Genomic DNA, 57,671 nt, shown 5'->3' on the forward strand with positions numbered 1-57,671 from the left:
CGGCGAGGATGGTGTAAAACGCCCGACTGGTCGAGCGAGTCATTTTTACTTGATTTGTTGCTGGTTGGCTATGATGCACAGGCAATCCTCAAAAATAACACAGTCAATGTTTGCAATGTGTTTCAAACTCATTGGTTAAACATGTGCTGCAAGAGTGTTTTTACATGTTTTTAAGTAGGCGAATTTATATCATGAATCCGTGTCCAGCGGTGATTTAATCGCGACCAAAATAGGAGAGATGCACGAAGTTAGCAGATTAATAAAGAAATATATTGTGAAAATGAGTGTTTTTTTGAGTGAAATTAAGCACCAACAGTGACTACAATTGCACAGATTCAAAGACCAAATAGCAAGAGACTTATCAGCCCGTAGGAGTTCTTTATGCCGCGCCCCATTATCGCCAAAATTTATCCGCAAGCGGTTGCGCACAATATTACTGTTGCACAAACAATTTCAGGTGCGAAAGCATGGGCCACCATCAAGGCCAATGCCTATGGCCATGGCATTGAACGTATTTTTTCTGGACTGCAAGGTGCGCAAGGCTTGGCCATGCTCGATTTCGACGAAGCGCGACGTGTGCGTGAGCTCGGCTGGGAAAAGCCTATTTTAATGCTCGAAGGGTGCTTTTCTCCTGATGATTATCGCTCTGCGCAGTCACTGGATTTAACGGTGGTGATTCACCATGCGGCGCAGATCGACTGGCTGATTGCAGCCAATCTGCATAAAAATTTGAATGTGTATTTGAAAATGAACACGGGTATGAACCGCGTGGGGTTTATGCCGAGCGAATACGGTGCGGCATTTGAGCGACTCAATGCTTTGGCTAATGTGGGGAACATCACGCTCATGACGCATTTTGCCAATGCTGATTTAAGTGATGGCCTTACAGAAGCGATGGAGCGGTTTAATTCAGTGACTGCACCCATACTCATTCAACATCCACAGCTTGAGCGTAGCTGCAGCAATTCGGCTGCTGTTCTGGCGCATTCATCTGCGCATTTTGACTGGGTGCGTCCAGGAATTATGATTTATGGTAGCTCTCCGTTTGCGAACAAAAGTGCCCATGAATGCGGTCTGTTACCAGCTATGGCATTGCAATCAGAAATCATCGGTGTACAGCACATCGTTGCGGGCGAGGCGGTCGGCTATGGTTCGAGGTTTGTTGCTGATAAGCCAATGACGATTGGTGTTGTGGCTTGTGGCTATGCCGATGGTTATCCGCGTCATGCACCAGATGGCACGCCAGTGATTGTCGGTGGTGTTCGGACTCGATTGATTGGGCGAGTATCGATGGATATGTTGATGGTTGACTTGACCGATATAAGTGGCGTTGGCATTGGCTCAACGGTTGAGCTCTGGGGAAAGAATGTGCCGATTGACGATGTGGCGCAGGCATCTGGTACGATTGGTTATGAGCTGATGTGTGCATTGGCACAGCGAGTGCCTGTGGTGGTCGAGACATAAGTAACGTGTGACGAGTGTACTTATATTTGATGGATTATCGGGAAAGACAAAGACGCGAATTTCGCGTCTTTTGTATTTTTAGGGGTAAATACACGTGATCTGACTTGATAAATGACTTGGTATTGTCGTTGGGCTGATAAAAAACCACTTTAAATGCGCACAAAATAAGTGTATTAAAAATTCTCCACCCTGAAGATCCAAAGGTGTTTCGTGCTAAAAAAGTACATTTCATGATTATGCTGCACCAATCCACCCCAGCAAAAGCTTGTGATGGCGAGTTTTTTGGCATTAACGGCCTTGTTGTTGGCTGCGTAAGCGACACAGACATCTAAGTCACTCATACCTTGGGCATCGGGGACTTTGCTGGTGACGTTTTTTTTTGAATGTCTTGAATGTTGGTGATGACAGACACATCGCCTTGACGTATGAAGAGGCTGGTGCAATGGCGTAGTAACCAGCTTTGGCCAATCGGCGGCAGATGTCTTTGATGTGTTCGTGGACACCGAAAATTTCGTGTATGACCAGCATCATGTCTAAGTTTTTGCCTGTAGCAGGCATGGCGAAATAGGAGGGGATATTACCATCCTTGGTGGGCACTTTGACTTCGCCGACGGTTAGGTCAATACTGTCGGTATAAATGGTTTGTGAAGTGACGGGTAAAACGGCAGCGGCGAAGCCTGCTGCTAAACTACCCTTAATGAAGTTGCGGCGATCGACAGGCTTTGTGGGGGCAGGTGGACTGGTGTGCTCAAAAACAGGTTTGGAGGTGTTTATGTGTGCGCTCCTTGGTGGATGGGTGGGGTAAAGTTGTTTTGTGAGCATACACCAAAACGTTTGTTAGGATATTGTGCGTAGGATAAGACGGGAAAGCAAGGAGTGGAGTGATGAGTGATGGAAAAAATACATTAGCAACATTGGCGATGTCGCGTGGGGTTGAGGAGCAGGCGGCACAAAAAGGTGATGACTTGATGGGGCGGGCGGCACGTGCAACGGTAGACTGGCTGATGCCGCAGGTCAGTGCTGGAGCGACTATTTGGGTTGCTGCGGGTGTGGGCAACAATGGAGGTGATGCTTTGTTAGCGGCATCGTTGTTGCATGAGCGTGGTTTTCGTGTGTCGCTGATTGTACCAACACTACCAGTGAGTGCAGCAACACAATCTGCTCTGCGACAATGCGAAGAGCAAGGTTTGCCCATATGGCGTGAACGTTCGGAATGGCAAGCTCAAACAGTCACATCTGCACCTGATTGGGTGATTGATGGTTTGCTGGGCATTGGATTAAGTCGTGCACCAGAAGGTGTTTTTGCCGAATTGATTGATGATTTGAATGCTCTGTCTGTGCCGATTGTGGCCTTGGATGTGCCCTCTGGTGTGGATGCGCAGACGGGTGTTGTTGCGGGTTCTGCGATTCGGGCTTGTTTTACTTTGACTTTTTTGTATCAAAAGTCAGGTTTGTGGATGGGCGATGGGGCAGATTGTTCAGGCGAGGTGGTTTTGGCTGATTTGGATTTTGCCTCGTCGTCATTGATTGAGAGCGATGGGCGTTTGAATCTTCACCATGAGGGCACTTTAAGCCAACTCAAACGCCCGCGCAACAGCCACAAAGGTCGATTTGGCTCAGTGGTAGTGGTTGGTGGGCACGTTGGTATGGTGGGCGCTGCAATCTTGGCGGGGCGTGCCGCATTTTCGGCTGGGGTGGGCAAGGTTTTGTTGCATCTGCTGGATGACCGATTAGTGGTTGACCCGATGTCGCCCGAATTAATGATGCGCGGAGCGATGGAGGATGTGTCTGGTGTAAATGCGGTGGTGATTGGGCCTGGGCTTGGTCAGAGCGAGCAGTCGTTGGCTGCTTTGATGAATGTGCTCTCTGTGATGACGCCACAGCAATCTTTGGTAGTGGATGCGGATGCCTTGAATTTGATGGCGCAGCATGAGTCACTGCGTCGAGATTTGATTGGTCGAGAGTCGTTTGCGGTTTTGACGCCACATCCGACGGAAGCGGCGCGTTTGCTGAACATAAGCACAGTACAAATTCAGGCCAATCGAATCGATGCGGCGCAAACTTTGGCGAAGTTGTATCACAGTGTCGTGGTGCTCAAAGGCGTCGGTACGGTGATTGCCTCACCGGATGGTGCGTATTGTGTCAACACAACGGGCGGTGCGGCACTGGCTGTGGCGGGGCAGGGTGATGTGTTGTCTGGATTGCTGGCTGCGTTACTGGCGATGGGGGGTGCGCCATTTGAAGCGGCTTGTTTGGCTGTGTATGTGCATGGTATGGCAGGAGATGATTACACGCAGGCTGTGCAAGGCACGATTGGCCTATCGCCCAGCCACATGCCGCAGCTGATTAGCGCGGTTTTGAATCGTTTGCAGGCTTAAATGCAGATGTCCAAGCCTTCTGTTATTTGTATTTGGGATCGAGGGTATTCATCGCACGATTCCGCACGATTCCAAAATGTAAATTACAAACCGTAGTTGTGACGACCACGTGCGTGGTGCATTGAGTGTGCGGTTGAGGTGTTCACCCAACGACTCAACCAGTGTGCGTTCATACTGCGAGGAAAAAACTCTCGCCCGCTGTGTCCATAAACATTGTAGGCGGTTGAGATGGACTGAAAAATAAAAAATGCCAAAGGATGTACTGGAACCATGAAAATAATCACAGAAACAATCAGTGCTTCAACCAATGCCTCTGTGGGGTGAAAGCTGTAAGCAGCAAAAGCTGTTGGATACACAGAGGGATGATGGAGTTGGTGCATGGTACGAAACCGCTTAGGCGAGTGCATCAGACGATGCGACCAGTAGAAAAAAGTATCGTGCAAAACCAGCATCACCAAAATACTTAAGCCGAACCACCAAATCGGGTACGTGCCCATATCAAAATAAATCAAGCTGTATTGAAGTAAACCAGAACCTAAAATCAACGAATTAATCACCGCAAAAATCAGCACGGTGACCATTGAGTACATTAACTCTCTTTTGATATTCATGCGTCAGTCAAACTGCTTGGGGGCGTGCTCATGCACACGGCCTAAGCCACCTTCTCCCGTTGGTCGAGCAATCAAAAACATTATCGCAGCCATACCAATGTAGCGAAAGCCGTACAGAATAAAAGCAAAAACACCTGCCCATAAAATTTGGATTTAATTATTAATGAATGGAATTTCACCGTTTGGTAAAAGCAACCACATCTGACCCACTTGTTTGGTATGTCCAGCCAACTCGCCTGCGGTTTGACCAGAACCCCAGTAAATATCTGCGCGTACCGCACCACGAATCGCGCCGCCTGTGTCTTGAGCAATCATCAGTCGGTTTAGTGGTTGTTTGCTGTGTGGGTGTGTGGTGGATAGATAGGTTGGTGTGCCATAAGCCGTGTAGCGAGGATCAACGGCGATGCTGTGCTCCGCTGTGAGTGGCACGCCTTGTGCACCGATTGGCCCATCGTTGGAGCTTGGCAGTATTTGAAAAAACACGTAACTTGGGTTTTGGTTGAGCACTTCTCGTCGTTGTTTGGGGTGTTTGGCGAGCCAGTCTTTGATTATTTGTGCGGACACTTCATGAAGTTTTACGTAGTTGTAATCTGCAAGCCATTTGCCAATCGCTTTGTAGCGATGACCGTTTTGCTCTGCATAACTGAGCCGAACGGTGCTGCCGTCAGTAAGCTTTAATCGGCCTGATCCTTGAATTTCTAAGAAAAATAAATCAACTTCATCATCGGCCCAACCAAGAATAGGGGCTGCTTTTAGTGGTTCAGCGTCGATTTGCTCACGGGTGAGGTAGGGCACGAGTTGTTGGCCATTCAGTCGTGTTTTGAGCACTTTTGTTCGACTGTCGATGGTGAAGTCGCTGGTTGTTAAAGTGGCATCTGTCTGTGTTTTGTCGTCTGGATGAGGGATGACTTGCCACGTGCCATTGACGCGGCGAACGGTGAGCGTAGCTTGTTGCTTGGCTGTTTCATCTATGGGCAATACAATCAAATCAGTTGGGATGCCATAAATGGGGAAGCGTGCGGTTGCTGTGCGTGTGAGTGAGCCCTTGATGACGGGCTCGTAGTAGCCAGTGATCAGACCTGTGGTTTTGCCGTTTTCATTCAATTGCCACGCGGTGAAATGTTGCTCAAAAAACTGCCGTGCAGACGTAGCATCTGTGGCGTTGACTTGCTTGGCTTGCTGGCAAACCGTCTCCCATTTTTTAGGCATGGATGAGTTGCAGCTTTTTAAAAATGCAGACAAGCTAAGAGTTGCATTTTGCTCAGGCCAAGCGGGTAGATGGGTGACTGGCAATGGTGCATAGTTCGCTGGGCGAGCTGTGTTTGCGGTGGTTTTTGACGGTGCGGCGTTTGGCTGAGGAGAAGATTTTGAGGTTTTATCATCCGTGGTGCAACTGATGAGTAAGCAGCTAACGATGACGACAGCAGTGCTTTTGATTAATTTAGGCGGAAAAAGGGCTTTGGAGTGCATGATTAGTGAAAATTTTTAAAAAACCGACCATAAAGCAAAAGCAAACTGTGGTCAATCGTTTTACAATGGCGAACACTTTGATAACACCATTTGAGGGGAACACATGAGTACAACAGATATCGGTTTGGTCGGTTTGGCTGTCATGGGGCAAAATTTGGCATTGAACATTGCTGATCACGGCTACACGATTGCGGTCTATAACCGCAGTCCAGAAAAAACCAACGAATTTATGGCGCATTGCAAAGCAAATGAGCCTTCGCACGAGCGTTTGATTGGCTTTGCGGATTTGAGCGAGTTTGTTCAAAGCATCAAACGCCCACGCAAAATCATTCTCCTTGTCAAAGCTGGCGCAGCAACGGACGCGACCATCGACGCCTTGCTCCCACATTTAGAAAAAGACGACATCATCATCGATGGTGGTAATGCGTTGTGGACGGACACCATTCGCCGCGAAAAAGATTTATCAGCTAAGGGTTTTGAGTTTATTGGCTCAGGTGTCTCAGGTGGCGAAACGGGCGCGCGCTTTGGCCCATCACTCATGCCAGGTGGCACGGCCCAAGCGTGGGCATCGCTCGAGCCGATTTGGCGAGACATCGCAGCCAAAGTTGACCCTGTCACAGGTGCGCAGCTCAGCGGCGCAGAACCGGGCAAACCAATTGAAGGCGGTGTGTCGTGCACGGCGCACGTTGGTTCTGATGGCGCAGGTCACTATGTCAAAATGGTGCACAACGGCGTCGAATACATCGACATGCAGCTCATCTGCGAAGGCTACAGCCTGATGAAAAACATGCTTGGCATGAATGCAGGTGAAATCGGCCAAGTCTTTGAAAAATGGAATCAAGGTAAGTTATCCAGTTTCCTGATTGAAATCACTGCCGATATTTTGCAACAAAAAGACCCAGCTGACGCCACAGGCGACACGTGGTTTGTTGACAAGGTCCTCGACACCGCAGGTCAAAAGGGCACAGGCATGTGGACCGCCGCGAATGCGCTTGAGCTCGGTGTACCTGCCAATGCGATTGCGGAAGCGGTATTTGCTCGCTCATTATCAGCGCTGAAAGAGGAACGTGTGGCTGCGAGTTCGATTCTCAAAGGCCCAACCTTGCCGTTTGAATCGGACCGTGAAGCAATCATCGAGGCCATCGGTGATGCGCTCTACAGCTCAAAAATCTGCGCTTACGCGCAAGGCTTCCAACTCATGAAAGAAGCGGAAAAAGAATACAACTGGACACTCGACTTTGGGACCATCGCTCAAATTTGGCGTGGCGGTTGCATCATCCGTGCGGCATTTTTGCAAAAAATCACGGACGCATACAGCAACAATCCAGAATTGAAAAATCTGATGTTGGACTCGTATTTCACCAATGCTTTGCACGACGCGCAAAATAACTGGCGCGAAGTCATCGCCTTGGCTGTTCGTCATGGCATTCCCGTACCAGCGTTTAGCTCTGCGTTGGCGTACTTTGATGGCTACCGCAGTGCGGTGGTGCCTGCCAACTTATTGCAAGCACAGCGTGATTATTTTGGTGCTCATACTTATGAGCGTACTGACGAGCCACGTGGTCAGTTCTACCATCTCGATTGGCCACAAACGCCACGTGTGCAAAGCAAGATTTAAATAAAACCCACAACGCTCGGCTTGATGTCAGGCGTTGTTTTATTCCCAAGGAGACAAAAATGAATCAAATAAACAAAGGCTTAGCGATTTTGGCGTGTGCTTTGACACTCGGGTTGATTGGTTGTGCCACCACCTCAGGTACACCCAACATCGAGTCGTCTATGGAAAAGATGGGGGAACATATTGGTGCAGCCATGAAAAGCACGAATATGAACGACTTTGCGATGCATGCCAAAGCGTTCCGCGAAAACGTTGATCATGCAGGTCAAAACACTTACCCAGGCACCACCTCTGAACAAACCATGTACCGTGAAGGTATTGCGAAGTTGGCACAAGGATTAAATGCAGTGGATGCGCAGATTGTTGCAGGTGATTTAGACGCGGCGAAAAATGCGTTGAAAGCACTGTTGCCTGTGCGCAATCAGTACCACGCAGTTTTGAAGAAATGAGGATTTAAATGCATTTAAAAAGCAACTAAAGTTATCTAACAGTGTTTAATTTTAAAAAAGCCCCAGGATGAATTCGGGGCTTTTTTTTATGGTGATTTGGTTTTAAAAAATTAAAAGGCTAAATCTATGAGTTACAGAATCATGTTAATTCACTTCTTGATTTTTTCAACTAATTTGATGGCTAGTGTTTGGGAGTTTTTTGCACATCTAAGTTATTCATACGCTTGTTGTCCAAACTATATTTGTATGGTTTTCTGAAAGGGTATTTATTAGTCTGATTTCCAAGTAAAATGATACTTCCTTATTTTGGCGGGCAGGTGTGCACTATTTGAGTGCATGACTGACCCACATCCGATTTTTTACTTTTGAAAGCGCAATGATGACTCTATATTCATTTTCTCCCCCTGATTATATTAAGCACCAGCCTCTATTGGCGTGGGTGGCTCAGATGGCCGAGTTGCTCGAACCAGCACGGATTCACTGGTGTGATGGTTCTGAGGCTGAATACAACCAATTATGCGAGCAAATGGTGCAATCAGGCACACTAAAGCGATTAAATCCTGAAAAACGTCCCAATTCTTATTTGGCATGGTCTGATCCTTCTGACGTGGCACGAGTAGAGGATCGCACATTCATTTGTTCGGTGAGCAAAGAAGAAGCAGGCCCGACGAATAACTGGATGGCGCCTGATGAAATGCGCGCGACATTGAATCCTTTATTTAAGGGCGCGATGCGTGGCCGCACCATGTATGTTGTACCGTTTTCGATGGGGCCGCTGGGATCGAACATTGCGCACATCGGTGTGGAGTTGTCCGACAGTCCTTATGTGGCGGTGAATATGCGCTTGATGACGCGTATGGGACGTGCTGTGTATGACGTATTGGGCACAGATGGTGAGTTTATCCCTTGCGTGCATACGGTGGGCGCACCATTGGCCGATGGCGAACAAGACGTGGCGTGGCCGTGTAATCCTGACACGAAATACATTGTTCATTACCCCGAAACCCGCGAAATTTGGTCGTATGGTTCGGGCTATGGTGGTAATGCATTGCTGGGCAAAAAGTGCTTGGCGTTGCGCATTGCATCTACCATGGGACGAGATCAAGGTTGGTTGGCTGAACACATGCTGATTCTCGGTGTGACATCACCAGAAGGCAAAAAGCACCACGTCGCAGCGGCATTCCCTTCAGCCTGCGGCAAAACCAATTTCGCCATGCTGATTCCACCTGCTGGTTTTGATGGCTGGAAAGTGACCACCATCGGTGACGACATTGCATGGATTAAACCAGCCGCAGATGGCAAGCTATACGCCATCAATCCTGAAGCAGGTTACTTCGGCGTGGCACCAGGCACAAATGAGCAGAGTAATCCGAACTGCATGGCCTCGCTCAAGTCAGACGTGATATTCACCAATGTCGCACTGACGGACGATGGCGATGTTTGGTGGGAAGGCTTGACCAAAGAAGCACCCGCACACCTCATCGACTGGCAAGGCAAAGATTGGACACCCGCATCAGGTACAAAAGCCGCACATCCGAACGCACGCTTTACGGTCGCAGCGACGAACAATCCAGCATTGGATGAGCAATGGGACAATCCCGCAGGTGTTGCGATTGATGCCTTTATCTTTGGTGGTCGTCGCTCAAACACTGTGCCGCTGGTGAGTGAAGCGCGCAATTGGGTTGAGGGCGTTTATATGGCCGCGACAATGGGCTCTGAGACTACCGCCGCTGCATTTGGTGCGCAAGGCGTAGTACGCCGTGACCCATTTGCCATGTTGCCATTCATGGGCTACAACATGTCTGATTATTTCCAACATTGGTTGAATATGGGCAAAACACTCGGCGATAAAGCCCCCAAAATCTACTGTGTCAACTGGTTCCGCAAAAATGCCGAAGGCCAATTCGTCTGGCCAGGGTTCGGTGACAACATGCGCGTACTCGCATGGATGCTCGCGCGACTCGAAGGCAAAGCCGCTGCTGGTGTGGAGCAAGTGTTCGGTATCAGCCCACGCTACGAGGATTTGAACTGGAATGCCAGCAGTTTTGGGGCTGAGCAGTTTGAGACGGTGATGTCGATTGATAAAGCTGATTGGCAAGCTGAATTGGGATTACACGGTGAGTTGTTTGATATGCTCAAGCACCATTTGCCGCAAGAGTTGGTAACAACCCGCGAAGAGCTAAGTGAGCGTGTCGCGGCATTGTAAGTTGACGTATTCAAGTTAATATCGAATAAAAAATGAGGCTTAATGCCTCATTTTTTATGCCATCAACGCCTGATTAAAGAGTTTTTACCTTTTAGCCAATAGACCGAGCAACATATCCACCGCCACAGCAAGTAATCCGACCAGCAAAGCCCCTTGAATCACATAAGCGGTGTTGTATCCAGTCAAGCCGACAATAATCGGTGTGCCCAATGTTTTCGAACCAACCGTCGAGGCGATAGCGGCCGTGCCAATGTTGATGGTGACCGATGTACGAATCCCAGCGAGGATGATTGGCCAAGCCAGAGGCCACTCGACATGACGCAGCATTTGAGCGCGGCTCATGCCCAAGCCTGTTGCGGCTTCTCGTGCTACGGTGGATACAGAGGTAAAGCCCGCAATTGCCCCTTCCACAATCGGCAACAAACCATACAACGACAAAGCAATCAAGGCAGGCGTCGCACCGAAACCAATCAGAGGTGCGGCGATGGCAAGCACGGCCACAGGCGGGAATGTTTGCCCCATGGCGACGGTGGTGTCAACCAGCGGTTTGAATTCTTTGCCTCGCTCACGGGTCACAAACCAACCCGCTGTGATACCGACGATGATCGAAATGATGCTTGAGGCCGCCACAATCCCAATGTGACTGATGAATAAACGCCAAAATGGGTCTTGCGTATAAATCGGTCTGTCCAATGAGGGAAAAAGTGCTGAGAATAATGGATAGGTGAACGGTAAGCCAAAAGTCAGTGCGATCAAACCCAACCACACCCAAAGTGTGGGGGAGCGAAGGAGCTTTAGCCAGCTGCGGATCATGCTGCTCTCAATAAATCGGAGAAGTGCAATTCGCCGATGATTTGTTTGTGCTCATTCATGACGGGCAACACATTCACCTCGTGTGCGACAAAGTCAGATAAAGCCTCTTTGAGACTGGCATTGTCGGCAATCGCTAAATGAATGGGCGCATCGCTGCCACCGAATCGAGTTCGCTCACTCACGGTTTGCAGGGACAGCATCTTAACGCCCAAATCGCTACGCCCGATGAATTCGCGCACAAAGTCATTGGCAGGATGTGCCAATATGTGGGCGGGGTGGCCTTGTTGCACAATCTGGCCTTTATCCATGAGTACCAAGTGGTCAGCCATTGTCAAAGCCTCGTCAATGTCGTGTGTGACCAGCAAAATGGTTTTGCCTGATAACTCATGAATGCGACGAACTTCATCTTGCAGCACCGAGCGCGTCACAGGATCAAGCGCACCGAACGGCTCATCCATCAGTAAAATTTCGGGGTCTGCTGCCATGGCGCGCGCGACGCCGATGCGCTGTTGTTGACCGCCTGATAATTGATGAGGGTAACGCTCGCGGTACTCGGTAGGTTCGAGATTGAGCATGGTTAGTAACTCATCCACGCGCTGACGGATGCGTTGTTTGTCCCAGTTCAGGAGTTGCGGCACTGTGGCGATGTTCTGTGCCACCGTCCAGTGCGGGAATAGCCCAGTTGACTGAATCGCGTATCCCATACGGCGGCGCAAGTCTTCAATTTTGAACGAGCGGGTTTCTTCCCCAGCAAATAAAATCCTGCCAGAGTCATGCTCAATCAAACGATTGACCATTTTGAGTGTGGTGGATTTGCCAGAGCCTGACGCGCCAATCAGCACGGTGATTTTTCCCTTGGCGATGTGCAAATCCAATGTATTGATGACTGTGCGTCCATCGAATATTTTGGTGACTTGTTCAAAAACAATCATGGTTTCCTCTCCTCACACACAGCCTGTTGTTTGTCCAGTAAGGACACCAAAATTTTAAACAGTGCATCGGCACAGACAGCCAAAATCACCACGGGAATCACACCCAGCATGACCAAGTCAATCGCGCTGCCCGACAAGCCACGAAACACAATCGCCCCGAATCCGCCTGCGCCAATCAACGCAGCCACCACCGTTAAACCAACTGCCTGCACCGTACTCACTCGTAAGCCTGATAGCAGCACGGGCAAAGCCAGTCGTGCTTGTATCCGCCACAGTATTTGCCAACTGGTCAACCCCATCCCGCGTGCGGCATCTACCACAGCGGGTGGGACTTGAGACAAGCCTGCCACCGTCGAGCGAACAATGGGTAATAATGAGTAAAGTGTTAGGGCAATCACCGCAGGTGTGACGCCAATGCCTTTGATGCCCCAATCAGCGAGCAGCGGATAACGAGTAGATAGTGCAGCCAATGGCGCAATTAGCAAACCAAACAACGCGATAGAAGGGATGGTTTGTATCACGCTCAAGACTTTGAAAATCATCTCACCCAACTGCGTGCGACGAAATGCCAAAATACCCAGCGGAAGCCCAATCAGCAAAGTCACACACAACGTCAACATCACGATGAACAGATGGCGAATCAGTGCATCATCAAATGCGACTCGGTTATTGGTATACTCTTTCAGCATTGACAGTTCTGACAGCATCCCTGATGACAGCAAAACCGCCACAGACAGAAAAACCACCAAAGCGCCAATACTGCGATACGTTGCCGACGTGGTCAAACGCGCCACCGCATCGACAGCCATCAACCATGTCAGTAACACCCACAGCCAAAAACCGCCTCCGAAGGATACACGGGCGAGGGCAGAGCCGCTTTTCGTGATTTGGCGGGCATAATCACCCGCGACAAAAAACATCGCTGCCATCAGCAAAGAGGCAGCGAGAATCGTGGATAAATAAACGCGCCGCGTTGGCTTGACAAAAACCGCAGCCACCAAAAACAACAACGGCGTGAGTAAAAGCCATCTACCTGTCTCACCGAAAACAGAGAAAAAATCAATGCCTGTGGCGGTGACAATGCGATTGGGCGACGAGCTTAAAAATGGCAGCATGAAGCCAGCCATCATCAAGGCAAGAAGCAGTATCAGTACGCGGTTTTTCATGGGTTGATTTGTGTCAAACTATTTCACAAACCCTTTGCTTTTTAGGTATTTGGCAGCGACCGCTTTCGCATCTTTGCCCTCGATGGCAATTTGCGCATTGAGTTTTTGTAAGGTGGGGGTGTCCAATGAAGCAAATACAGGTTTGAGTACTTCTTCAATTTGTGGGTGCTTCTTCAGTGTTTCTTCACGAATCAATGGCGCGGGTCCATAGATGGGTTGCGCACTTTTGGGGTCATCGAGCACCACGAGACCAAGCGAGGTCACAGCGCCATCGGTGCCATAAGCTAGAGCGGCATTCACACCTGAAGTTTGTTCGGCAGCGGCTTTGATAAACACCGTGGTGTCACCACCTGCGAGCACGAGTGTGTTATCTTGTTTCAGTTTAAAACCATAGGTTTTTTCAAATGATGGCAGTGCATCGGGACGCTCCATAAACTCGGCTGAGGCAGCCAGTTTAAATTTGCCGCCGCCATTAATCCATTTGGATAAATCATCGAGCGATTTGAGCTGGTTGGCCGTGGCCACGTCTTGACGCACTGCGATGGCCCAGGTGTTGTTGGCTGGCGCTGGCTGCAACCACACAATTTTATTCTTCTCAAAATCGAGGTTTTTGACCAGCTCGTAACCAGCTTTGGCATCTTTCCACGCAGGATTTTTTTCATCGGCAAACATAAAAGCGCCATTGCCTGTGTACTCTGGATAAATATCAATCTCACTGGCTTCTAATGCGCTGCGAACCACATTGGTCGCGCCCAGTTGTACCTTATCCACGGTCGGAATGCCTTTGTCATTGAGTACTTGCACAATGATGTTACCCAGCAGTGCGCCTTCGGTATCGATTTTTGATGCGACGCGAACAGGATTTGTGCCGCTTGTTGCGTTGTCTGTTTTGCTCGTAGGTTTTGGTGCATCAGGCTCCGCACCGCAAGCCATCAGTGCTGCACTGACGCTTAATGAAAGGCTCAATTTTAAAAAGCGGCGGCGGGATGTGTTGCTTAAAAGAAAGTTCATCTTAAATCCTTTGTGGTGAAAGGTGGCTTTACACATCGTTAGACGTTGTTCACATCAAAAACTGACATGCCTTTCAAGAGTATAACCTGATTGTGGTCGCACGTTTTTGTTCAGGTCAAAGCGTGAAATATGGTTTTGATTTGCGTGACGCGGTCATTCAGCGTTGGCATTTTGTAGGTCATTTTGAGTTTGTTTTGGCCGTTGAGTTGTACATTTTTGTCTTTTTGAATCAACTGAATGATTTTCAAACCATCCACGCTGCTGTTGGCATCGAAGTGGATGTGGCCGAGATTGTCAGCGACGTCAATTTTTGTGATGCCGAGCTCTAATGCGGCCAATCGTAAACGATGGGTTTCAATGAGGGCTTGCGCAGGCTCAGGTAGCTTACCGAAGCGATCGATGATTTCCTCTTGTAAATCAGACAGTTCCTGTTCTGTCGTGACGCTGGCTAAGCGTTTGTAAAGCTGTAGGCGCTCATTGACGTCGATGCAGTAGATGGCGGGGAGCAGGGCGGGTGTGTGTAGATTGATGTCAGTGGTGATCCCAAGCGGTTTGGACAGGTCGGGTTGTTTGCCTTGACGCAGGGCCTTGATGGCGGCGTTGAGCATGTCATTGTAGAGACTGAACCCGATTTCGTACATGTTACCCGACTGTTTGTCACCAAGAACCTCTCCCGCGCCACGGATTTCCATGTCTTGCATGGCGAGGAAAAAGCCTGAACCGAGCTCTTCCATCTGACAAATCGCGTCAAGGCGGCGTTTGGCTTGCGAGGTGAGGGCATCTTCGGAGTGGATGAGCAGGTACGCGTAGGCTTGGTGGTGACTGCGGCCAACTCGGCCGCGCAATTGATGCAGTTGCGATAGGCCGAATTTGTCCGCGCGGTGCATGATGATGGTGTTCGCGTTTGGTACGTCAATGCCTGTTTCGATGATGGTGCTGCACAGCAACACATTTGCACGCTGGTGATAAAAGTCTCGCATGACGCCTTCGAGCTCGCGCTCATGCATTTGGCCGTGGGCGATGGCGATGCGGGCTTCTGGGATGAGGGTTTCGAGCTGGTGGCGGCGATTTTGGATGGTCGAGACTTCGTTGTGGAGGAAATACACTTGGCCGCCGCGTTTGAGTTCGCGCAGGATGGCTTCGCGGATGACGGCGTTTTCTTCTTTGCGCACGAATGTTTTAATCGCGAGACGCTTTTGTGGTGCGGTGGCGATGACGGATAAGTCGCGAACGCCTTCCATTGCCATGCTCATTGTGCGTGGAATCGGTGTGGCGGTCAGGGTCAATATATCGACCTCAGCCCGCAGATTTTTGAGCTGTTCTTTTTGTCGCACGCCGAATCGGTGCTCCTCATCGATGATGACGAGGCCGAGGCGAGCGAATTTCACGTCGTCTGACAGCAGTTTATGTGTGCCAATGACGATGTCTATCGCACCGTTTTCAAGGCCTGCGAGTGCTGCGGTGGTTTGTTTGCCTGTGTTAAAGCGCGAAACTTCGGCGATTTTAATTGGCCATTTGGCGAATCTGTCGGAGAATGTTTGGAAGTGTTGTTCCGCTAGCAGCGTGGTTGGCGCAAGTACAGCGACTTGCTTGCCGCCCATCGCAGCGATGAATGCGGCACGCAGTGCAACTTCAGTTTTACCAAAACCGACATCACCGCAGACGAGGCGATCCATTGGTTTGGCCGCAATCAAGTCATGCGTGACGGCTGCAATGGCGCTGGCTTGGTCAGGCGTGGTTTCAAAGCCAAAGTCATTCGCGAACACTTCGTAATCCGCAAGGTCTAACTCAAACGCATGGCCTGGACGTACTGCACGACGTGCATATAAATTGAGAAGTTCAGCGGCTGTATCGCGAATCTGCTCGGCGGCTTTTTGGCGGGTTTTGCTCCAGCGATCTGTGCCGAGTGTGTGTAGCGGTGCGTGTTCTGGGTCGCTGCCTGCGTAGCGTGAAATGACGGACAATTGCGAGACGGGCACGTACAGGGCGGTGTTGTTAGCATAGCTTAAGTGAAGAAATTCGGTGTCGCCGTCACCCAGATTCATTGTAATGAGGCCCTTATATCGGCCAATACCATGCTCAGAATGCACCACAGGATCGCCCTCATGTAGCTCGGAGAGCGAGGCAATCATCATATCGACGTTGGACGTTTTGCCACTGGTGCGGCGGCGCGTGCGCTGCTCGCTGGTTTGGGCGTATAGCTCAGTTTCGGTGATGATGCACAGCGGTTGTGTGTCGTCTTTGAGGAAAAAACCGCGCTCAATCGGTGCGTGGCTGATGTAAACCCGCGCGTTAAGCAAAGGCACGGAAGCCCAGTCATCGAACGGTGCGGCGCTGATGCCGTGCCGCTCAAAGGTTTCTGTCAGGGTGGTGGCTCGCCCCAAGCTCTCCGCCATGATGAGTGTTGGGATGCCTTGAATGGTATTTTGTTGGCAGAGGTGTTGCAATGCCAGATAAGGCTCGTCACGCTGTTGGTTGGTCACGCGGATGTCGGGCACAGCACTGGTTAGTTCGCGCAAATCAGTGTTGTCGTTGTCAGCACGTAAAGATAACTGCGAAAATGCTTTCAGCCCTGAAAAAAATGCTTCTTCGGTTAAAAACAATTCATCAGGCGATAAAATCGGCGTTGTATCGGCTTTTAAGAAATTAAACCGATTTTGTGTATCCTGCCAAAAGGGCGCAATCGCCGATTCTAATTGACCATGCAACACCACCAAAGCGTCAGAGGGCAGGTAATCAAACAAGCTCACCGTGGCCTCAAAGAATAACGGCAAATAATACTCAATCCCAGCGTTGAAAATTCCATTTGCCACGTCTTTATAGATTGTGTGCTTCGATGCATCTCCTTCAAATCGCTCACGCCAAGCATTGCGAAAAATGCCTCGTGACGCCTCATCTGTTGGATACTCTCGTCCTGGCAACATTTGCACCGATGGCACAGGGTACAAAGTGCGTTGCGTGTCCACGTCAAATACCTTAATTGACTCAATCGTGTCGTCAAATAAGTCAATCCGATAGGGCAGTGCCGAACCCATGGGAAACAAATCAATCAAGCCGCCACGAATCGCGAATTCACTCGGTGCGACCACCTGTGACACGACTTGATAACCGGCATTGACCAGTTGTTCACGCAGTTGTTGTGCATCCAGACTCTCATTTTGTTTAAATGAAAAAGTCCGTCCCAATAAAAATGACGGCGGCGATAGCCGATACAGCGCCGTTGTTACTGGCACGACCAACACATCACACTGATTCTGCGTCAACGAAAACAACGTCTGCAACCGCTCCGACACCAAATCATGGTGTGGAGAAAAAGCGTCATACGGCAATGTCTCCCAATCAGGCAGTTGCGCAACTCTCAGTGAAGGTGAGAAGTACTTTAACTCCGCCGTCAGCCGCTGTGCTTCATAGGGGTGTTCGGTGACAATCACGGTTGTGCGCGCGGCCAACTGAGCTAATTGACCCAGCAGCAGCGCATCAGATGAGCCAGTGGGCAAGGTCTGTGTGAATCGTTGACCAGTTTTAAGCTGAGTCATTAAAGAAGAAAGGGCGGTGTGTATGGTCATGTCAATGCAGTAAGAAAACAAAAATACACCCCAAACGCCAGTGGCGGGGGTGTGCAGTACAAGCCGCGATTATAAAGGAATAACAAAGGGATGGGGTTCTCTACGCCTTCGGCTTATTTTGTGGTATTAAAAAAATCCCTGAATATCAGGGATTTGGTTTTTAATACGTCAGCGTATTCATTGTGTTAACTTTTGGTTTAGGCACCGAATGATGACGACAAGTCTGCGCGTGCATCTACGGTTTGAAGTTTGTTGCTGGCAGCGAAATCTAAGAAAAATTTATAAGCCACGGGCAGTTCATTTTCAAGATCCGTGTTGATGGCAACACATTTCACATTCTGAATGGTGATGGGGCGCACATAGTGTGAGTACGTGAGGTGGCCATAGTGGCTGTTGTCATCTTCTTCAAAGCATTTCATGACACCACACAGGCGTTCTGCCCAGTCACTGGGTCGAAACTGTTTGCCGTCTAAAGTCATGCCGCGGATGATGAGTTCGTTAATGGGATTGTCCATTGCTTATCTCAAATTGGTAATGCCGTGATTGTAGCCGATGTTGACAGGTTTGAGAAGTGAAAAGGCAAGCTTGCGATGTTATCGGTGGTTTTTTTGTTTTTATGATTATTTTTAGCAAAATATCACACCCGTTTTTGATTTGTGATTCTCAAAAGCCAATTGTCTGTCACTAATAATCGTTTTTTTATTTGATTTTCAGGCTAAGTCGAAGATTGAACGAAGAATGTTATTTGTTTTGTGTGGGTTGGCTATTTATATGTCCCTATTTTCATCATTGCTTTACGGCAATGATAGATAAAAATAAAAAATCAATTGCTGCTTATATTTTAAAGTGATAGTATTTATCGTAATTTCAGTAATTATTGAAAATTAAAAAAATCATCATCGCTTTTTTGAAAACAGATGGGCTTTAGTCTGCAAAGTTGTGGTGATTCTGACCAAATAAATGGGGGTACTGAATGAGAAGTTTTCGGTCTTTGCGATGGCATATTTTTTTGGTTCTGGTTTCTCTTTTTTGACTCTCGATAGGGCTTTTCACTCACATTCATAAAAATATTCAATGAGCACAGTTCTTCTAATGATGATAGTATTTATCGTAATTTTAGTAATTGCTGAAAATAGAGAAATAAATTGCTTAAAGCAATATGCCTTCATTGATTAGGAGTGAAATATGACGTTACCACCGCTTTCTCAAAAATTTGTCAGCCATTTTGGTGAAATGGGCAGTCGCTGGGGATTTAATCGAACGGTTGGGCAGATTTATGCGTTGCTGTTTTTAACGCCTGAGCCGCTCAATGCGGACGCCATCGGTGACTTGCTGGGATTTTCTCGTTCTAACGTGAGCATTGGTTTAAAAGAGTTACAAAGCTGGCGTTTGGTGAAAATGACCCATCAGTCTGGTGACCGCCGTGAGTATTTCTCGACCTTAGGCGATGTGTGGGACATTTTTAAGGCGGTCGCTGCTGAGCGTCACCGCCGAGAGGTCGAACCGACGGGCACGGTATTGCGAGAGTTATTGCTGGATGCACCAGCCAATGAGCAAGAGGCTTATGCTCAAAAGCGCATTGAAAGCATGCATGACTTAGTTGAGCAGGTTAACAAACTGTTCAGTGAGCTGCAGGGCTTATCACCGGAAACATTGGCAACTTTGATGTCTGTGGGTTTGAAAGTTCAAAAAGCAGTGGCTTTGAAAGACAAAGTGTTAATGAAAAAGAACAAAAAAGACTTAAGTGCGGCTGTTTAAATGGGGGGTACCTTATGCGATGAGCAAAACTTAAACTGAGTCAGTTTGCCATGGCTTGACCTTAATATTTTGATTTTGAATGGCTTTTTAGGTTCGAAATCTTTTGGGCAAAGACGATGTGGTCTGAGTTCTGTTTGTCTGATTGGAGTTTATCATGGAGTTAGATACGTTGATGCTGTCGCGCTTGCAGTTTGCGCTAAATATCAGTTTTCATATTTTGTTTCCCGTCATCAGCATCGCTCTCGGCTGGGTGTTGGTTTATTTCAGAGTGCAATACACGCGGACAGGTGAACCAGCATGGGAGCAGGCTTATTATCGTGCGGTGAAAATGTTTGCTTTGACTTTTGCCTTAGGTGTGGTTTCGGGCATCACGATGAGTTTTCAGTTTGGTACAAACTGGCCTGGCTTTATGGAAAAAGCGGGTGACGTGGCTGGACCGCTGCTCGGTTACGAGGTTTTGAGTGCCTTCTTTTTAGAGGCAAGCTTTTTGGGCGTCATGCTTTATGGTAAAGAACGCGTCTCCAATCGGACCCATATTTTTGCGAGTGTGATGGTCTCGGTGGGAACTTTGTTGTCAGCGTTTTGGATTTTGGTGCTCAACTCATGGATGCAGACGCCTGTTGGCTTTTCGATTACGGCAAATGGACACATCGTTCCAGAGGATTGGTTGGCGATTTTGTTCAATCCATCTTTGCCTTATCGTTTTTTCCATATGGTGTTGGCTTCGTTCTTGACCGTGGCTTTCTTGTTGGCGGGTATGAGTGCGTTGCGGATTTTACAAGGGCTGTCTGATATGGCGACGCATAAGACTTTGCGTACGAGTATTTGGTTGGCGGCTATTGTGATTCCTGTACAAATTCTTGTCGGCGACATGCATGGTTTGAACACGTTGGTGCATCAACCCGCGAAAGTCGCGGCCATGGAAGCGGTGTGGCACACAGAGCGAGGTGCGCCATTTACGATTTTTGCAGTGCCCGATAAAGAAACCCAATCGAATAAATATGCGATCGAAGTGCCTTTTGCAGCCAGCCTGATTTTGACGCACGAGCTTGATGGTGAAATCAAAGGGTTGTCAAGTTTTGAGGATGTGCCGCCTGTGGCACCTGTGTTTTACTCCTTCAGAATTATGTTGGCGGTTGGTTTTCTCATGTTGCTTGTGTCATGGTTTGCGGTTTGGAAAATGTGGTTGACCCGCAAAACATTTGTGGGTGACGAGGTGCGATTACCGAATTGGTTGCTCAAAACATTTGTTTGGATGACGTTTTCTGGCTGGGTGGCCACATTGGCGGGTTGGTATGTGACAGAAATTGGGCGGCAACCTTGGATTGTTTATGGTTTGCTGCGGGTGAAGGACATTGTCGCGCCGCATCCTGCAGGAATGGTGTTGTCGACATTCATTGGGTACTGTTTGGTTTATGTCTTTTTGTTGGTGGCATACATCAGCGTCATGCGACACTTGGCTTTGAAAAAAGAAGGGGGTTGAGATGGACTTTGCACAAATTTTGCCAGTCATTTTTTTGATGTTATTGGGGTTGACCCTGCTGATTTATGTGGTGCTTGATGGTTATGATTTGGGTGTTGGGATGCTTTTGCCTTTTGGTCACAGTGAGCATGAGCAGGATGTGATGGTCTCCTCGATCGGGCCATTTTGGGATGCAAATGAAACTTGGCTGGTGCTTGGGGTGGGGATTTTATTGGTGGCCTTTCCTCAAGCGCATGGTTTGATTTTGACTCAATTGTATTTGCCTGTGGCGGTGATGCTGCTCGGGTTGATTTTGCGCGGTGTGTCGTTTGACTTTCGCATCAAAGCACATGCAGACCATAAAGTTATGTGGAATCATTTGTTTACTGCAGGCTCGTTAATCACGGCGGCCGCACAGGGTTGGATGGTCGGAGAGTACGTGGCTGGATTCTCGCGTGACAATGTGTGGTTTTATCCATTTTGTTTACTGACGGCTTTGACGATTCCTGCGTTTTATGTTCTGTTGGGCAGTGGTTGGTTGATTATGAAAACCGAGCATCGTTTGCAAGCAGACTCTGTCAAGTGGGCCAAACGTATGATGTTGCCGATGGTGATTGGTTTATTGGCGATTTCCGCTATCACACCGTTGGTCAGTCATGAAATTGCATCGAAGTGGTTTGCCTTTCCTAACGTGTTGTGGTTGTTGCCCATTCCGCTTTTGAGTGTTGCGGCCTTGGTGGTACTGTGGCGGACATTGCGCAACCAAAAAGTCACTCGTGAGCTTGGCTGGAGAGTTTTTGCCGCTATGGTGGTTATTTGCCTCTGTGCTTGTCTGGGTTTAGGCTACAGTTTATTTCCTTATATTGTGATGGGTAAGGTGACTGTGTGGGACGCTGGCAGTGGCACGGGATCATTGATTATTTTGCTCGTTGGAGTGGGGATTACATTGCCCATGATTCTTGGCTACACGATTTGGGTTTATCGCGTGTTTTGGGGCAAAGCGAGTTTGATACACAAATAAGCACTGCTCGCTGATATGAAAAAGCTAATAAGATAAGCCCAAGCTCTTAATGTTGCCACGAACCCCTGCAATTTTGCAGGGGTTCAACTTCTTTTTGTAACTGGCCACTACAAATTTCCTCAAATTCGGTAGTGCTAAATCACCGCACGGGTAGCCTATACGTGCTGCAAAGTACTCGGGCAATGGTATAATCGCCAGCTGTCATGGTGTAAGTGGTGTTGGTTGTGGTTTGGCAAATGAGTTTAACCATGACAAACCATGTGTCTATTGCACACTTTTGCCTTAATTGAACTTCGGTTTATATTGTATGACTCGTACAAATATCTATAAATTATATGAATACCACTTTCACGCTACTTGAACAAATTAACGATACCGCGAGTGTGCGGGCGTTGTCAAAAGAACAATTGAGCCAGCTCTCTACCGAATTGCGTGATTTTATTCTTCAATCGGTGTCGCAAACAGGTGGCCATCTGTCTTCTAATTTAGGGACGGTAGAGCTGACTGTAGCGTTGCATCATGTTTTTAATACACCTGACGATAAAATTATTTGGGATGTCGGTCATCAAAGTTATGGCCACAAAATCCTCACAGGGCGACGTGAGCGAATGGCGACGTTGCGTCAGTTCGGCGGTTTGTCAGGTTTTCCGAAGCGCTCTGAGTCTGTGTACGATGCGTTTGGCACAGCACATTCCTCCACGAGCATTTCTGCGGCACTGGGTATGGCGGTGGCGGCTCGACATTTGAATCTACCCAATCGCCAGCACATTGCTGTGATTGGTGATGGCGCACTGACGGGAGGTATGGCGTTTGAGGCGATGAATAATGCTGGCGTGACAGAAGGTATTAATCTACTGGTGATTTTAAACGACAACGATATGTCGATTTCGCCGCCCGTGGGTGCGTTGAATCGCTATCTGGCGAAATTACTCAGTGGTGACTTTGTCAATACTGCGCGCGAGCGATTGAAAAAAATTCTGAAGGTTGCACCGCCGATGTTGGAGTTCGCACGGCGATTTGAGGAGCATGCTAAGGGCATGGTTGTTCCCGCGACGATGTTTGAGGAGTTTGGCTTTAATTATATTGGGCCGATTGATGGGCATGATTTAGACTCATTGATTCCGACGTTGGAAAACCTAAAAAATCGTGGTGGCGTGCAGTTTTTGCATGTGGTGACACGAAAGGGGCAGGGCTACAAACTGGCCGAAGATGATCCCATTATGTACCATGGTCCTTCGACTTTTAATCCTTCTGAAGGCATCGTGGCCTCAAATGTGCCCAAGAAACTGACATTCACACAGGTGTTTGGCGATTGGATTTGTGACATGGCAGCGGCTGACGCACGTCTGGTGGCAATCACACCAGCGATGCGCGAAGGCTCAGGCTTGGTCGAGTTTGAAGCAAAATATCCAACGCGCTACTTTGATGTGGGCATTGCGGAGCAGCATGCTGCAACGTTTGCTGCGGGTTTGGCCTGTGATGGGTTAAAACCTGTGTTGGTGATTTATTCGACATTTCTGCAACGCGCGTATGATCAAGTGATTCATGACATTGCTTTGCAAAATTTGGATGTGACCTTTGCCATTGACCGTGCCGGTTTGGTTGGAGCAGACGGTGCGACACATGCGGGTGCTTATGATATTGCTTACTTGCGTTGTGTGCCCAATGTTGCGATTGCTACGCCATCTGATGAGCTTGAAGCTCGCGGTTTACTGACTGCGGCGTATCAGCACAATGGTGCTGCAGCCGTGCGCTATCCGCGTGGCTCTGGTGTTGGTGCAGAGGTTTCTAGTGATTTGACACCATTGCCATTTGGAAAAGCACATGTGGTGCGTCAAGGGCAGAAAGTCGCGATTTTAGCTTTTGGGCCTTTGTTGCACATGGCTCGCCCTGCGGCTGATGAGGTTGGTGCGGCTTTGGTGGACATGCGCTGGGTCAAACCTTTGGATGAGGCTTTGCTAATTGAATTGGCCAAAACCCACACACATTTTATTACCATAGAAGACTCGTCTGTGGCTGGTGGCGCGGGCAGTGCGGTGAGCGAGTGGTTCGCGGCTCATGGCTTGAACCCACACCTATTACATTTGGGTTTGCCCGACCAATTCATTGACCATGGCGATGTTGCAACTTTGTTGGCGCAGCATGATTTGTCGGTTGAAGCGGTCGCCAGCAAAGTTCGACAATTTGTGGCATAGTGTCGTTGTAATAGTTGATAAAATTACTCGGGTTTGTGCGTGCGCACAAACGTCTATCATGCTGGAACGATTCAATTTATTGAATAAGCCCTCGAATCTTAATTGAAAGCATATTACCAATGAATGCCCCAATTGACTTAAAAAACATCCCCGATGTCCAAAGCTCCATCGATGCACGAAACATGCCAATCAGCCGCGTTGGGATTAAAGACGTGCGTTTCCCACTGCAAATTGATTTGGGTGCGGGTGCGCAAGCAACTGTTGCAACTTACACCATGACTGTGCATTTACCAGCCGATCAAAAAGGCACGCACATGTCGCGCTTTATCGCGCTGCTTGAAGAGAACAAAACGATTTTCACACTCAACGATTTCAAAGCATTGGTCTCTGACATGATGGTACGTTTGGAGGCGAAAAAGGGTGATATTTACGTTCATTTTCCTTATTTTGTCGAAAAGACTGCGCCGATTTCAGGCATCAAAAGCCTGATGGATTATGAAGTGAGCCTCAACGGTGCTCACAAAAACGGTCAAAGTAATGTGGTGCTGTCCGTTTTGATTCCGATGACCAGCCTGTGCCCTTGCTCGAAAAAAATCTCTGAGTACGGTGCGCATAATCAGCGCTCTCATGTCACTGCCCATCTGACCTTAAATGAACATGTTGGACAGTTTGACCTACATGCCCTGATTTCAGCCATCGAGGCGCAGGGTTCGTGCGAGTTGTATGGTTTACTTAAGCGTCCTGATGAGAAGTACGTTACCGAGCGTGCTTACGACAATCCTAAGTTTGTTGAGGATTTGGTGCGTGATGTGGCTGGTGTGCTCAAATCACAACCTTACGCTGCAGAGTTCACGGTCGAGGCTGAAAACTTTGAGTCGATTCACAATCACTCCGCTTATGCGGTGATTGATTCTATTGATTTGTGATGTATGGTTGTCTTAAAAAGCCCCGATATTTGTCGGGGCTTTTTAATGAAATTCGTTCGAGTAGACGGTGGTTGATGTGTTTTTAACCAAGGGTTTCCGTATAATCATCGATGACGACATATCTATTTAATTGGGAAATAACCACCATGAAACCATGGACAAAGAGACTGATGGTGATGCTTGCCACTTGGCTGTTGTGTGCTTGTGGTCACGATTTTGATGACAAAATCAGCGAGAGTTCATACGCCGTCAAAGTATCATCGAAAGCGGATACCGAAGGCGCGATACTCGGACAAATCATCATTCAAACCTTAGAGCACAACGGTATTAGAACCATACATCAATTGCAGCTGGGTGACACCCAAACGGTGCGCAGTGCTCTATTGGCGGGTAAGATTGATATTTATCCTGAATACACGGGTAATGGTGCATTTTTGATTGGTGAGCCAAACGATCCAGTGTGGAAAGATGCCGCTGCAGCTTATGCACATATTCAAAAAGTCGATGCACAGACGAATCAAGTCATTTGGCTGACCCCAGCCCCAACGAATAATGTCTGGTCAATTGCCCTTAGACGAGATTTGGTTGACGCACATGGCTTAAACTCATTGGGCGACTTGGCTCGTTGGTTAAATACGGGAAAAAATGATTTTAAACTCGTGGCGTCTGCCGAGTTTGTCAAACGCCCTGATGCGCTCAAAGCCATGGAGCAGGCGTATGGCTTTTCGTTGCGTCCCGAGCAGTTGATCGTATTGGAAGGTGGCGACACCAGCACTATGATTCAGGCGGCAGGTCAAGGCACCAAAGGCATTAATGCTGCCATGGTTTATGGGACAGATGAGGCCATTATGTCAGCATTTAATCTCATCATACTTTCGGATTCGAAAGGGTCCGAAATTGTCTATCAGCCAACACCCATCATCCGCGAGTCTATCCTGATGGCAAAGCCTCGCATCAAAGAAGTGCTTGATCCCGTATTTCGCTCACTGACCGCACAAAACCTAAAAAAACTCAATGCCCGTGTGACATTAGAGAGCGTTGATGCCAAACAAGTGGCCATCGACTACCTCAAAGAAGAGGGCTTTATGAAGTGAGTCTGGGGGCTGAATTATCGTGTTTTCTTGGGCGTGGTTGTAGATGAGAATACAGCTAAAGTAAAAATCTACTTCTTCAGTCAGTAAGTTAGGAGTTTTTCCAAAGAAACCCTGAGAAAAATGATAATGAAATCAAAATGATATGTGGTTTACTTCCTTCTCTGCTTTTTATCACCGACATGCATGCGCTTTGAACGTTGGGTTATTCCATGCATTCGTTATTTTTAAACGATGGTTAAAATGACCTACTTTGCATTTCGTGTTTTGATTATTGTTGTAAACTATCGATAAAGTATTCACATAATTAAGGCTTATCGAAGTGACTGTACCCACTGCCTTCTCTAAAACCCTCAAAATCACGCCTAAGCTCGCCGAAAAGCTGGCCAAGCTTGGTGTGCGCACTGACCAAGACATTTTGTTGCACATTCCTTTACGCTATGAGGATGAGACACGTCTTACGCCCGTGGCTGACTTGCGTCTCGGTCAGTTTGCACAAGTACAAGTGCGCGTGATTGAGCACACCGTGCAGTTTCGCCCGCGTCGTCAGCTGGTCGTGACCACGGTAGACGATGCGGGAGAGACTTTGGTGCTGCGGTTTATTCATTTCTATGGCACGCAGTTGGCGGCGTTTCGTGCGGATGCATTGATTCGCGTGCAGGGTGAGGCGCGGCATGGGTTTTTCGGTATGGAAATGGTGCATCCTCGCTATCAGTCGGTCACCGAAGACACGCCGCTGGGCGAAACCTTGACACCTGTTTATCCAACCACCGATGGCTTGTCACAATCGGCATGGCGAAAACTCATGGCGAAAGCGCTTGATGAGGTTCATCTGCCAGAAATATTGCCACGTAATGTTTTGGGCGACGGTTGGCCAACACTACAAGCCGCCGTGCAACTTTTACATGCGCCACCGCCGGACGTGAATCCCGCAGCATTGACCGAGCGCGACCACTTGGCGTGGGAGCGAATTAAGTTTGAAGAGTTACTGGCACAGCAACTCTCGCTCACGCAGGCGAAGCTTAAGCGCCGTTCTGAGCTGGCTCCTCAACTCATGGCGCAAGATGATTTGTTAAAGCGATTGATTGCTCAGTTGCCATTTTCGATGACGGGCGCACAAACCAGAGCTTGGGCGCAGATTCAAACCGATATGGAAAGTGGTCACCCCATGCATCGGCTGCTGCAAGGCGATGTGGGTTCAGGGAAAACGGTGCTCGCGGCACTGGCTTGTGCGCAGTGTGTGTCAGCAGGGCGGCAAGCCGCTGTGATGGCACCCACAGAGATTCTTGCCGAGCAGCTTTATGAGAAACTAAAAGGTTGGTTTACTCCGCTTGGTATCAGCGTTGCGTGGCTGGCGTCGTCAGTTAAGAAAAAAGCCAAATCAGAAACCTACGCGGCTCTGACCGACAATCAAATCCACATCATCGTTGGTACACATGCTTTGATTCAAGACGCTGTGCATTTTCATGACTTGGGCTTGGCCGTGATTGACGAGCAGCATCGCTTTGGGGTCGCGCAGCGACTGGCTTTACGTCAAAAAATGCAAGAAAGCGTCGAAGGGCAGCGCAACCCGCAATACGATGCGCCGCATCAGCTCATGATGAGTGCAACGCCGATTCCTCGCACACTCGCCTTATCCTATTTCGCGGATTTGGATGTGGCGGTCTTGGATGAATTACCACCTGGACGAACGCCTGTGGTCACCAAACTGATTGACCAAAAGCGCCGCGAAGAGGTGATTGATAAAGTGGCCTATCAAGTGGCGCAAGGCGAGCAAGTCTATTGGGTTTGCCCACTGATTGAAGAGTCCGAAGCCCTAGAGTTGCAAACAGCGATAGACACCCATGCTGCATTGAGTGCTGCATTGCCTGATTTAAACATTGGTTTGGTGCATGGTCGAATGAGTGCGGTGGAGAAGCGAGAGGTGATGGCATCCTTCGTTACTGGGGAGACTAATATCCTTGTTGCCACCACCGTCATCGAAGTCGGGGTGGACGTGCCGAACGCCAGCTGGATGGTGATTGAGCACGCTGAGCGATTTGGTTTATCACAGCTTCACCAACTGCGTGGTCGAGTCGGGCGCGGTGCGCTGCACAGCACTTGCGTACTACTTTTTGAAAAACCTCTGTCCGCCACAGCGAAAGCACGCCTGAAAATCATGTATGACACCACGGATGGTTTTGAAATTGCGCGTGAGGATCTGCGCTTACGTGGCCCAGGTGAATTTCTGGGAGCACGACAGTCTGGCTTGCCGCTTTTGCGTTTTGCAGATTTAGAGAAGGATTTGGCGTTGCTGGAGGATGCGCGGGATGCGGCTGAGTGGTTATTAGCGAACAATCCTGCGGCAGCACAGGCTCATTTGCAACGATGGCTGGCGCAGCGAGAACATTTTTTGGCTGCTTAGTTTTCATTCTTTTAAGGTCTTAAATGTTTAAACGTATTCAATATGAGCAGTTGAACTCTCGGCAAAAAGAGAATTTTAACTTTCAAAAAATCGCTGCTGAGTTGGCTGATTATGGTTTTAATTGCATGTGGCTCAATGATGATTGGCAAGGAGCGGATTTCATTGCCTGCCATATTGATGGTAATCAGTTCATTAAAGTGCAACTCAAGGGTCGGTTGAATATAGACAAAAAATATTATGGCAAAGACATTTGGATTGCATTTAAGCAGGATGATAATTGGTATGTTTATCCGCATGACATAGTGCAAGAAAAATTACTTGAGATGGGGCTTATGGCAGGCTCAAAGTCATGGGATGAGAATGGCGGTTACAGTTGGCCAAGAATTCCTAAGCATGTGTTTAAATATATGACGCAATACCAAGTGTGAATCTTTATTTTTAACCTTAAAGAGATAAATATGACCCTCACCGAACTTCGTTACGTCGTTGCACTGGCGCGTGAAAAGCATTTTGGGCGCGCTGCGGCTGCGTGTTTTGTCAGTCAGCCGACACTGTCTGTGGCCATCAAAAAATTGGAACAGGAGTTAGACGTCACACTGTTTGAGCGCAGTATGCAGGATGTGCAGTTGACGCCCATCGGTGAAAAAGTGGTGGCACAAGCGCATCGGGTCTTGGGCGAAGTGGCGGTGATTAAGACTCTGGTGGGTGAACAGGTCAATCCTGCGGTAGGCACGCTGCATCTTGGGATGATTTACAGCATTGCGCCGTATTTATTACCGCGTTTGATGCCGCATTTGATTGAATCAAAGAGCGAGTTGCAATTGATTGTGCAGGAGGATTTTACGCATAAACTGCTTGAGCGTGTCAAACAGGGGACTTTGGATGCGGCGATTGTTGCATTGCCTGTGAATGATTCGGGCTTGTCTATGGCCAATTTGTATGATGAGGATTTTTATGTGGCTTTGGCCAAATCCCATCGTTTGGCCAAGGCGAAAACCATTGCAGCGAGCGAGTTATCCGACGATGCGCTGCTGGTGCTCGGAGCAGGCCATTGTTTTCGTGACCAAGTGTTACAAGCGAACCCGTCCATTAAACCATTTAAAATTGAGCAAGAGGGGCTGCACAAAACTTTTGAGGGCACATCGCTGGAAACGCTGCGTCATATGGCGGCGAGTGGCATTGGAATTACTGTCCTACCCGCGCTGGCTGTGCCCTTTAAATTAAGCTCTGATGATGGTTTGCGCTATTTGCCTTTTAATCAGCCCTCGCCGAGTCGTCGTGTGGTGCTTGTGTGGCGGAAAAATTACTCACGTGAGGCAGCTTGTGAAGTACTGGCTCAAGCGGTGCGTGACTGTGGCGTTGTGGATGTGAGCGGTGTGGCCGTATGAATGGCGATGAACAGTCTTAAACAAAAAGCGCCAGCATGATGCTGGCGCTTTTTGTCAATCGAGGAGATTGAATTACTTAGCTGCAGTTTTGGTGGCTTTAACTGCTTTGTCAACATTTGACTCAGCCAATTCAACCGCTTGTTTTGCTGCTTTATTCAATGTATCGTAAGCAGAGTTTGCTGAAGCGATAGATGATTTGATGATTGATACGATGGCTTCTGAACCTTGTGGGGCATTTTTAGAAGCAACGTCAATCCACTCAGCAACTTGCTTGTTGTTATGAGCGACTTGCGCTTCAACGAATTTGTTCAATTCAGCTTGCGCAGTTGATGTGATTTCGTAGACTTTTTTGCTGTAAGTCAATGCTTTTTCAGCCGCTGGTTGAGCAGCACCACTGGCTGTTGCCATGAATGCTTGTGGGTCTTTAGCAGACAATGCTTTGTCTGATGTGTCAGCAGCTTGTTCCAACGCTTCTTTAGCAGTAGCGATGTTCAAGTTGGTTAATTGAACAATAGATTCGAATGCTTTATTTGTCAAAGCAAAAAAAGTTTCAACAGAGGCTTTTTGCGCAGCAGCAAAATCTTCAGGTTTGATGGTCATGGTGAATCTCCAATAGAGTAAGTTAAGGGTACAACAACAGAGTTTTGATACCGAATGCGGCCCATTCAAAATCCCAATCATTGGCAAGACCTTTAATTAAAAGGCATCAGACAATGGTGCACCGCAACAATTGAAATTCTACGCACAAGACTCATGAAATGCAAGTTTTATTTTGTGCGCTGCACAAAAATGTTGTTTTTTGGATGCGATTTACAGCCCAACCCTTGCCAATGCTGGATTTATAGGCCTTGCGACAAAGGCAAAAACTGTGTATAAATCATGGAAAGTGCTTGACAGTGAATCTTGGATTGAATAAAGTGGCTCCGCGTAAAAAATGACGAAAATTTCAAAAATACTTCGGTTTTTATGAAATGCTATTTACTGTAAGAAATTCATCGGCTATATCGTTGGCATTTTTTGGTTTATCTCGGCAGTGCGCGGTTTAAAGCGCGTCTGTATGTATTATTTCAAATAAGGTGGAGACATGAAAACAAATCAGTTAGTAAAAAGTTTGGGTTTGAGCATTGCAGCAGCGTTGGTTTTGGCCGCTTGTGGCGATAAAGCACCAGCAGCAGGGGATAAAAAGGCAGAGGGCGGCGCCGCACCAGCTGCAGGTAGTGTAGAGCTCACGATTTCTTGCGGTTCAGTTGGACAAGATGCAGAAATTTGCAAAAAAAATGTGGATGAATGGGCCGCTAAAACAGGCAATAAAGTCAAACTCTATTCTGATCCAAAAGACTCTTCTGAAAAATTAGCGCTGTTGCGTCAGCAATTCGCGGCAGGTGCATCAGACATTGATGTTTTGATGGTGGATGTGGTTTGGCCAGGTATATTGAAAGACCACTTGCTTGACTTGACCGCCGCTACTGCGGGTGCGGAAAAAGAGCACTTCCCAGCAATTGTTGCGAACAACACAATTGACGGTAAATTATTGGCAATGCCTTGGTTCACAGATGCAGGCTTACTGTACTACCGCAAAGACTTGCTTGAAAAACACGGCGAAAAAGTACCAACGACTTGGGAAGAACTGGCCGCAACTGCGAAAAAAATCCAAGACGCAGAACGCAAAGCGGGTGCTAAAGATATGCAAGGCTTCGTATTCCAAGCCAAAGCGTCTGAAACTCTGACTTGTGACGCGCTTGAGTGGGTGGCTTCTTACAACGGCGGCACCATCGTTGACAACACAGGTAAAATCACCATCAACAATCCACAAGCGGCGAAAGCACTTGATACAGCGGCTTCTTGGGTTGGTACGATTGCCCCTCAAGGCGTTTTGAACTATGCTGAAGAAGAAGCCCGTGGCGTGTTCCAAAAAGGCAACGCTGTGTTTATGCGTAACTGGCCTTATGCATGGTCAGGTGCTCAAGCAGCAGACAGCACGATCAAAGGCGAAGTAGGCGTGTCACCTTTGCCTAAAGGTGGCGCGGATGGCAAATCTGCAGCAACCATCGGCGGCTGGCAGTTGGCGGTTTCTAAGTACTCTAAGCATCCAAAAGAAGCCACTGATTTGATCATGTTCTTGACAAGCAAAGAAATTCAGAAAAAACGTGCGGTGGATGGTTCATACAACCCGACGATTCCTGCATTGTATGCTGATAAAGAAATCTTAGACAAAAACCCCTTCTTTGCCGATTTGCTCAAAGTGTTTGAAGCTTCTGTTGCGCGTCCATCAACGTCAACTGGTTTGAAATACAATGAAGTGTCAAATGCGTTTTGGAATGCATCAAGCTCAGTATTGGCTGGTAAAGCTAAAGGCGCAGAAGCGGTTGCCAAACTCGAAGAAGAGTTGAACAAAATTAGCCGTGGCGGCAAGTGGTAATCAAAAGAAGTGGGGCGCACCTGAGGGGCGTTCCCTGCTTTTGTCTTTCATATCCTGAGGTTTGAAATAAAAATGGTGAGTTGCCACGCGATGCACCGCTTTTAAAAAACTTCAAACAGCAAAAATATAAGTTTTAAAATAAAAATATCGCTGTGCGCTCTGCCAGCGAATACAGGAGACCCATTATGAGTCAAGCTCAACAGAGCGCGTTGACGCGTCAGCGTATCCGCAGCGCGTGGACTTTTTTAATTCCCATGCTCTTTATCTTGCTGTGTGTGGCAGGTTGGCCGTTGGCACGCACAATTTGGTTTAGTTTTACTGATGCCAACCTCAATAGCATGAGCAGTGCTAAATTTATTGGTTTGGATAATTACTTTGGCGAGTATGGTCTGTTTGCGACAGGAAAGTCTTTCGTAGAAGACTTGTGGGGCGCGTCAATATGGAATACTTTGAAATTCTCTTTTTGGTCTGTCACGCTTGAGACTATTTTGGGGGTAATTGTTGCGCTGGTGCTTAATGCTGAGTTCAGAGGCAGGGCATGGGTGCGTGCTGCGGTTTTGGTACCTTGGGCAATCCCTACTATTGTTTCTGCGAAGATGTGGGGTTGGATGCTTCATGACCAATTTGGTGTGGTAAATAGCACTTTAATGAGTTTGGGCTTAATTACACAGAACGTGGCTTGGGTGGCTGATCCCGACTTATCATTGTTTACAGTGGTTTTGGTAGACGTGTGGAAAACCACACCGTTCATGGCACTTTTGATTTTGGCGGCTTTGCAGATGTTGCCTAAGGATTGTTACGAAGCCGCACAGGTTGATGGTATTCACCCCATCCGCGTGTTTTTCAAAGTGACGTTGCCTTTGATTAAACCTGCATTGATGGTGGCGGTTATTTTCCGCTTACTTGATGCCTTACGTGTATTTGACTTGATTTATGTGTTGACATCAAATACTAGACAGACAATTTCGATGTCGGGGTACGTACGTAAAGAAATGATTGACAACGGCAATGTTGGCTTTGGTTCTGCGGCGGCGACGGTGTTGTTTTTAATCATTGGCATGTGCACTATCGCTTATATGAAGTTTGGTAAGGTAAAAGTGGAAAGTTAATTAAGCACCACACCTTGGTTGTTCAAAATGACTTTGAACGACAAAATCTAAGAGTACACGCTGGGTCGGTCGGCATTCTTCCCCGTATTAAGGAGTCATCATGTCAAAGAATATTGGATACCGCATCGGCTTTTGGTTGTTGGTCGCAGTGATTGTGGTTTTCTCAGTTTTTCCTTTTTATTACGCTATCATCACATCATTTCGTACGGGTGAGGGTTTGTATGATTCAAGTTTATTATTAAGTACGTTGAACCCACAGAATTACGTAGAATTGCTGTCGGACGAAAATCAACCCTTTTTGCGCCATCTGTTTAATTCGGTGATGGTTGCTACTCTGGTTGTGGCTGTCTCGTTGTTTGTCAGTGTGACTGCTTCGTATGCACTTGGGCGAGTGAGCTTCAAAGGCCGCGGTTTATTGCTTTTGATGGTGTTGGCGGTGTCGATGTTCCCGCAAGTGGCGGTATTGTCTGGGATGTTTGAGATGATGCGAGCATTTGGCTTGTATGGCAAAACACTCGGTTTGATTCTACCTTACATGATTTTCACTTTACCGTTTACGGTTTGGGTTTTGACGACATTCATGCGTGATTTGCCAAAAGAGTTGGAAGAGGCCGCCATTATGGATGGTTGCACCCCATGGCGCATCATTAAGGATGTCTTCATGCCTTTGATGTGGCCGGCTTTGGTTTCGACTGGTTTGCTCGCCTTTATCGCTGCTTGGAATGAGTTCATGTTCGCTTTGACTTTCGTGAACAGCAATGAAGCGCGCACAGTGCCCGTGTCGATTTCGTTGTTAAGCGGTGCGAGCCAATATGAGTTGCCTTGGGGCAAAATCATGGCAGCATCAGTGATTGTTACCTTGCCTTTGATTTCGATGGTTTTGGCGTTCCAGCGCAAGATTGTTTCTGGTTTGACGGCTGGTGCTGTTAAAGGCTAAACAAATCCTTGACCATAAAAATATAAGGCGAGTACATGACACAGTTTTTACAACATTCAAACAATGCTAATGACCCTGACTGGTGGCGTGGTGCGGTGATTTACCAAATTTACCCACGCAGTTACCAAGACAGTAACGGCGATGGCATTGGTGATTTACAAGGGATTGTGGCGCGTTTACCTTATATCGCTGATTTGGGTGTGGATGCGATTTGGCTGTCACCATTTTTTAAGTCGCCAATGAAGGATTTTGGTTACGACGTCTCGGATTATTGTGACGTTGATCCGATGTTTGGCACGGTGAATGATTTTAAAATTTTGCTTGAAAAGGCGCACGACTCTGGTTTGCGGGTGGTGATTGACCAAGTTTTGAGCCATACGTCTGATGTCCACCCTTGGTTTGCTGAGAGTCGCCAAAATAAAACCAATCCTAAAGCGGATTGGTACGTTTGGGCCGATGCGAAGGACGATGGTACGCCTCCCAATAATTGGCTGTCAATTTTTGGTGGCTCGGCTTGGCAGTGGGATACAGGGCGCGAGCAGTATTATTTGCACAACTTTTTGACCAGTCAACCTGATTTGAACTTTCATAACGCTGACATGCAAGCGGCGTTGTTTGATGCGATGAAGTTTTGGTTAGATTTGGGCGTGGATGGTTTCCGCCTGGATACTGCGAACTTCTATGTACATGACAAGCAATTGCGCAACAACCCGCCCAAGGGTCGTCCTGTGACTGATGATGGCTCAGCGCCGAGCTCGAACCCTTATGCGTGGCAGTATCATGTACATGATAAATCTCAGCCTGAAAATGTCGTTTTCGTTCAAAAATTGCGCACATTTTTAAATCAATATCCTGGCATTATGACAGTGGGAGAGTTGGGGGCAGATGACTCGGTGGGCGCGATGATTGAATACACCGAGGGCGGCGATAAGCTGAACATGACTTACACGTTCAAGTTGTTAGGTACAGACAATTCGGCGACGTTCATCCATGATGCGATTCATGAATTTGAATCCCGTGCCAAAGACGGTTGCTGGCCATCGTGGCCGTTGTCCAACCATGACGTGGCACGACTGGCCAGTCGGTGGTGTGCTGGTGATGAAGCATTAAAAACTTATGCGGCTATGCAGTTAAGCATGCGTGGTAGCCCGTGTGTGTATCAGGGGGATGAGTTGGGTTTGCCTGAGGCTGAATTGACGTTTGAAGAGTTACAAGACCCTTATGGCATCACCATGTGGCCTGCGTTTAAGGGGCGTGATGGTTGTCGAACACCCATGCCATGGGAAATGTCGGCGCTCAACGCTGCGTTTAGCACGGCCAAGCCGTGGCTGCCTGTGGCAAGTACCCATGGTGAGTTGGCTGTTGACCAGCAGAGTGGGGCAGATAGTTTGCTCAATCACTATCGCACTTGCTTGCAACAGCGCAAATTATTGTTGCCGTTGATCAAAGGCAGTATGGATGTATTGGACGCGCACAAGCAGGTATTTGCTTTTGTGCGCTCATTTGAAGGCGCTTCGTTGTTGTGTGTGTTTAATTTATCAGACACTCCTGCAACGTATCATTTGCCGAATGGCGTCGCTGTAAAAGAGTTGGCGGACTTTCCGCAAAGCAATTTGACATTGGTGGCAGGTCAAAAGGACTTGGATTTGGCACCTTGGCAATCTGTGGTGGCATGGGTTTGAGCGGTTGCTCAATCACATATCGACACATCTTTGATAATAAGGAAATAAAATGGCTGAGTTAATTTTTAAAGGCGTTCACAAACGCTACGGAGACAATCCTTATACCATTCGTGATGTGAATTTACACATTGGTGAAAATGAGTTTTGTGTATTTGTCGGTCCATCAGGTTGCGGCAAGTCAACACTTTTGCGCATGGTTGCTGGACTCGAAGACATCACCAGTGGCGAGTTGCAAATCGGTGGTGTGCGCGTTAACGAAAAAGCACCGTCTGAACGTGGTGTGTCGATGGTGTTTCAGAGCTATGCTTTGTATCCGCACATGACCGTTTATGAAAATATGGCGTTTGGCTTGAAAATTGCCAAAACTGCTGACACAGATGTAGACAAAAAAGTGCGCCACGCCGCACAAATCCTCCAGCTCGATCACTTACTTGAACGTTTACCTAAAGAGCTTTCAGGTGGCCAACGTCAACGCGTCGCGATTGGTCGTGCAATTGTTCGTGAACCAGGTGTGTTTTTGTTTGACGAACCATTATCAAACTTAGATGCGGCATTGCGTGTGAAAACGCGTTTGGAAATTGCTCGCTTACACAAAGACATCGGTACGGCCAGTATGATTTATGTGACGCATGACCAAGTCGAAGCGATGACATTGGCTGACAAAATCCTTTTGCTCAACAGCGGTGAAGCCGTTCAGCGTGATGGGTCAGTTGCTCAATGCGGCGCACCACTTGAGTTGTATCACTTTCCTGTGAATAAGTTTGTTGCGGGCTTTATCGGCTCACCAAAAATGAATTTCGTTCACGGTACACTTGAGTCTGCTGCACCAGAGTCGGCGATTGTGCGTATGGGGGATAGCTCTTATCAAGTGCGTATCAATGCCGTTGGTCTGCCAGCAGGTACGAAACTTGAAATCGGTATTCGCCCAGAGCACACGAAGCTGGTTAATGCAGATGGTGACAATGTGATTCAAGGCAAAGTTGAGTTCATCGAAAAACTCGGTGAGGCATCATACCTGTACGTCAGTGTCCCAAATGCGGACGATACCATGACTGTTCGTCAATCAGGCGATACCAACTACAAAATTGGCGACATGGTTCATGTTTACTTGCAAGCAGATGCACTGCATGCGTTCAAAGAGGATGGCCGCGCTTGCCCACGCACCATCCGAGTTGATTCTGTGAAAGATTCATTCTCCGTGGCTGGTGTGGCTGGTGCTGTGGTTGCTGAGCCGTATGCTTCGTGAAGTTTATCTTTGTTAAAAACCGCGAGATGAAAATCTCGCGGTTTTTTTATTGCTAAATGTGTCTGCTCATAACTCGAGCCATAAATACTTGATTATGGTTTGCTAATAACCAAGTGTAATTCGCCGACATCAAAGCCCCATTTGCTCATCTTTGACTCATTGATGAGCATTTTTTCAGACACCAAATACATTCTATCGTCGATATTAATGTTCAGTGTTGTTCCGTTATACGGTACAGTGAGTACATAATTGAGAAACAATGCGTTGCCAGAGGTTCGCATCTCTGATTCGCCTACGACATCATTGGCGGTGCCGATGTAGTTACCTTGTCCATCAGGGCGTAGTTTCCAAATTCGATTTTGCTTTTCGCCATCGTCAAAGACAAAATGCTCATCCAACGTGCCGACACCATTGTCCCACGTGGCCTCAATCGTCGCATTAAAATAGCGTGTCACTTTTCCACTGCGGTCTTTGAGAATACCATGTCCGGTGAGTGTGCCGTTAAAGAATTCGGAGATCACCAACTCTGGTTTGTTAGCACTGTATTCTGTGACAGCAATTGATGAGCACGCGTTGAGCAGCGTTAATGACGCTGTCAGAAATAGGACTTTAAGTGCGGTGTACATGTTTGAACTCCTTCATGAGGCATTGAGCCTTTGAGCTATTTTTGCATAGCAGGGTAATAAGAAAAACCAGCCAAGGCCAATGACCAAGAGTGCTGTTGTAGTAGGCTCGCTCATGTGTGCACCACCCCATTGTGTGCCTGCCCAATAGCTCAATGGTCCGAAAATCAGGCCAAGTAAGGCTGTTAAAATGGTATTTCGTTGCAGCCAAACCAAACTGTGACACAGTGTTGTTGCAAACAGCGTCCACAAACAGACCAGCCAAACTGGGATGCCCAGTATATCGGGCTTTGTGTAATTCATCCAATCGCCAAAAACGACCACAGCATCCCACAAAGAGCCCGTTAGTGTGACGACGCTGATAAAGGCCCACTCACGAACGCGCTCGTGCTGAATGACGAAAAAATGATTAATCAACAATGCTGCTGTTGTGTAAGCGATGGCGTAAGCATTGCCCCCCCAGATGCACACAAACCATCCGAGTTGAAACAGTATGATATTCAGCAAGTTTTTTTTCATATGCTGTTATCCTTTTGAGCGCTTAAAACGCATTAGCTGTTGTTCCTGCTCGATGCTAACACACGTAGCGGCGGGGTGCTTGGGAGAGTCGATAGCTCAATTGATGTGTGCAAGGTAGGTGAAAAAAAACCATGTAAAAACATGGGTTTTGAACTTGAGCTTTGTATCAATCATTGCCCTTAGCGGCTGCGTGAAGATGAGCGTGGCGATTGAGACGGTTTGCCCGCTGAAGGGGGGTTGCTTGGCTTCGTATTATTTGCTGGGTGTGAGCTTGGTTTTTTACTTGTGTTTTTCGCACCGCTTGGGTTGTTGGTTGAGCTGGGTTTGGCACCACCGGCTTTAGGGGAGGTGCCGCGTGGACGTTGGTTTTGGTTGCCACGTCCTTGTCCGCTGCGTAGCTGGATGGGCTGGGCGACGGCGTTAGGGTCAGGCTCAAACCCTGCGATGACTGCACGGGGAATGGTTATTTTGATGAATTTCTCGATGTCACGCAACAAGCTGTTTTCGTCAACACAAACTAGAGAAACGGCTTCACCGCTTGCGCCAGCACGGCCTGTACGACCGATGCGGTGCACATAGTCTTCTGGCACATTGGGTAAGTCATAGTTCACCACATGCGGTAATTGATCAATATCAATGCCGCGCGCGGCAATGTCGGTGGCGATGAGGGCTTGTAGTTTGCCAGCTTTGAAGTCAGCCAATGCTTTTGTACGGGCGGTTTGGCTTTTGTTGCCGTGAATCGCCATGCTGGTGATGCCGTCTTTCTCAAGCTGGGTGACGAGCTTGTTCGCGCCGTGCTTGGTACGGGTGAAGACGAGAACTTGTTGCCAGTTATTGGTCTTAATCAAATGGGCGAGCAGCGGGTGTTTGTTCGTGCGGTCTACTGGGTGAATGGTTTGTTGTACGATTTCGATGGTTGAGTTGCGTCGTGCGACTTCAATCATAGCAGGCGAGTTGAGTAGCCTATCGGCCAATGCTTTGATTTCATCAGAAAACGTTGCAGAAAATAACAAGTTTTGTCGTTGCGCAGGCAGCGCCGCGAGAATTTTTTTGATGTCGCGGATGAAACCCATATCAAGCATGCGATCTGCTTCATCGAGAACGAGGATTTCGATGTGTTTGAGGTTGATGTTGCCTTGCTGCATGTGATCGAGTAGTCGGCCTGGTGTGGCGACGAGGATGTCCACGCCTTTTTTGAGCGTGGCAATTTGTGGGTTGATGCCGACACCACCAAACATCACTGCCGAAGTGAGTTTGGTGTATTTGCCATAAACACGCACGGATTCTTCGACTTGCGCGGCCAGCTCGCGCGTGGGTGTCAGGATGAGTGCGCGAATTGGGCGGTAGTTGGCGGGATTGCTGCGCGGGCTGCTGGAGAGTCTGTGTAGAACTGGGAGGGTGAAGCCTGCTGTTTTGCCTGTACCTGTCTGCGCTCCTGCGAGTAAATCGCCACCTTTGAGGACTGCGGGAATGGATTGAGATTGAATCGGTGTGGGACTGGTGTAACCATGTTCGGTGATGGCTCGCAGGATGGATTCTGATAAACCGAGTTCTGAAAATAACATGAGGGTTGTGCAATCTTAAAAAGGAAAGTGGGACAGTATAACAGGTTGGCTGATGGGGCTTGAGTTACTGGTGTTAGAGCATGGTGATGAGTTGAGTGAGCAATAAGAAATGCACTTGCATTTACTGCTCATGAAAATCATGAGTGTGCGTCACGCAAGATTGCTTTCTCCAGCAGGTGGTGTAAGGCCAAAATGCGCAAAAGTCATCGGACTGGCAATTCGCCCGCGTGGGGTACGTTGTAAGTAGCCTTGTTGAATGAGGTATGGTTCGATGATGTCCTCAATCGTGTCCTTGGCTTCACCGATGGATGCAGCAAGATTGTCCAGCCCAACTGGACCACCATTAAATCGGAACAAAATCGCTTCTAATAGCTTTCTGTCCATCACATCCAAACCCACAGGGTCAACGTCAAGCATCTTGAGCGCAGCATCAGCGATGGTTTTGGTGATGTGGCCGTCTGCTTTCACTTGCGCGTAGTCACGTACGCGACGCAGCAGACGATTAGCGATACGTGGTGTGCCACGTGAGCGGCGGGCGATTTCGATGGCACCGTCCTCAGACATTTCGCAATGCAGCAAACGCGCTGAGCGTTTGACGATAAAGGTCAACTCCTCAACTGTATAAAACTCCAGTCTTGCCACAATACCGAAGCGATCTCGCAACGGGTTGGTCAACATGCCCGCGCGCGTGGTCGCTCCCACCAATGTGAATGGCTGTAAATCAAGCTTCACGCTGCGTGCGGCAGGGCCTTCGCCAATCATGATGTCGATTTGATAATCCTCTAACGCAGGGTAAAGAATCTCCTCAACCACGGGCGAGAGGCGGTGAATCTCGTCGATGAACAACACATCATTGGCTTCGAGATTCGTCAATAACGCCGCCAAATCACCCGCACGTTCGAGCACAGGCCCTGATGTTTGCTTGAGATTAACGCCCATTTCACGGGCGATGATGTGGGCGAGGGTGGTTTTTCCCAAACCTGGCGGGCCGAACAACAATGTGTGGTCGAGTGCTTCATGGCGTGTTTTCGCAGCGCCAATGAAAATATCGAGCTGCTCACGGATTTTAGCTTGGCCGACATACTCGTCGAGCTGCTTCGGGCGCAGGGCGCGTTCGATTTGCTCCTCCTCGCGCGGTGGTTTGGTGTCCAAAACGCGGTTCGGAAAATCGGCGGGGGAAAAGTCGTCGGTGACGATGGTGGACATATGCTAAAGTTTACTTTCGATATTTTTTGGTTTCTTATAAAAATAGCGTTCAACGTACTGATAGCTCATACTGGACAAGATAATGGTCAGACATCCCATTGATAGCGTGATTGGCCAATAGTGCTTGGTATAGAAGAGCGGGTTGGGTAAAAAACTAATGACAAATGATATAACTAAACCATGTAAAAGATAAATACTATAACTAATTTCTCCCAAAAGCCTAGCGGGTTTTGTATGCAAAACCCCAAACAATCCATCTCCATATAGTAAACAGATGAATAGAAAAAAAGATACTAGTGCTTGCTTGATACCATAAGCTGTGTCAAAGAAATAGAAAATCACAAAGAACAACAGTAAGGAACATAAATCTAGAATGATTTTGCATTGTTTTGTTATGCTAAACCTTTTTCTGTAAAACTCAGCAGCTAGAATTCCGACTAAAAAATAGTATAGATATTTTTCATCTGATGAGATGCAAAATAAAGCAAATAATAAAATTGTCAGCAACTTTCCTTTTTTACTTGGTAGACTCACAGACAGTAACGGTAATGCTAGATAGAATTTCCATTCCCAAACTAAAGTCCAGTACACCCCTGCATTGACAGTGTAAAAATTTTCAACAGGAATGTTCGGGGTTGAAAAAAATATGAACTTTAGTAGTTGTTTGGTTATTGCCAGTGTTTGAGAAAAATTGTTAAAAATCTGTGTTTGATTAGTCAGTTCTTTATATGTGATTATTAATATTAAGATCAACACTGTCAAAAAATACATGGGTAGTATTCGTTGGAAACGAGATCTGTAGAAACTCTTCCAATTCAAGCTCCCTTCTGACTTAATAACTCTTGACCAAAATAAAAATGCAGTGATGACAAAAAATAACGAAACACCCACTTGACCAGTTAGTGTATAAAAAGTGGAATCAGGCGTCTTCCAAACTGATGTCAAAAAATAATTGTGATTGATAATTGCGTGATGGAAGAAAACGCCTAGCGCTAGAAAGCCTCTTAAGCCATCTAGGGTTAAGACTTGTTGTTCATTATGATTAGTTAATGTTCGGTAGAAAGGGTTTAGTTGATGAATGACAAAGGCAATTAAAATGAAAATACCTGACCCTATAAAGTAAGGGAAAATATTTGTTGGAGCAAGCTCTTGCATATAAGTGCTTTCATAAGTTAATTAGATAAAAACTGCAATGCCTGCCGAATTCCTGCGGATACGCCCGAGTCTACGGGCAGTTGTTTTAATGCGCTGTTGATTTCTTTGTCGCCGTAGCCCAATGCAGACAGGGCTTGCGCGATATCGTTGCGGGCGTCGGGTTTGTCGGTGGTGGCTGTGGTGAAGTTGAAGCTCGCGCCTTTGAGTTTGTCTTTTAGTTCCAGCACCAGTCGTTCAGCGGTTTTTTTGCCGATACCGGGGATGCTTGTGAGGCGTGAAATGTCTTGTGCGACGACGGCTTGTTGTAGGTCGTCAGAGGACAGTCCTGATAAAATCCCAAGTGCGGTGCGTGCGCCGATGCCACTGATTTTAATCAACATGCGAAAGCTGGATCGCTCAGCAGCGGTGGCGAAGCCAAATAATTGCTGCGCATCTTCGCGAATGGCTAAATGCAAAAACAAGCTGACCGTTTCCCCTGCATTGGGCAAATGATAAAAAGTGCTCATAGGCACGTCAATCTCGTATGCGAGGCCGTGTGCGGTGTCGACAACGATTTGCGGTGGGCTTTTATCGATGAGTGTGCCAGTGATTTTTGCGAGCATGGGGAGAGCCTTAAATGATTTGGTGCTATTATCGCACAAGTGGTTTGGGGCTTTGGCGATTGTGTGGCGAATATTGTCTGTGATGTGTATGGTGAAATTATTGAAGTATCTCTGGGCGTTGCCGATTACTGTTTTGGGCTTGCTCTTACTATTACTGGCGCTGCCGAGTCGTCCGCACGTGGCGCGTTTGCGTATTGGGCAAACATCGGCGTTGTGTGCGTGGGGTGGTTGGTTGAGTTCTTGGCTGCGCAAACATCCGCTCGGGGCAATGTCGGCTGCATCCATCGGTCATGTGGTGATTGCACGCAATGCACGACAACTGTGTTGGTCTGGTGCTCATGAGCTTGAGCATGTGCGTCAAACTGAGCTTTGGGGGATTTTCATGCCGTTTGCTTATGTTTTGAATGGGTTGTGGCAGTTGGTGCGCGGTAAGCGGTTTTATCGGGATAATTATTTTGAAGTGGCTGCGTATCGTTTCGGGCCTGAACGATTTGATAGGCGTGATAAACGGTAGCGGTTTGTGTCGCTGTGTGGTGAAAGTACCGAGTATTGTCTCGGCATTTTTTATGGTGGTTTCACTAAGAAGCCGAAGCAAATGATTTGTGGACTGCATTTGCAGATTGATAAGCTAGGGCGTATTAACACTATTCAAGCAATCAACGATGAGTGCGAAATGAATAAAGCCGCTAAACAAAACATCAAGTTTATCAAAGCGAGAGAATATACTGCGAAAGACTTTTAATTTTCAGAACAAACGCTAATGCACACATTGTAACGATTTATTATTGGTAGTGTTAATACGAACTAGTTTGCTAGCGTTTGATTTGTCGTGACCTATGTCAGGTTGACGTGCTAAAAACCATGAAATCCGCCAGATGACGAGTTTCATGGTTTTTATTTTATCAGCACAAAACATTACAACGTTTGAGTGGCAACGTCATAAGCCAAACGCGGGCTGCGTGGATAGTTGCCTGAGGCATCGCCGTGGCCGATGTTGATGAGGAAGTTCGATTTGAATCGGCCATCGGGGAAAAACTCTTTATCAAGGGCAGCATTGTCAAAACCACTCATCGGACCAGCATCCAAACCAATGGCACGAACAGCCATGATGAAATACGCACCTGATAAGCTGCCATTTCTGAATGCGGTGGTTTGGGTCATTTCTGGATTGGCGTCGAACATGCCTTTGACATCCATCGCAGGGAAAATGGTCGGTAAGTGTTCTTGGAAATTGGTGTCATAAGCCACAATAACGGTAACGGGCGCGGCCATGGTTTTTGCTTTGTTGCCATCGGCCAATGTTGGCTCTAAGCGCGCTTTCGCTTCTGGTGAGCGGATAAAGACAAAGCGGGCAGGTGAGGCGTTGAATGCGGTTGGCCCCATTTTTGCCAAATCATAGATGGCTTGTAACTGCTCATCAGTGACAGGTTCGTTGGTGAATTTGTTAAATGTGCGTGCGTCGTGAAACAGTTGGTTGAGTGCTTCGTTGCTGAGTGTGGTCATGTTTGGCTCCTGTTGATGGATGGATTTGGTGTTCTAGTGAACGGGTTGTGATTTTACAGTGCTTCATTTTTTAAACAAATTGGTTTTTTGACAAATGATTTTTTCATTTATGAAATAGTATTGGTGCTTTTACGGTGATTTAGCTGGGTCAATGACCAGATGGCTTGCTCTGATATCACCGCGTCGGCGTGTGCTGTGTAAACAGCGACAGCAGCGATGGCTTGTTCTGTAGCTTCGCCGTTACCCAACGCCAATAAAACATTGCGCTGCCACTGAGCATGGCCGATTCGATAAATGGCTGAGCCAGCCATTTTGTCCTTAAATGTGGACTCCGACCATGACAGAGCATCTAGTAAGGTTAATTGATCCAATTGATGGCGCACTTCGAAATCGGGTAGGTCACTTTTGACTGCAAATTTATTCCACGGGCAGGCGAGTTGACAGTCATCACACCCATAAATGCGGTTACCGATGGCTGGTCGAAACTCATGAGGAATTACGCCGTTGTATTCGATGGTGAGGTAGGAAATACAGCGGCGTGCGTCAAGCTTATACGGTGCAATAATCGCTTGTGTGGGGCAAATGTCCAAGCACGCATGGCATGAACCACAGTGCTCGGTGGTTTTCACATCCATAGGCAAATCCAGATTCACATACAGCTCACCGAGAAAAAACATCGAGCCAGACTCACGGTTGAGCAGCAGCGTGTGTTTTCCACGCCAGCCGAGCGCGGTTTGTTGGGCAATCTCGACTTCTGGCACGGGTGCTGAGTCGGAGAAGGCTCGATAGATTAAGGTGGTTCCGATGTGTTGCTCAATCTGCTCAGCGAGTTTTTGTAGGCGGCTGCGAACCACTTTGTGATAATCACGGGCGAGCGCGTAGCGTGAGATGTTGGCACTTGAGGGATTTTCGATGGTTTGCCAAGTCTGTGTCTGCCAGTCGGGGGCTAAATCAGCCGCCAAATAAGGCAAAGTCACGCTGATAATGCTGATTGTTTCGGGTACGAGTGTTGCTGGTTCAAATCGTGCATCAAGATTTCGTGTCAAATAAGACATTTCACCGTGAAATTCTTTGGCCAACCACGCTTGATAACTGGTTTTTGCCGCGCGTAAGTCAGGCTGGCTGATGGCGATGTGAGAGAAGCCTTGCGTTTGTGCGGCTGACTTAATCCACTCGGCCAGTTGTCTGCGGTCGTTGTCGTTTGCGGTACAATGTTGGGCTGTGATGTCTGTCATGGGCGATATGATACTGGGTATTGCCCACACTGGCGTGAAGTTGCGCTGATTCGTATGGCGCGTCTATTAATATAGGGTGATTTTATGCACGAACAACACCATTTGCTCAAAAACGAAGCGGCCACGGCGCGCATGGCGCAGGCCATTGCCAATTGTGTCATTGCTGGTGATGTGGTGTTTCTCGAAGGTGATTTGGGAGCGGGCAAAACCACGTTCACACGCTATTTCGCACGAGCGCTGGGCGTGACAGGGCGAGTCAAAAGTCCCACTTATGCGCTGATTGAGAGCTATGAATTACCAAGCAATGCAACGAAAATACAGCAGTTGCATCATTTTGACTTGTACCGATTGGCTGAACCGCGTGAGTGGTTTTCAGCGGGTTTTGATGAGTATCTGAGCACGGCTGCTGTGGTGTTCATTGAGTGGGCAGAAAAGGCGGCGGGGGCTTTGCCTGCACCGACCTTGGTTGTGCAATTGTCTCATGTGGATGAGTTTGTCAGTGATGATGAATTGAATGATTCGCCCAGACAGTTGACGCTGAAGGTGTCGGATGAGGCGGCAGGGCGTTTTTTAGACCTGCATTTGGATTGATGTGCTGTGAGGTTTGAAGTGTTTTGTCAATAATCCGCTGATCAAGTCAGCGGATTTTTTATGGTTCACACCTAAGCATTTAAGCATGACGGTCAAATTTGGCGGTCAGACTTTTAGGGAATACCAATTTGACCAATACACCACCGCCGAAATGGTTTTGGATGTCGATTTGGCCATCGTGCTTGGTCATGATTTCGCGCACGAAATTCAGACCAAGCCCCGTGCTTTTTGATTTGTGCGGTCGAGCCAGCGAATAAAAGCGGTCAAAAATATGTGGCAGCGCGTAGTCGGGAATGCCCGCACCATGGTCGCGGATGCTGATGCGGTGGTGGATTAGAGACGGTTCATCGTAAATTTGAATGCTGCTGTCATTCGGAGAAAAATCCATCGCATTGTCGATGAGGTTGCTGAACATCTGGCCAAGTAAAAATTCATCGCCTTGAACAGTGGTATTGCCATTGATGTTAATTGACAAAGTGATGTTGCGACGAGCAAGCTCAGTTTGCTGGGTTGATAAAGCTTTGTCAAGTAAAGGGTGCAAAGCCACGGGCTGCAATGACAATGCGGGCGCACGTTCAAGATTCGCGAGTTCCAACAGACGGTCAATGAGGGTTTGTAGGCGGTGGCTTTGCTCTTCGATATTCGTGGCGAATTGGGTTTGGGCGGCTTCGGGTGGATGCTCTTTGATGATTTCGGCAGCACCACGGATGGCTGAAAGCGGGCTTTTTAGCTCGTGGGTGAGGGTATGCACGTATTGCTCAACGTACTCTTTGCCATCGAGTCGCTCCCGCATGGTGGCAATGGTGTTGATGATGGCTCTGAGCTCTGTGCTGATGAATTTTGGTTTTAGCACAGACTTGCCCGCGGTGATGTCGTCTGCGTAGCGTTCCAATCGAGAAATAGAGCGGTTAATCCACCACATAATGATGAGGCCAACGAGTAGCGATGCGCCGAGTAATATCACACCTGCTTGTGTGATCCGCGCCTCGCTGCGATTGATGATGGGCATCAGTGTGCTGTTGGGCTTAGAAACGGTGAGTACACCAGTGATTTTGTCGTTGATGATGATTGGCGCGGCGACGTGCATGACGCTGGTGGCGTCATTGCCTACAACGCTGGGCGTACTGCGTGCACCGTATTGGCCGCGCAGTGTGAGATAGACGTCATTCCAGCGTGAGTAGTCAGCGCCGACGTCCTTGCCTGATGAGTCGTATCGAACAATCCCTGCTGCATCGGTGATGTAGACGCGATAGTCAACGCGTGTTTTGATGACACCGCCGATGTTGCTCTGAAAAGGGCGTTGGTTGATTTGAGCGAATGCTTGCGCAATGCTGCCTGTGGCGGTGGCGTTGTTTTTGATGTCTTGCGCGGCAATGTTTGCCAAAACTTGCGCGCTGTCCACGAGGGCGTCTTCGGTGGATTGGCGCACACCGGGTTTGACTTCCTCTGCGAAAATCGCGAGGACAAACCAGGCAGCGATGGCGACAATTAGAAAATACCCGATGAATATTTGTAGACTGATTCTCATGGTTTACACATCGGTATTGCTGCGAATGCTGTAACCAAAACCACGGTGGGTGGTGATGGGGTTGAGGGATTCATTCACGACACGCAGCTTGCTGCGCAAGGTTTTGATGTGGGTATCCACGGTTCGGTCAAAGGTGTCGGTTGCATCCGTCCACACCAAATCCATGAGCAACTGACGAGGGAAAATTCGGTTTGGCTCTGAGAGTAGGGTTTTTAACAATAAAAACTCATAACGTGTCAATGACAACAACTGCTCACAGAAGAGAATTGTGCCATGAGACTCATTGACTTCAAATAAAGAAACTTCCGATGTTTTTGATTTAGTGACAGCACGCTCAGAGCGGCGCAAAATCCCACGTACTCGAGCGCACACTTCACGTGGTGAGAAAGGCTTGGCAATGTAATCATCCGCGCCCATCTCCAATCCGACGATGCGATCAACCTCGTCGGCGCGCGCAGTGAGGAACAACAACGGTACATCATGGGTGGCTAAAATTCGTTGGTATAAGTCAAAGCCATTGATGTCGGGCAAACCGACATCTAAAATAAACAGCGACGGCGCGTCGTTTTGCAGCGCGTCGAGCATCAGCTGGCCGCGATGGAACCATTGCACGGTGAAGCCGTCGGTTTGTAACGCGTAGATTAATGTTTCTGCAATCGCAGGCTCGTCTTCGATGAGCCAGATAGTTTGTTTGGTAGTCATATTTTAATCATCAAGGGGTGTCAAAAACTGCCACAGTCTGTGTGCTCATGGCGACGAGCACGCCATCTTTGTCCCAAATATGTGCAGATGTTTGTCCATAACCATCGGCAGCTTGTGCAATTTCAGCGCGGTACAACCACCAGTTAGATGCCAATTTAGGTAACGGCTGCATGAATGACATGCTCCACGTCACAGAGCTCGCTGGTGCAGGTTTTGACAGCAGTGGTAGCACCGCAGGCGGCCACGCATCAATCAATGTAATCAAATGTGCCGTTGTGAACTCATCATCTGCGGACAAATCTTTCAAGCGAATCCAGCCACCCATTTCACGAGATTGAGTCCCCGAAAAAGGCAAACCGCCGAACGCCCAGCGAAAATCAATGTGTTGGGTGAATGCAGGTACGATATTCGGAATATATGGCAGGGCAGGCAAAAGATCGGGCGATGTCGCATTTGGTGCAGGTAATGATGCAACGACAACAGATGACTCTCGTGCCGTGCCAAAACACGCCAACGCCGAGCACACCACCGCATCATTTTGCACAATCTGCGCGGCGAGTTGCACGGCGCTTTTGCCTATACGCAAGACTTGTGCCGAAATCGTGAACGGCTCATCACTCACCACAGGACCGACGAAAGACAACATGAATGAATACAGCGGTCGTTCATCATTCATTTCGCGTCTTATGGCCGTGTACAGCATCCCGCCGAGTAGCCCACCGAACGAAGCGCGTCCTTGTCCCCAGTCGGGCGTGATGGTGTAGGTGGTGTCTGGTGTGCCTGCTTTGACTTGATTGAGTAAGTCGTTGATGTGCGTTAGAGACATACAAAATCCTTTTTCATTGGGTGTTGGGCAATAGTTGCGGCTATTCTAATACAAAGGTGGGTTTTTAAACCATCATCGGTTAAAATAACAGACTGTTCAATCCCCTCCAATCACCCAGAAGGACTTTCTATGTCATTAGCGCTGTACGCCATTTCTCCCCTCGACGGTCGTTATACTTCAAAGGTGGACGCGCTGCGTCCCATTATGTCAGAGGCGGGCTTGCTGCATCACCGTGTGGCGGTGGAGGTGGCTTGGGTGATTGCCTTATCGAAGGCGGGGTTTTCGGAGTTACCTGCTTTCTCAGATAATGCCGTGGATTATCTGAATAGCGTTGTTGCTAATTTCGGTGAAGCGGATGCGCAGCGCATCAAAGACATCGAGAAAACCACGAACCATGATGTGAAAGCGGTTGAATATTACCTTAAAGAAAAAATGGCGGGGCGTGATGATTTGGCCGCTGCGGGCGAATTCATTCATTTTGCTTGTACGTCTGAAGACATCAACAACACCTCTCATGGTTTGATGCTCAAAAAAGCACGTGCCGACGTGTTGCTGCCGCTGATGGATGAATTGGTCGCCAAATTTAAAGCGATTGCTGTCGCCCACGCTGAGCAACCGATGCTGTCACGTACGCACGGTCAGCCTGCCTCACCAACGACGGTGGGGAAAGAGTTTGCGAATGTCGCGGCGCGTTTAGAACGTGCCCGTGCGGCGTTGGCGAGTGTGGAGCTTTTGGCCAAAATGAACGGCGCGGTGGGTAACTACAACGCGCATTTGTCGGCCTACCCTGATTTTGACTGGCCGTCGTTCTCCAAAGGTGTGATTGAAAACCAGCTCGGTTTGACGTTTAATCCGTATACCATTCAAATTGAACCGCATGATTACATGGCGCAGTATTTTGATGCTTTGGCGCGGTTTAACACGATTTTGATTGATGCGAATCGCGACATTTGGGGGTATATTTCTCTCGGATTCTTCAAGCAAAAAACCAAAGCAGGCGAAATTGGCTCATCGACTATGCCACATAAAGTTAATCCGATTGACTTTGAGAATTCTGAAGGTAATCTGGGCTTGGCCAACGCATTGTTGCGTCATTTGTCGGAGAAGCTGCCCGTGTCGCGCTGGCAACGTGATTTGACTGATTCAACTGTGCTACGCAATATGGGGGTGGGCTTGGGTTATGCGGTGATTGCCTACGATGCTTGTTTGCGTGGTTTAAACAAACTTGAGTTGAATGCTGCCAAAATAAATGAAGATTTAGATGCCTGCTGGGAAGTGCTTGCCGAGCCGATTCAGACGGTGATGCGTCGCTATGGGATTGAGAATCCATACGAGCAACTCAAAGAGCTTACACGTGGCAAAGGCATCACGCGCGAGGCTTTGCGTGAATTCATCGGTGGTTTAGATATTCCTGAATCTGAAAAGGCACGGTTAATGGCGATGACCCCTGCGAACTACATCGGCATTGCCGCGCAGTTGGCACGTGACGTATAACGGTGCTGAGCCTATCACTTATCTCTGTTTTTTTGTATAATACGCCCCTTATCATTAAAAACCATTGAGGAAAACCATGAAACACACCGATAAATACCCTATGTCAATGATTGTCTTGCATTCGCTGGTCGCCTTGGCCATGATTGGGGCTTTACTGATTGGCTGGAATCTGAGCCCAGAACTGATGCCAATTCATAAAGCTTTGGGTATTGCTGTCTTGATTTTTGCGGTTTTGCGCATTGCGAATCGCTTTCGTGTTGCCAGTCATGTTCCAGCGTCTGTTAATTCAAAAGGCTCGATGCAATACATTTTAGAAAAATCTGTGCATGGCTTGTTATACATCACCATGATTGGCGCGCCGTTGTTTGGTTGGCTGCTCAGTAATGCACACGGCTATCCTGCTAATTTCTTTGGTTTATTTAGTCTGCCAACATTGATTGCCAAAGATCCGAGTATTACCCACACGCTCAAAGAACTCCATGAGTTGTGCGCCAACGTATTTTTTTGTTTATTGATTCTGCATGTGGCGGGGGGGGTTGTTCACCTGCTCAAAGAGAAGAAAAATGTTTTTAAACGTATGATGCCGTTTTAATCAATGCGACAGCTTAGGAGGTAAACGCATGAAAATAATATGCGCTACTTCCTAAGAGTAAATGTAAACAGTCATTTGAGTTTTTGGATATTGCTTGCCGCTATAAGCGGCTTTTTTTTACGTCTGGATGTTAAGATACGCTTTGCTTTTTACCTTTTGCGAGTCCCGCCATGATTGTCACTTTTCCGAATTCTCCTTACGAATTACACCAACCCTTTGAACCTGCAGGTGATCAGCCGACAGCGATTGCGTCGTTGGTAGAGGGGGTTGAGGATGGTTTGAGTTTTCAGACTCTGTTGGGTGTGACAGGTTCGGGTAAGACGTACACGATGGCGAATGTGATTGCGCGCACTGGGCGGCCTGCGTTGGTGCTCGCGCCGAATAAGACGTTGGCGGCGCAGCTCTACAGCGAGTTTCGGGAGTTTTTTCCGAATAATGCGGTGGAGTATTTCGTGTCGTACTACGATTATTATCAGCCTGAGGCTTATGTGCCGTCGCGGGATTTGTTTATCGAAAAAGACTCAGCGATTAATGAGCACATCGAGCAGATGCGGCTGTCGGCGACGAAAAGTCTGATGGAGCGGCGCGATGTGATTATCGTGGGGACTGTGTCGTGTATTTATGGTATTGGTAATCCGAATGAGTACCACCAAATGATTATGACGCTGCGCAAGGGGGATAAGATGGCGCAGCGCGATGTGGTTAAGCAATTGGCGGTGATGCAGTACAACCGCAATGAGCTGGATTTCGCGCGCGGGACGTTCCGCGTTCGGGGCGATACGATTGATATTTTTCCTGCGGAGAATGCGGATTTTGCACTGCGGGTTGAGCTGTTTGATGATGAGGTTGACTCGTTGCAATTGTTTGACCCGTTGACGGGCAAAATCGTACAGAAGATTCCACGATTCACGGTTTATCCAACATCTCATTATGTGACGCCGCGCGCGACGGTGTTACGAGCAGTGGAGGCGATTAAGGATGAGTTGCGCGAGCGGCTGGCGTTTTTCCATAAAGAGGGGCGATTGGTGGAGGCGCAACGGCTGGAGGAGCGCACGCGCTTTGACCTTGAAATGCTGTCGCAGATTGGTTTTTGTAAAGGGATTGAAAACTACTCGCGCCATATTTCAAATACCCAGCCAGGTGAGCCGCCGTCAACGCTGATTGATTATTTACCTAAAGATGCGCTGATGTTTTTGGACGAGTCGCACGTTTTGACGGGACAGCTCGGAGCGATGTACAAGGGTGACCGTTCGCGCAAAGAGAATCTCGTGGATTATGGTTTCCGTTTGCCGTGTGCCTTGGACAACCGTCCATTGAAGTTCGAGGAGTTTGAGGGCAAATTGCGCCAAACAGTATTTGTTTCGGCGACTCCGGGTGACTATGAAAAGCAACATGCCGATTCTGTGGCTGAGCAGGTCGTGCGCCCGACGGGTTTGGTTGACCCGATGATTGAGGTGCGGCCTGCGACGACGCAGGTGGATGATGTTTTGAATGAAATCCGTGCTCGAACGAAAGTCAATGAGCGGGTCTTAGTCACGACGCTGACTAAGCGGATGGCGGAGGATTTGGCCGAGTTCCTCGATGAAAATGGGGTCAAGGTGCGTTATCTGCACTCGGACATTGACACGGTTGAGCGTGTTGAGATTATTCGCGACTTGCGATTGGGCGAATTTGATGTGTTGGTTGGGATTAATCTGTTGCGCGAAGGGTTGGATATTCCAGAAGTTTCATTGGTCGCGATTTTGGATGCGGATAAGGAGGGCTTCTTACGCTCTGAGCGCTCATTGATTCAGACAATTGGTCGTGCTGCACGAAATATCAATGGGATGGCTATTCTCTATGCTGACCGAGTCACAGACTCTATGACGCGAGCGATGAATGAGACAGAGCGTCGTCGAAATAAGCAAATTGCCTTTAACTTAGAAAACGGCATCACGCCAAAAGGTGTAAACAAACGCATCAAAGACATCATCGATGGCGTCTACAACGATGGCAAGAAAAAAATTGACAAGGTGCGTCAACCGAATGACAACAATTCGCATTATGAGGCCATGTCAGAAAAAGAGTTGGCCAAGGAGCTTGTCAAGCTTGAAAAGCAAATGTTTGATTTTGCTAAGAATTTAGAGTTTGAGCAAGCTGCTCGTACGCGAGACAAGCTCCATGATCTAAAGCAACAATTATTTATCAATGGTGAGTGAGGGATGTCAATAAACCTCATAAAACCTCCAGAGATATAGATAGTTGAATTGTTTTTTTGAAAAACAACCCCTCTTTTGTGACGGCTATGCTAGAATTCGCCGCTGTTTAGATTGACCTAATAATAGGAGGGTTTGATGAAAGTTGAAATGATTGAACCAGCATTAAAAGCAAGTGTGTTGTTTGTTTGTACAGGTAATATTTGTCGTTCGCCTGTGGCACAAGCGGTATTTGAAAAAAAGGTTCAGCAGGCTGGTTTATCAGACTTAATCCAAGTTGATTCTGCAGGTACTGCCGCTTATCATGTTGGCGAAAAGCCGGATTCGCGTAGTCAGCATGCCGCTGCGTTTCGTGGTTATAACTTGATGGGACAAACTGCTCGTCAGGTCTCGCAAAGTGATTTTGAGCAATTTGATATGATTTTGGTGATGGACTGGGGTAATCTACGTGCTTTGCAAAACATTGCACCAGAAAACTGCCGTCATAAAATTGAGCTGGTAATGCGCTATGCACAGAACTCAGATGATGCCGAAGTGCCCGACCCATACTATCAAGAGCAAGACGCGTTTAATCTCGTGCTTGATTACCTTGAGGATGCCTCAATGGGTTTGCTGGAGGTCGTGAAACGACGTTTACCGCAACCCGTGGCGGCGTAGCCAATTCATTTAGAGTTGAATAGAATCAATGATAAAACCAAAATCCTGTGCTCAAGCACGGGATTTCTTATGACATCTTCCGTTGCGATACAGCACAGACGAAAGCCATTACTCCAAACAGCAACATAACACCCGTCATCGCAGAAGCGGGGCTGTGGGAAAACGTCGCAACCAATGAGGTTGAAACGGCAGCCAAGCCAAACTGTATCGAGACGGCCAGTGCGCTGACAGAGCCTGCGCGATTGGTGTGGTGTAGGTGCAGCAATGACGCCATGCCGTTGGCGCACAGCGCGTTCACGTGAGAAACGTATAAAATCACCAGTGGCACAATATAGTCAATATGTCCTGTCGCGCGCATCGTGACCAAGCCAACCCCTGCTAACAACAACGCGCCTGATTGATAAGTCATCAAACTAGAGGCTTGAAAACGTTTGAGCAAATATAAGTTGAGCGACGTGATTAATGACATGCCGACAATATTTGAACCAAATAGCAACGCAAACTCAAGCTCGGAGTAGCCAAGTACTTGCGTGTACACAAACGGTGCACCACCAATGAAAGCAAACATACCGGACATAGCACAGGCCATACATAGCATGAGTGTGATGTTTTTTTTTGATGCCAGTAGTTGGCCATAAGTGCGTAATACATTACCCAAATGCAAGCGGCGGTCAGTGTCTGGTGTGAGTGTTTCTGGGATATAGCGATAGACAAAATAAAAAGCAACGAGCGCAATGCTCGTCAAAACCCCAAAAATAGAGCGCCACCCCGCAAGCATCAAAGAAACCGCACCAATCAACGGAGCCAGTAAGGGCGCCATCATCGTTACCAAGCTCATCTTTGACATCATGCTGTGCAGCTGAGCAGGCGGAAATATATCACGGCTTGCCGCACGTGCCATCACCACACACGCGCCACAACCCAATGCCTGAAAGCCACGTAAAATCAATAATTGATGCGTATTGACGGCAAACATACAAGCTGCGCTGGTGACTGCGAACAGCAAAATACCTGACAACAGCAATTTACGACGACCAAAGTGATCTGACAGGGGGCCATAGATCAGCATACCCACACAAAAGCCTGTGAAAAAAATGCTTAAAGTTAGCTGTAACTGAGTCGATGTGGCGCCTAGCTCAGTCGCCATCGTAGGCAGTGCTGGCAAATACATATCAATGGCGAATGCGCCGAAGGCGACAGTCCCCGAGAGGATGATGAGTAGGCGTGTGTGTGAGATGATAGATTGATTCATGATGGATTTGGTGATAGAAATAAAAAATGCTCGAACAAAAGTTCGAGCATTTTAGAAAAGAATCGTAGTTTTAAATTACGCTTCTTTGATGTTCGCAGCCTGTTTGCCTTTTGGGCCATCAGTGATGTCGAAACTAACACGTTGCTCTTCGCGCAATGACTTGTAGCCATCCATTTGAATTGAAGAGAAGTGTGCGAATAAGTCCTCGCCGCCGCCATCAGGAGTGATGAAGCCGAAGCCCTTGCTATTGTTAAACCATTTTACTGTACCGGTAGCCATAATACTTAGCCATCCTTTTAAAAAAAAACCAATGAAAACATCTCCTGCTTATTGTTATAGGTAAACCTAATTCGACAAGCCTTGAGACCACTACGACACACATGAATTTGTGTGCTTGTTGTGATTGTTCTCGGTTTTGCAGGTTGTGTCAAGCTAAAACCTTGAATTTATGCCAAATAAGCACTATTTATTCCCTGCGAGGTTGATATTGGTGAGATATAGGCTATTTTGCAGATAAAAACGCCCCTAAATCGCATGGGCCGTGCGCAAGTTTTTTGATTTTGCTTTAATATGAGACATGAAATAAACAGAGTGTGTTTACTTGTCTGTTTGCTGTGAATCCGTGTTTAATCTTTGAGGTTTTTGTCAATGAGTCAGAAAAAAAAGCAGCCTTCCCATCGTGATGGTTCAGGTACAGCAGTGCTGGAGCGTGAAACCGTTGTTGCGCCACCACCACTTTATTCGGTATGGTTGCTCAATGATGATTACACGCCGATGGAGTTTGTGGTGCAGGTATTGACCGATTTTTTTTATAAAAAAGTGGATGAAGCTGAGGCCATTATGCTGAAAGTTCATCACGAAGGCAAAGCAGTCTGTGGTGCTTATCCGCGAGACGTGGCTGAAACCAAGGTCATGCGTGTGATGAGACACGCTCGAGCACATGGCCACCCGTTACAGTGTGTGATGGATGCGTGAGCTTAAACGAGAACCGTTTTCTCTGTTTGTTATTTAATGAGTAATAGATTTTGAATCGATTGGAAATACCATGATTGCCCAAGACTTAGAAGTCACCCTCCATTTGGCGTTTGTAGAAGCACGCAAGTCACGCCATGAGTATTTGACACTGGAACATTTATTGCTTGCACTGGCAGACAATCCGCTCGTGATTGACGTGTTGGAGGCAACTGGGGCAAATATTGCTGATTTAAAGCAAGAATTGTCGCGCTTTATCATGCAAAATATTCCGATTGCCGATGGCACGGATGATGTAGACACACAGCCCACATTAGGCTTTCAGCGCGTGATGCAGCGTGCCATTATGCATGTCCAGTCCGGTGGTAATGATAAAAAAGAGGTCACGGGTGTTGAGGTTTTGGTGGCTATTTTTGGCGAAAAAGACTCGCATGCAGTGTATTTTTTGAACAAACAAGGCGTTGAACGCGTTGATGTGACCCAGTTTTTGTCGCACGGTGTGCGCAAAACGCCTAAAGCCAACGAAGGTCCATTTGAAGGATTGGGCGGTGCAGCATCGGGTCAACCAGCAGACAAAGAATTTGAAAAAGCCATACAACAAGACACCGCTTTGTATAAATACGCCCGTGATTTAAATCAATTGGCAGAGCAGGGCAAGCTAGATCCGCTGGTCGGACGTGAGGCTGAAATTACGCGCGCAGTGCAAGTGTTGTCCCGTCGTCGCAAGAACAACCCCGTCTTAGTGGGTGAAGCGGGCGTTGGCAAAACAGCGATTGCTGAAGGTTTGGCGTGGAAAATCGTACAAGGTGAAGTGCCTGAGGTGTTGTCAGAGGCGCGTGTATATGCGCTCGATATGGGTGCGCTCATGGCGGGGACGAAATACCGTGGTGATTTTGAGCAGCGTTTGAAAGATGTGATTAACGAGCTGGGTGAAAAGCCCAACGCGATTTTGTTCATTGACGAAATCCACATGCTTATTGGCGCTGGTTCAACGGGCGGCTCAGCAATGGACGCGGGTAATTTGCTCAAGCCTGCACTCTCGAGTGGTCAGTTGCGCTGTATTGGCGCAACCACCTTTAATGAGTATCGTCAAGTGTTTGAAAAAGATGCTGCACTGGCGCGACGCTTCCAT

Annotated in this window: 51 protein-coding genes (2 of these 51 only partly in view); 27 read left to right on the forward strand and 24 right to left on the reverse strand. The window is 47.9% G+C overall.

Features of this window, described 5'->3' with window-relative positions:
• On the reverse strand, nucleotides 1–43 hold the 5' end (the start) of the coding sequence (lplT, locus tag IE082_RS00805; protein WP_189490361.1) for a lysophospholipid transporter LplT. 1,232 nt of this gene lie to the left of the window's left edge; only the first 43 of its 1,275 coding nucleotides appear in the window; it begins with the start codon at nucleotides 41–43; its stop codon lies off the left edge, out of view.
• 338 nt (nucleotides 44–381) lie between these two features.
• On the opposite strand from lplT, the gene alr reads away from it, so the two are divergent.
• On the forward strand, nucleotides 382–1,464 hold the full coding sequence (gene alr, locus IE082_RS00810; protein ID WP_189490363.1) for an alanine racemase: 1,083 nt from the start codon (nucleotides 382–384) through the stop codon (nucleotides 1,462–1,464).
• Nucleotides 1,465–1,797: 333 nt separating this feature from the next.
• Here alr and IE082_RS00815 read toward each other — a convergent pair whose 3' ends face one another.
• On the reverse strand, nucleotides 1,798–2,286 hold the full coding sequence (locus tag IE082_RS00815) for a dienelactone hydrolase family protein (protein WP_229809654.1): 489 nt from the start codon (nucleotides 2,284–2,286) through the stop codon (nucleotides 1,798–1,800).
• A gap of 62 nt (nucleotides 2,287–2,348) precedes the next feature.
• On the opposite strand from IE082_RS00815, the gene IE082_RS00820 reads away from it, so the two are divergent.
• Nucleotides 2,349–3,842, forward strand: a complete 1,494-nt coding sequence (locus IE082_RS00820; protein ID WP_189490365.1) for an NAD(P)H-hydrate dehydratase — start codon at nucleotides 2,349–2,351, stop codon at nucleotides 3,840–3,842.
• A gap of 83 nt (nucleotides 3,843–3,925) precedes the next feature.
• On the opposite strand, the gene IE082_RS00825 is transcribed toward IE082_RS00820, so the two are convergent.
• Nucleotides 3,926–4,453 carry a sterol desaturase family protein gene (locus tag IE082_RS00825; RefSeq protein ID WP_189490367.1) on the reverse strand — a complete coding sequence of 176 codons (528 nt, stop codon included), beginning with the start codon at nucleotides 4,451–4,453 and terminating at the stop codon, nucleotides 3,926–3,928.
• A gap of 153 nt (nucleotides 4,454–4,606) precedes the next feature.
• A complete protein-coding gene (gene mltA, locus IE082_RS00830) occupies nucleotides 4,607–5,923 on the reverse strand; it encodes a murein transglycosylase A (RefSeq protein WP_189490369.1) in 1,317 nt (438 codons plus the stop codon).
• Nucleotides 5,924–6,026: 103 nt separating this feature from the next.
• Between mltA and gnd the strand changes: the two genes are divergently transcribed.
• The 3 genes from gnd to IE082_RS00845 all read left to right on the forward strand — a co-directional run bounded on the left by gnd (nucleotide 6,027) and on the right by IE082_RS00845 (nucleotide 10,196).
• The gene (gene gnd / locus IE082_RS00835; protein WP_189490371.1) at nucleotides 6,027–7,541 is read left to right on the forward strand and encodes an NADP-dependent phosphogluconate dehydrogenase; all 1,515 of its coding nucleotides are present in this window, start codon (nucleotides 6,027–6,029) and stop codon (nucleotides 7,539–7,541) included.
• Between the two features lie 59 nt (nucleotides 7,542–7,600).
• Complete coding sequence (locus tag IE082_RS00840) at nucleotides 7,601–7,990, forward strand: cytochrome b562 (protein WP_189490373.1); 390 nt, start codon at nucleotides 7,601–7,603, stop codon at nucleotides 7,988–7,990.
• A 376-nt stretch (nucleotides 7,991–8,366) separates the two neighbouring features.
• Nucleotides 8,367–10,196 (forward strand): phosphoenolpyruvate carboxykinase (GTP), encoded by a 1,830-nt coding sequence (locus IE082_RS00845; protein WP_189490375.1) that lies wholly within the window; start codon nucleotides 8,367–8,369, stop codon nucleotides 10,194–10,196.
• Nucleotides 10,197–10,280: 84 nt separating this feature from the next.
• Here IE082_RS00845 and IE082_RS00850 read toward each other — a convergent pair whose 3' ends face one another.
• From IE082_RS00850 to IE082_RS00875, 6 genes are all read right to left on the reverse strand, one after another.
• Nucleotides 10,281–11,009 (reverse strand): ABC transporter permease, encoded by a 729-nt coding sequence (locus IE082_RS00850; RefSeq protein ID WP_189490377.1) that lies wholly within the window; start codon nucleotides 11,007–11,009, stop codon nucleotides 10,281–10,283.
• Nucleotides 11,006–11,941 carry an ABC transporter ATP-binding protein gene (locus IE082_RS00855; protein ID WP_189490379.1) on the reverse strand — a complete coding sequence of 312 codons (936 nt, stop codon included), beginning with the start codon at nucleotides 11,939–11,941 and terminating at the stop codon, nucleotides 11,006–11,008. Before IE082_RS00855 ends, IE082_RS00850 begins: the two co-directional genes overlap by 4 nt.
• A complete protein-coding gene (locus tag IE082_RS00860; protein WP_189490381.1) occupies nucleotides 11,938–13,107 on the reverse strand; it encodes an ABC transporter permease in 1,170 nt (389 codons plus the stop codon). Before IE082_RS00860 ends, IE082_RS00855 begins: the two co-directional genes overlap by 4 nt.
• A gap of 18 nt (nucleotides 13,108–13,125) precedes the next feature.
• Nucleotides 13,126–14,118 carry a glycine betaine ABC transporter substrate-binding protein OsmF gene (gene osmF, locus IE082_RS00865; RefSeq protein ID WP_229809655.1) on the reverse strand — a complete coding sequence of 331 codons (993 nt, stop codon included), beginning with the start codon at nucleotides 14,116–14,118 and terminating at the stop codon, nucleotides 13,126–13,128.
• Between the two features lie 110 nt (nucleotides 14,119–14,228).
• On the reverse strand, nucleotides 14,229–17,684 hold the full coding sequence (gene mfd, locus IE082_RS00870) for a transcription-repair coupling factor (RefSeq protein ID WP_189490382.1): 3,456 nt from the start codon (nucleotides 17,682–17,684) through the stop codon (nucleotides 14,229–14,231).
• 197 nt (nucleotides 17,685–17,881) lie between these two features.
• Nucleotides 17,882–18,199 (reverse strand): DUF3579 domain-containing protein, encoded by a 318-nt coding sequence (locus IE082_RS00875; RefSeq protein WP_189490384.1) that lies wholly within the window; start codon nucleotides 18,197–18,199, stop codon nucleotides 17,882–17,884.
• 670 nt (nucleotides 18,200–18,869) lie between these two features.
• Between IE082_RS00875 and IE082_RS00880 the strand changes: the two genes are divergently transcribed.
• The 9 genes from IE082_RS00880 (at nucleotide 18,870) to IE082_RS00920 (ending at nucleotide 29,929) form a co-directional block, all read left to right on the forward strand.
• On the forward strand, nucleotides 18,870–19,442 hold the full coding sequence (locus IE082_RS00880; protein ID WP_189490386.1) for a GbsR/MarR family transcriptional regulator: 573 nt from the start codon (nucleotides 18,870–18,872) through the stop codon (nucleotides 19,440–19,442).
• 154 nt (nucleotides 19,443–19,596) lie between these two features.
• A complete protein-coding gene (locus IE082_RS00885; protein WP_189490388.1) occupies nucleotides 19,597–20,925 on the forward strand; it encodes a cytochrome ubiquinol oxidase subunit I in 1,329 nt (442 codons plus the stop codon).
• A 1-nt stretch (nucleotide 20,926) separates the two neighbouring features.
• On the forward strand, nucleotides 20,927–21,925 hold the full coding sequence (gene cydB / locus IE082_RS00890) for a cytochrome d ubiquinol oxidase subunit II (RefSeq protein WP_189490390.1): 999 nt from the start codon (nucleotides 20,927–20,929) through the stop codon (nucleotides 21,923–21,925).
• A 335-nt stretch (nucleotides 21,926–22,260) separates the two neighbouring features.
• Nucleotides 22,261–24,120: a 1-deoxy-D-xylulose-5-phosphate synthase gene (gene dxs / locus IE082_RS00895; protein ID WP_189490392.1), complete on the forward strand. Its 1,860-nt coding sequence runs from the start codon at nucleotides 22,261–22,263 to the stop codon at nucleotides 24,118–24,120.
• 119 nt (nucleotides 24,121–24,239) lie between these two features.
• Nucleotides 24,240–25,046 carry a GTP cyclohydrolase FolE2 gene (gene folE2 / locus IE082_RS00900; protein WP_189490394.1) on the forward strand — a complete coding sequence of 269 codons (807 nt, stop codon included), beginning with the start codon at nucleotides 24,240–24,242 and terminating at the stop codon, nucleotides 25,044–25,046.
• A gap of 146 nt (nucleotides 25,047–25,192) precedes the next feature.
• A complete protein-coding gene (locus tag IE082_RS00905) occupies nucleotides 25,193–26,140 on the forward strand; it encodes a glycine betaine ABC transporter substrate-binding protein (RefSeq protein ID WP_229809656.1) in 948 nt (315 codons plus the stop codon).
• Nucleotides 26,141–26,459: 319 nt separating this feature from the next.
• Nucleotides 26,460–28,541 carry an ATP-dependent DNA helicase RecG gene (gene recG / locus IE082_RS00910; RefSeq protein ID WP_229809657.1) on the forward strand — a complete coding sequence of 694 codons (2,082 nt, stop codon included), beginning with the start codon at nucleotides 26,460–26,462 and terminating at the stop codon, nucleotides 28,539–28,541.
• 23 nt (nucleotides 28,542–28,564) lie between these two features.
• Entirely contained in the window at nucleotides 28,565–28,969 is a 405-nt protein-coding gene (locus IE082_RS00915) for a hypothetical protein (protein ID WP_189490396.1), read from the forward strand.
• 30 nt (nucleotides 28,970–28,999) lie between these two features.
• Nucleotides 29,000–29,929 carry a LysR substrate-binding domain-containing protein gene (locus IE082_RS00920; protein ID WP_189490398.1) on the forward strand — a complete coding sequence of 310 codons (930 nt, stop codon included), beginning with the start codon at nucleotides 29,000–29,002 and terminating at the stop codon, nucleotides 29,927–29,929.
• A gap of 72 nt (nucleotides 29,930–30,001) precedes the next feature.
• Here the strand turns inward: IE082_RS00920 and IE082_RS00925 are convergent, their stop codons facing one another.
• Nucleotides 30,002–30,529 (reverse strand): phasin family protein, encoded by a 528-nt coding sequence (locus IE082_RS00925; RefSeq protein ID WP_189490400.1) that lies wholly within the window; start codon nucleotides 30,527–30,529, stop codon nucleotides 30,002–30,004.
• A gap of 484 nt (nucleotides 30,530–31,013) precedes the next feature.
• Between IE082_RS00925 and IE082_RS00930 the strand changes: the two genes are divergently transcribed.
• The 5 genes from IE082_RS00930 to IE082_RS00950 all read left to right on the forward strand — a co-directional run bounded on the left by IE082_RS00930 (nucleotide 31,014) and on the right by IE082_RS00950 (nucleotide 37,322).
• A complete protein-coding gene (locus IE082_RS00930) occupies nucleotides 31,014–32,348 on the forward strand; it encodes an ABC transporter substrate-binding protein (protein ID WP_189490402.1) in 1,335 nt (444 codons plus the stop codon).
• Nucleotides 32,349–32,533: 185 nt separating this feature from the next.
• Entirely contained in the window at nucleotides 32,534–33,457 is a 924-nt protein-coding gene (locus IE082_RS00935; RefSeq protein WP_189490404.1) for a carbohydrate ABC transporter permease, read from the forward strand.
• Nucleotides 33,458–33,557: 100 nt separating this feature from the next.
• Nucleotides 33,558–34,394, forward strand: coding sequence for a carbohydrate ABC transporter permease (locus IE082_RS00940; protein WP_189490406.1), 837 nt, complete (start codon nucleotides 33,558–33,560; stop codon nucleotides 34,392–34,394).
• Between the two features lie 35 nt (nucleotides 34,395–34,429).
• Nucleotides 34,430–36,076: an alpha-glucosidase family protein gene (locus IE082_RS00945; protein ID WP_189490408.1), complete on the forward strand. Its 1,647-nt coding sequence runs from the start codon at nucleotides 34,430–34,432 to the stop codon at nucleotides 36,074–36,076.
• Between the two features lie 49 nt (nucleotides 36,077–36,125).
• On the forward strand, nucleotides 36,126–37,322 hold the full coding sequence (locus IE082_RS00950; RefSeq protein WP_189490409.1) for an ABC transporter ATP-binding protein: 1,197 nt from the start codon (nucleotides 36,126–36,128) through the stop codon (nucleotides 37,320–37,322).
• A gap of 92 nt (nucleotides 37,323–37,414) precedes the next feature.
• On the opposite strand, the gene IE082_RS00955 is transcribed toward IE082_RS00950, so the two are convergent.
• The 6 genes from IE082_RS00955 to ruvA form a co-directional block, all read right to left on the reverse strand.
• The gene (locus IE082_RS00955; RefSeq protein WP_189490411.1) at nucleotides 37,415–37,948 is read right to left on the reverse strand and encodes a DUF3833 domain-containing protein; all 534 of its coding nucleotides are present in this window, start codon (nucleotides 37,946–37,948) and stop codon (nucleotides 37,415–37,417) included.
• Nucleotides 37,949–37,960: 12 nt separating this feature from the next.
• A complete protein-coding gene (locus IE082_RS00960) occupies nucleotides 37,961–38,464 on the reverse strand; it encodes a DUF2878 domain-containing protein (RefSeq protein ID WP_189490413.1) in 504 nt (167 codons plus the stop codon).
• 179 nt (nucleotides 38,465–38,643) lie between these two features.
• Nucleotides 38,644–40,029, reverse strand: coding sequence for a DEAD/DEAH box helicase (locus IE082_RS00965; protein ID WP_189490415.1), 1,386 nt, complete (start codon nucleotides 40,027–40,029; stop codon nucleotides 38,644–38,646).
• 150 nt (nucleotides 40,030–40,179) lie between these two features.
• Entirely contained in the window at nucleotides 40,180–41,235 is a 1,056-nt protein-coding gene (ruvB, locus tag IE082_RS00970; protein ID WP_189490417.1) for a Holliday junction branch migration DNA helicase RuvB, read from the reverse strand.
• Between the two features lie 3 nt (nucleotides 41,236–41,238).
• Entirely contained in the window at nucleotides 41,239–42,390 is a 1,152-nt protein-coding gene (locus tag IE082_RS00975) for an acyltransferase family protein (RefSeq protein WP_189490419.1), read from the reverse strand.
• A gap of 17 nt (nucleotides 42,391–42,407) precedes the next feature.
• Nucleotides 42,408–42,992, reverse strand: coding sequence for a Holliday junction branch migration protein RuvA (ruvA, locus tag IE082_RS00980; RefSeq protein ID WP_189490421.1), 585 nt, complete (start codon nucleotides 42,990–42,992; stop codon nucleotides 42,408–42,410).
• A gap of 22 nt (nucleotides 42,993–43,014) precedes the next feature.
• Between ruvA and IE082_RS00985 the strand changes: the two genes are divergently transcribed.
• A complete protein-coding gene (locus tag IE082_RS00985) occupies nucleotides 43,015–43,506 on the forward strand; it encodes a signal peptide prediction (RefSeq protein WP_189490424.1) in 492 nt (163 codons plus the stop codon).
• A 401-nt stretch (nucleotides 43,507–43,907) separates the two neighbouring features.
• On the opposite strand, the gene IE082_RS00990 is transcribed toward IE082_RS00985, so the two are convergent.
• Both IE082_RS00990 and queG read right to left on the reverse strand, forming a co-directional pair.
• On the reverse strand, nucleotides 43,908–44,495 hold the full coding sequence (locus tag IE082_RS00990) for a malonic semialdehyde reductase (protein ID WP_189490426.1): 588 nt from the start codon (nucleotides 44,493–44,495) through the stop codon (nucleotides 43,908–43,910).
• A gap of 107 nt (nucleotides 44,496–44,602) precedes the next feature.
• Nucleotides 44,603–45,730 carry a tRNA epoxyqueuosine(34) reductase QueG gene (queG, locus tag IE082_RS00995; RefSeq protein ID WP_189490428.1) on the reverse strand — a complete coding sequence of 376 codons (1,128 nt, stop codon included), beginning with the start codon at nucleotides 45,728–45,730 and terminating at the stop codon, nucleotides 44,603–44,605.
• Nucleotides 45,731–45,814: 84 nt separating this feature from the next.
• On the opposite strand from queG, the gene tsaE reads away from it, so the two are divergent.
• Entirely contained in the window at nucleotides 45,815–46,321 is a 507-nt protein-coding gene (tsaE, locus tag IE082_RS01000; RefSeq protein ID WP_189490430.1) for a tRNA (adenosine(37)-N6)-threonylcarbamoyltransferase complex ATPase subunit type 1 TsaE, read from the forward strand.
• Nucleotides 46,322–46,400: 79 nt separating this feature from the next.
• Here tsaE and creC read toward each other — a convergent pair whose 3' ends face one another.
• The 3 genes from creC to IE082_RS01015 are packed head-to-tail and all read right to left on the reverse strand — an operon-like array spanning nucleotide 46,401 to nucleotide 49,377.
• A complete protein-coding gene (gene creC / locus IE082_RS01005) occupies nucleotides 46,401–47,849 on the reverse strand; it encodes a two-component system sensor histidine kinase CreC (protein WP_189490432.1) in 1,449 nt (482 codons plus the stop codon).
• Between the two features lie 3 nt (nucleotides 47,850–47,852).
• Nucleotides 47,853–48,551, reverse strand: coding sequence for a two-component system response regulator CreB (gene creB / locus IE082_RS01010; protein WP_189490434.1), 699 nt, complete (start codon nucleotides 48,549–48,551; stop codon nucleotides 47,853–47,855).
• Nucleotides 48,552–48,561: 10 nt separating this feature from the next.
• Nucleotides 48,562–49,377, reverse strand: coding sequence for an acyl-CoA thioesterase (locus tag IE082_RS01015; protein WP_189490435.1), 816 nt, complete (start codon nucleotides 49,375–49,377; stop codon nucleotides 48,562–48,564).
• Nucleotides 49,378–49,506: 129 nt separating this feature from the next.
• Between IE082_RS01015 and purB the strand changes: the two genes are divergently transcribed.
• From purB to IE082_RS01035, 4 genes are all read left to right on the forward strand, one after another.
• Nucleotides 49,507–50,871: an adenylosuccinate lyase gene (gene purB / locus IE082_RS01020; RefSeq protein ID WP_189490437.1), complete on the forward strand. Its 1,365-nt coding sequence runs from the start codon at nucleotides 49,507–49,509 to the stop codon at nucleotides 50,869–50,871.
• A 76-nt stretch (nucleotides 50,872–50,947) separates the two neighbouring features.
• Nucleotides 50,948–51,463, forward strand: a complete 516-nt coding sequence (locus IE082_RS01025; protein WP_189490439.1) for a cytochrome b — start codon at nucleotides 50,948–50,950, stop codon at nucleotides 51,461–51,463.
• A gap of 170 nt (nucleotides 51,464–51,633) precedes the next feature.
• Nucleotides 51,634–53,661 (forward strand): excinuclease ABC subunit UvrB, encoded by a 2,028-nt coding sequence (uvrB, locus tag IE082_RS01030; RefSeq protein ID WP_189490441.1) that lies wholly within the window; start codon nucleotides 51,634–51,636, stop codon nucleotides 53,659–53,661.
• A 135-nt stretch (nucleotides 53,662–53,796) separates the two neighbouring features.
• Entirely contained in the window at nucleotides 53,797–54,315 is a 519-nt protein-coding gene (locus IE082_RS01035) for a low molecular weight protein-tyrosine-phosphatase (RefSeq protein WP_229809658.1), read from the forward strand.
• 67 nt (nucleotides 54,316–54,382) lie between these two features.
• Here the strand turns inward: IE082_RS01035 and IE082_RS01040 are convergent, their stop codons facing one another.
• On the reverse strand, nucleotides 54,383–55,567 hold the full coding sequence (locus IE082_RS01040) for a multidrug effflux MFS transporter (RefSeq protein WP_189490443.1): 1,185 nt from the start codon (nucleotides 55,565–55,567) through the stop codon (nucleotides 54,383–54,385).
• Between the two features lie 75 nt (nucleotides 55,568–55,642).
• Nucleotides 55,643–55,846, reverse strand: a complete 204-nt coding sequence (locus tag IE082_RS01045) for a cold-shock protein (RefSeq protein WP_189490445.1) — start codon at nucleotides 55,844–55,846, stop codon at nucleotides 55,643–55,645.
• A gap of 369 nt (nucleotides 55,847–56,215) precedes the next feature.
• Between IE082_RS01045 and clpS the strand changes: the two genes are divergently transcribed.
• A complete protein-coding gene (gene clpS, locus IE082_RS01050; protein ID WP_189490448.1) occupies nucleotides 56,216–56,542 on the forward strand; it encodes an ATP-dependent Clp protease adapter ClpS in 327 nt (108 codons plus the stop codon).
• A gap of 70 nt (nucleotides 56,543–56,612) precedes the next feature.
• Nucleotides 56,613–57,671: the 5' portion of an ATP-dependent Clp protease ATP-binding subunit ClpA gene (clpA, locus tag IE082_RS01055; RefSeq protein ID WP_189490450.1), read on the forward strand. 1,269 nt of this gene lie beyond the right edge of the window; 1,059 of the gene's 2,328 nt are visible here — the first part of the coding sequence; it begins with the start codon at nucleotides 56,613–56,615; its stop codon lies beyond the right edge, outside the window.

The sequence above is a fragment of the Formosimonas limnophila genome (genome assembly GCF_014652675.1).
GTDB lineage: Bacteria > Pseudomonadota > Gammaproteobacteria > Burkholderiales > Burkholderiaceae > Hydromonas > Hydromonas limnophila.

Bases quoted from the DNA above. Each gene is read 5' to 3' on its own strand.
- gnd (WP_189490371.1), top strand. From the start codon at position 6,027: ATGAGTACAACAGATATCGGTTTGGTCGGTTTGGCTGTCATGGGGCAA.
- IE082_RS01045 (WP_189490445.1), bottom strand. From the start codon at position 55,846: ATGGCTACCGGTACAGTAAAATGGTTTAACAATAGCAAGGGCTTCGGC.
- ruvA (WP_189490421.1), bottom strand. From the start codon at position 42,992: ATGCTCGCAAAAATCACTGGCACACTCATCGATAAAAGCCCACCGCAA.
- IE082_RS01025 (WP_189490439.1), top strand. From the start codon at position 50,948: ATGAAACACACCGATAAATACCCTATGTCAATGATTGTCTTGCATTCG.
- osmF (WP_229809655.1), bottom strand. From the start codon at position 14,118: ATGAACTTTCTTTTAAGCAACACATCCCGCCGCCGCTTTTTAAAATTG.
- IE082_RS00875 (WP_189490384.1), bottom strand. From the start codon at position 18,199: ATGGACAATCCCATTAACGAACTCATCATCCGCGGCATGACTTTAGAC.
- creB (WP_189490434.1), bottom strand. From the start codon at position 48,551: ATGACTACCAAACAAACTATCTGGCTCATCGAAGACGAGCCTGCGATT.
- IE082_RS00950 (WP_189490409.1), top strand. From the start codon at position 36,126: ATGGCTGAGTTAATTTTTAAAGGCGTTCACAAACGCTACGGAGACAAT.
- creC (WP_189490432.1), bottom strand. From the start codon at position 47,849: ATGAGAATCAGTCTACAAATATTCATCGGGTATTTTCTAATTGTCGCC.
- tsaE (WP_189490430.1), top strand. From the start codon at position 45,815: ATGCACGAACAACACCATTTGCTCAAAAACGAAGCGGCCACGGCGCGC.
- IE082_RS00955 (WP_189490411.1), bottom strand. From the start codon at position 37,948: ATGTACACCGCACTTAAAGTCCTATTTCTGACAGCGTCATTAACGCTG.
- IE082_RS00990 (WP_189490426.1), bottom strand. From the start codon at position 44,495: ATGACCACACTCAGCAACGAAGCACTCAACCAACTGTTTCACGACGCA.
- IE082_RS01015 (WP_189490435.1), bottom strand. From the start codon at position 49,377: ATGTCTCTAACGCACATCAACGACTTACTCAATCAAGTCAAAGCAGGC.
- IE082_RS00885 (WP_189490388.1), top strand. From the start codon at position 19,597: ATGGAGTTAGATACGTTGATGCTGTCGCGCTTGCAGTTTGCGCTAAAT.
- mltA (WP_189490369.1), bottom strand. From the start codon at position 5,923: ATGCACTCCAAAGCCCTTTTTCCGCCTAAATTAATCAAAAGCACTGCT.
- folE2 (WP_189490394.1), top strand. From the start codon at position 24,240: ATGAATGCCCCAATTGACTTAAAAAACATCCCCGATGTCCAAAGCTCC.
- IE082_RS00975 (WP_189490419.1), bottom strand. From the start codon at position 42,390: ATGCAAGAGCTTGCTCCAACAAATATTTTCCCTTACTTTATAGGGTCA.
- IE082_RS00825 (WP_189490367.1), bottom strand. From the start codon at position 4,453: ATGAATATCAAAAGAGAGTTAATGTACTCAATGGTCACCGTGCTGATT.
- IE082_RS00930 (WP_189490402.1), top strand. From the start codon at position 31,014: ATGAAAACAAATCAGTTAGTAAAAAGTTTGGGTTTGAGCATTGCAGCA.
- IE082_RS00880 (WP_189490386.1), top strand. From the start codon at position 18,870: ATGACGTTACCACCGCTTTCTCAAAAATTTGTCAGCCATTTTGGTGAA.
- clpS (WP_189490448.1), top strand. From the start codon at position 56,216: ATGAGTCAGAAAAAAAAGCAGCCTTCCCATCGTGATGGTTCAGGTACA.
- IE082_RS00905 (WP_229809656.1), top strand. From the start codon at position 25,193: ATGAAACCATGGACAAAGAGACTGATGGTGATGCTTGCCACTTGGCTG.
- IE082_RS00840 (WP_189490373.1), top strand. From the start codon at position 7,601: ATGAATCAAATAAACAAAGGCTTAGCGATTTTGGCGTGTGCTTTGACA.
- IE082_RS00965 (WP_189490415.1), bottom strand. From the start codon at position 40,029: ATGTTATTTTCAGAACTCGGTTTATCAGAATCCATCCTGCGAGCCATC.
- dxs (WP_189490392.1), top strand. From the start codon at position 22,261: ATGAATACCACTTTCACGCTACTTGAACAAATTAACGATACCGCGAGT.
- IE082_RS00960 (WP_189490413.1), bottom strand. From the start codon at position 38,464: ATGAAAAAAAACTTGCTGAATATCATACTGTTTCAACTCGGATGGTTT.
- IE082_RS00920 (WP_189490398.1), top strand. From the start codon at position 29,000: ATGACCCTCACCGAACTTCGTTACGTCGTTGCACTGGCGCGTGAAAAG.
- IE082_RS00935 (WP_189490404.1), top strand. From the start codon at position 32,534: ATGAGTCAAGCTCAACAGAGCGCGTTGACGCGTCAGCGTATCCGCAGC.
- IE082_RS00845 (WP_189490375.1), top strand. From the start codon at position 8,367: ATGATGACTCTATATTCATTTTCTCCCCCTGATTATATTAAGCACCAG.
- alr (WP_189490363.1), top strand. From the start codon at position 382: ATGCCGCGCCCCATTATCGCCAAAATTTATCCGCAAGCGGTTGCGCAC.
- ruvB (WP_189490417.1), bottom strand. From the start codon at position 41,235: ATGTCCACCATCGTCACCGACGACTTTTCCCCCGCCGATTTTCCGAAC.
- IE082_RS01040 (WP_189490443.1), bottom strand. From the start codon at position 55,567: ATGAATCAATCTATCATCTCACACACACGCCTACTCATCATCCTCTCG.
- cydB (WP_189490390.1), top strand. From the start codon at position 20,927: ATGGACTTTGCACAAATTTTGCCAGTCATTTTTTTGATGTTATTGGGG.
- IE082_RS00850 (WP_189490377.1), bottom strand. From the start codon at position 11,009: ATGATCCGCAGCTGGCTAAAGCTCCTTCGCTCCCCCACACTTTGGGTG.
- IE082_RS00945 (WP_189490408.1), top strand. From the start codon at position 34,430: ATGACACAGTTTTTACAACATTCAAACAATGCTAATGACCCTGACTGG.
- IE082_RS00815 (WP_229809654.1), bottom strand. From the start codon at position 2,286: ATGCTCACAAAACAACTTTACCCCACCCATCCACCAAGGAGCGCACAC.
- IE082_RS01035 (WP_229809658.1), top strand. From the start codon at position 53,797: ATGAAAGTTGAAATGATTGAACCAGCATTAAAAGCAAGTGTGTTGTTT.
- queG (WP_189490428.1), bottom strand. From the start codon at position 45,730: ATGACAGACATCACAGCCCAACATTGTACCGCAAACGACAACGACCGC.
- IE082_RS00925 (WP_189490400.1), bottom strand. From the start codon at position 30,529: ATGACCATCAAACCTGAAGATTTTGCTGCTGCGCAAAAAGCCTCTGTT.
- purB (WP_189490437.1), top strand. From the start codon at position 49,507: ATGTCATTAGCGCTGTACGCCATTTCTCCCCTCGACGGTCGTTATACT.
- IE082_RS00855 (WP_189490379.1), bottom strand. From the start codon at position 11,941: ATGATTGTTTTTGAACAAGTCACCAAAATATTCGATGGACGCACAGTC.
- IE082_RS00915 (WP_189490396.1), top strand. From the start codon at position 28,565: ATGTTTAAACGTATTCAATATGAGCAGTTGAACTCTCGGCAAAAAGAG.
- IE082_RS00820 (WP_189490365.1), top strand. From the start codon at position 2,349: ATGAGTGATGGAAAAAATACATTAGCAACATTGGCGATGTCGCGTGGG.
- uvrB (WP_189490441.1), top strand. From the start codon at position 51,634: ATGATTGTCACTTTTCCGAATTCTCCTTACGAATTACACCAACCCTTT.
- IE082_RS00860 (WP_189490381.1), bottom strand. From the start codon at position 13,107: ATGAAAAACCGCGTACTGATACTGCTTCTTGCCTTGATGATGGCTGGC.
- mfd (WP_189490382.1), bottom strand. From the start codon at position 17,684: ATGACCATACACACCGCCCTTTCTTCTTTAATGACTCAGCTTAAAACT.
- IE082_RS00940 (WP_189490406.1), top strand. From the start codon at position 33,558: ATGTCAAAGAATATTGGATACCGCATCGGCTTTTGGTTGTTGGTCGCA.